The organism is Roseospira visakhapatnamensis (assembly GCF_014197915.1).
Classification (GTDB): domain Bacteria; phylum Pseudomonadota; class Alphaproteobacteria; order Rhodospirillales; family Rhodospirillaceae; genus Rhodospira; species Rhodospira visakhapatnamensis.
On sequence record NZ_JACIGK010000004.1, the window covers coordinates 115,030 to 171,291 of the forward strand.

The following is a 56,262-nucleotide window of genomic DNA, read 5'->3' on the forward strand; positions in this document are numbered from 1 at the left end:
GCGGGCCGCGTTGCGCGACAAGAACCCCTTGACGAACCAGAGATTGTAAGCTTTGCTCCAGATAGCGACGCGGAACGCCCAGGCGGTCGGCGATCTCCGCCCCGCGCACCGGCTGCGCGCCGCCGTGATAGGCGATGTCGAGGACGGCCTCGATGGCCGCCAGGTAACGCCGGGGAATCTGAATCATCAAATGGGCTCCCATGCCGCCACCGGTGCGGTCTCATCCGAGTCGCCGCGCGACCCCTCGCCCATCCACCGCCATAACACCGATCATGGCCTGTCGAACCGGCGTCGTCAGCACGCAACCCTCGATATATGAAAGGAACACGGCGCTGAAAAGGGTCTCGACCGCCCTGTGGATTGTGGGGCTTCGCGGACCAACATAGGCTGGGCATCAGGGCGCGGGTCGCGGAACCCGGCGGGCCTGTCCTCGCCGGGGCTGGGGGGACTGCGAGGCGGATGGCGCGTCGACGAGAAACGCGCCGCATGGTGGGACGACCGGAAACAAGGGACGAAGTCTTTGGCTCAGAATGGACCAGGACGGCCGGAGGGCAGGACCAAGGGGGACAGCACGCCCAAACCGGGTACCGAGGATCGCGGCGAGGGCCCGATCACCACCCTCAAGGACCGCTACGCGATCTTCTACGAGAACCCGCTCCCCACGCTCGACACCAGCAACGCCGTCGCGTTCATCGCCGAGGACAAGCGTCAGCGCGGGCGATCGATGTTCGCGCTGGTGGTCACCGGCACCATTCCCGCCCGGCCACAGGTGATGAAGCAGCTTCGGAGCCTGCGCTCGCCCGGCCTGATGTCGATGCTGGAATGGGGGGTCGTGGAATGGCCGCCCGAGAGCGCGATGCGCCTGGCGCTGATTTACGAGCGCCCCATGGGCGGGCGGGTGATGCGGTCCCTCGACGAGACCTTCCCGCCCCTGAGCGACCAGCAGACCGCCAAGATGATGCTGCGCCCCATGGTGACGGCGCTGGGCGAGTTGAACAACTACGGCGTGACCCACCGCGCCATCCGGCCCACCAACCTGTTCTACGCCGACGCCGGCAATACCCGCATGGTGCTGGGCGACTGCGCCTCGACCATGCCGGCGCTGGACCAGCCGGCGGTGTTCGAGACCATCGAGATGAGCATGGCCACGCCCGAGGGGCGCGGCGCCGGATCCTACGGCGACGATTACTACGCCATGGGCGTGACCCTGCTTTTCCTGATGATCGGGCGCAACCCGGTGGCCGGGGTCTCCGACGCCGAGTTGCTCAAGCGCAAGCTGAACCAGGGGTCCTACGCGACCCTGGTGGCCGACCAGCGCATCCCGCTGAACATGATCGAGGTGTTGAGGGGCCTGCTGGCGGACGACGCCGACCAGCGCTGGGACTTCGACACCCTGGACCTGTGGTTCAATGGCCGGCGCATGACGCCGGTGCAGGCCCGCCCCGTGAACCGCGCCCAGCGTGCCTTCGTCTTCATGAACCAAGAGTTCCTGACCACCCGGCACCTGGCCCATGCCATGGCCACCAACTGGGACAAGGCCGCCCCCATGGTGCTGGACGGCAAGCTGGAAATCTGGCTGCGCCGGGGCCTGGAGAACAACCAGCTCGCCGATCAGTTGACCATGGCCATTCGCACGGCCACGGCGATCGCCGACCGCACGAAGCGCGCGGTGCACGACGCGGCCCTGGCCAACGTGCTTATCGCCCTCGATCCGCAAGCCCCCATCCGCTACCGCGACTTCCGCGCCCATGTGGACGGCTTCGGGGTGGCGCTGTCGGTGCTGATGGCACGCGGCAGCGATACACGCGCGGTGGTCGAGGTCATCTTGCGCGAGGTTCCCAAGATGTGGGTGGGTGCCCGCGACCATTACTCGCCCGAGTACGCGCAGATGGACGGCATGTTCAAGGAACTGCGCGAGTTCCTCCAGGACGGCCGCAACCTGGGCGCCGGGATCGAGCGCTGCCTGTACGAGATGAACGAAAGCCAGGCCTGCCTGAGCCCGCTGCTGGCCCACGACGTGGTGCTGGACATCCGCGACGTGCTGCCGGCGCTGGACCGCATCGGCGCCCGGATGGATGCCAAGACCAACCCGGTCGACCGCCATGTCGCGGCCTTCGTCGCCGCCCGCTTCCCCAAGGAGATCGGTCCCCAGCTCCTGGCGCTCAACGACTCCGACCCCAAGCGGTCCACCCTGGGCATGCTGAGCCTGCTCGCGGTCCTGCAATGGCGCCTGGGGCCGGACTCCCTGCACGGCCTGGCAAGCTGGGTGGGTGGCCTGATGGGGCCGATCATCAACAGCTATCAGAGTCGCGAGCGCCGCCGTCGCCTGGAACGCGAGGTCCCCCGGCTGGTGCGCAAGGGCAGCCTGCCCGAGCTGTACAACCTTGTGGACAACGCCGAGGAACGGCGCGCCGACTTCGACGAGTTCCAGCGCGCCCGCGCCGAATGGGCCATGGCCCAGCAGCAGATGCGCGCCCTGGAAATCGGCCGCGCGGGCGCCGACCAGAGCGCCGAGCGCAGCGGGCAGAAGATCGCCGCCACCGCCTCGGTGGGCGTGGCGGTGGTCACGGTCGGCTTCGTGCTGGTCAGCTACCTTTTCTAGCTCTTCTAGGCGACGTCCAGGTGGGGCGCCACGGCCCCGCCTGACCTCTCCGTCAGCCCGTGGAGGCGTTCGCCGTCGTCCCGCGCAAACGCTCCAGGATCGGCTGCTCGTAGTGCATCAGGGTGTCGTACCCACCGATCAGGTGACCATCCATGAGGATCTGGGGAACAGTGCGGGCCTCGGGCAGGCGCTTCTTCATTTCGCCGAAGGCGGCGACGGTCGAGACATCGTGTTCCTCATAGGAGATATCATGCTCCTGAAACCAGGCCTTGGCCTTGGCGCAGAAGGTACAGGTGGTTTTGGTGTAGATCTCGACATGAACCATCGGTGTTCCTCGTTCGGCTTAGGCTGGGGCGACGGCATGCGTCGCCTTGGTCATCGCCCATCATATTAGGGGACCGGCGCCCCGGTCTCAACCGAGCACGGGCCACGGCGACGCGAGGCCATCACGCGGGGAGTCGACAGCGCGCGCGCGTTGTCCCACGATCCCGGCCCACCGATCACCCAACGCGCGAGGACCCGTCCCCCGATGATCCGTCATGTCGTCTTATTCAGCCTGAAACATCCGGACAACCTGGAGCAGGCGCGCGAGGGCCTGCAACGCCTCGCCGACATTCCCGAGGCGCGCGACCTGGAGGTCGCCGTCAATCTGAAGACCGACCGGTTCGACAATCAGGTTGATCTGATCGTGCACGCGATCTTCGATGACGCGGCGGCCCTGGACGCCTACAAGCACCATCCGATTTATCAGGACGCCATCGCCACCGTGCGCCCGTTGCGCGACATGCGGGTCGCGGCGGACTTCGTCAGCACGCTCGGCCCCCCCCCGTGCGGATGTCCGGGGGCCGGCGACCGCGGCCCGGTGCTCCCCCGTCCGGACTGATCATCGCTTGACGCCGCCGCCCGTCCGGCCAACATCGATCGAACCCGTCGTCCTGTCCCGTCCCGCGCCGACGCCGCGACCATTGCCCCAGGGAGTCCCGCCATGGCCAAGGTGGAGATCTACACCACCCCCATCTGCCCCTTCTGCCACCGCGCCAAGCAGCTTCTGCAACGCAAGGGTATCGGCTTCGTCGAACACAACGTGATGCTCGACCCGTCCCGGCGGGCGGAGATGAAGGCGCGCTCCAACGGCGGGCGCACCGTACCGCAGATCTTCGTCGACGATCGCCACGTGGGCGGCTGCGACGACCTGTACGCTCTGGATGCCCGGGGTGGCCTCGACCCGCTGTTGGCGGCATCGTGACCAGCGTCCCGGCCGTGACGGCACCGACTCGCGCGCCCGTCACCGTCGCCTGCGCGCAACTGACCGCCGGCGACGACATGGACCTGAACATCGCCGCCGCCGGGGACGCGGTGCGCCGCGCGCGGGACGCGGGGGCGCGGCTGGTGCTGCTGCCCGAGAATGTGGCCATGATGACGCTGGGCCGGGATCGCGTGCTGGCCCGGGCGCGGCGCGAGGCCGACCATCCGGCGCTGGCCGCCTTTCGCGACCTGGCCCGGGAATGCGGCATCTGGCTGCACGCCGGAACCCTGGGCATCCTGCGGGAGGATGGCCGCGCCGCGAACCGGACCTACGTGCTGGACCCGGAGGGCGCCATCGCCGCGCGGTACGACAAGATCCACATGTTCGACGTGGACCTGAGCGAGACCGAGCGCTATCGCGAGTCGGAGACCTTCAGCCCCGGCGACCGGGCGGTCACCGTGGACCTGCCGTGGCTGCGCCTCGGCCTGTCGGTCTGCTACGACCTGCGCTTCGCCGCCCTGTACCGCACCCTGGCCCAGGCCGGGGCCGACGCCCTGGCGGTGCCCGCCGCCTTCACCGTGCCCACCGGCCGCGCCCACTGGCATGTGCTGCTGCGCGCCCGGGCGATCGAGACCGGCAGCTACGTGCTGGCCCCCGCCCAAACCGGCGCCCATCCCCAGGACCGGCGCACCTATGGGCATGCCCTGATCATCGGCCCCTGGGGCGAGGTGCTGGCCGATGCCGGCGAGACTCCGGGCCTGATCACCGCCACGCTGGACCCGGCCGAGGTGGACGCGGCCCGCGCCAAGGTGCCGGCGTTGATCCACGATCGGCCGTTCTCCCGGCCGTCGCCGGTGCCCGCGCCCCCATCGGCTTGAGCCCTGGCCCCCCCCCCGCCGCGCCTCCGTTGTCAAGGATCTCCAGACTCGCCCATGATCCAGACACCGACAGGGACGATCCCCATGGACTCAGGCGGAGACTGGACAGCCGACCAGGTCGCCCAGGCCCAGGCCTGGGCACGCGCCGCGTGCTATCGGGCCGTACCCGGCTTGACGGCGGTGGCCCGGGGGACCCTGACCCTGGCCGTCCTCGGCGAGGATCCCCAGGCGCTGATGGTGCTGGCCCAGGTGGGGCGCCTGATCGGACGGCCTTACGGCGCCGCGCTGTCCGTGTGCCTGCCCGGGCGCGGGCCCGACGCGGCGCGGCGGCTGCTGGAGGCCATCCCCGGCCTGACCACCCTGTTCCAGCCCCTGCCCCGGCCCCGGCCCGAGACCGGGCGGCCGCTGCTGGTGTTCAACGCCGCTGGCGACGCCCCGTCGTCGGCGACCCTGGTGGAGGCCCCGGCCCGATGCCTGGCCGGCCAGCGCGCGGCGATCGTTCATCCGCCGCCCGGTCGCGGCGCCCCGCCCGACGAGGTCGCCCGGGCACTTCTGGCGGCCGGCCTGATCGGTGTACCGGTGGACGCGGCGCCGCGCGGCCGGCGGTCGGACGATCTGGTGCTGCTGGACCGCCTGGCCGCCACCATCCATGGCTTCTACCTGGAAAACGCCTGGACCCGCGGCGAGGGACGGGGCAGTTCCCCGGCTCTTGAACCCTGGGAGCGCCTGCCCGAAACCTATCGCCACGCCAACCGCGCCCAGGCCGACCACCTGTTCCTGAAGCTGGACGCGGCCGGCCTGATCGCCGTGCCCACCCCGCGTTTTCGGGACGACGACGCGGTGGCCGCGCCGGCCTGGAGCCATCCGGCACGGGTGGAGCATCTGGCCGAACTGGAACACGACCGCTGGGCCAGCGACCGGTTGCTGGACGGCTGGGTCCATGGCCCCAGGCGCGACAACGCGCGCAAGGTTCATCCCGATCTCCTGCCCTACGAGGCGCTGAGCGAGGACGTGAAGGAGAAGGACCGCGTGGCCGTCCTGACCGTGCCGCTGATGCTGCGCCTAGCCGGACTGGCCTACCGGCCCATTCGCGCGGTGGCCCTGCGCGGCGCCTGGCCGTGGGGCGACGCGCCCCCCGGTCGGATGCACCAGCGGCGACTGCGGCGCTCGGCCGGGGCGGCCGCCGCCGAACGCGCGCCCCTGGTGCTGGAGTACGCGGCCCCGGCCGGCGATCCCGGCGCCTGCGCCGCCGCCCTGAGCCTGGCCCGGGACGGAGTCCCGGTCGCCCTGGACGCGTCCGGGCATGCGGCGCCGGCCGATCCCGCGCACCAGACTCTGCTGGCGGCGCTCATCCCGCTGTGCCGGCGGGTGATGCTGACGGAGGCCGCGACCGATACCGACCTGACGGCCCGCTGGCGACGCCGGGCCGGCCTGATCGTGGAGCGCGCGGCAGGCCCGTCGCCGGCGGCGACGCCAGCCCCGCCACCAGCCCCGACGCCGACCCCAGCCATGGACGGGACCTGATGGCGACCGTCGAACGATCCTCGCGCGGGGCCGCCGCGCTGGGCGCCATCACCGAGCGGACCGGCGCGCTGCTGCTGCTTCCCCTGGAGGTGCTGGGGATGACCGCGCGGCTGCTGGCCGGCATGGCCCACCTGCTGGTCACCGCGCCCATTCCCGGCGGCAACCGCTACTTCCGCCGCCGCCTGCTGGCGCGCGATCTGTGGGCCATGATCTTCGGGCCGGTGCCGATCATCCTGCCGCTGGCGCTGATTCTCGGCACGGGCCTCGCCCTGGGCCTGGCGATGCTCACCGGCGGTATCCTGACCCTGCACGGCAGCGCCGGCATCATCGCCCTGGTGGCCATCCAGCAGGTGGCGCCGTTCCTGGCCAGCGGCTTGCTGGCGGCGCGCGGCGCCCTGCCGCTGGCGGTGGATCTGGCGGACATGGCGCGCCGCCGGCAGATCGAGTCCCTCGACCTGCTGGGCGTGGACGTGGTGATGATGATCACGACGCCGCGCTGCCTGGCGCTGGTGGTGGCCGCCTGCGCTCATGCCGCGCTGGCGATGGTGGTCAGCGCCGTATCGGCGGCGCTGGCGCTGACCGTGATGCTGGACCTGCCGCGCTCGGTGTGGAGCGCCGCCTTCCAGTGGGTGGTCGAGCCGGGCATGGTGGGTTCGGTGGCCGCCCAGATGGCGGTGACCTCCACCATGGCGGTGGCCGTGGGGGTGGTGGACGGCCTGGACCCGCGCCATCGCGACCGTCTGGCGCTGTCCGGCGTGGCGCGCTCTGTGATGCTCAAGGCCGCCGTGACCGTGGTGATCATCAACATGGCCTTCACCTTGTGGCGCATCGGCGACCTGCCCGTCCTGGTGCTGCGATGACCGGCGACGACGCCACGGCGGCGCTGCCGGTGCGCCTGCGCGGGGTGGTCGCCCTGGACGGCGCCGGACGGCGCATTCTGGACGGGATCGACGCCAGCCTGCCGGCGCGGGGGCTGCTGCTGGTCACGGGATCGGGCGGCGCCGGCAAGAGCGCCTTGTTGCAGGCCCTGGCCGCCGTGCTGCCGTTGCGCTCCGGCGACATTGCCATCGGCGACTGGACACCGGCGCAGGCGGTGCGCCGCCAGGCGATCGCCGCCGTGTTCCAGCATGACGCCCTGCTGCCGGGCTTCACGGTGTTCGAGAACGTGCTGCTGCCGCTGCTCCAGGGCCTGCGCCTGCCACGCCGCTCGGCCGTGCTGCGCGCCCAGGTGCTGCTGGCCCAGTTCGGCCTGATCGACGAGATGCACCGGCCGCCGCGCCGCCTGTCCGACGGCCAGCACCGGCGCGCCCTGGTGGCCCGGGCCATGGCGGTCCAGCCCGCGGTGCTGCTGCTCGACGACGTGCTGGCGGCCCTGGACGATCCGGGCCGGGCGCTCATGCGCCGCCTGCTGGCGCCGCCGGGCGGGCGGCTGGCGACGGTGGTGGCCACCGCCACCCGCGCCGAGGACCTGCTGGACCTGGCCGATGGTCACCTGGTGCTGGAAAGGGGTGTGCCGGTCCGGACCACGCCTGCTATAGAAGGCCGGAGGAACCACCCGCCGGTCGACTCCGGCGGACGGGACGGATGAGGATGCGCGACAGCCAGCTTGTCATCCAGAACCGGCTGGTCGGCGGCCTGACCCTGGTGGTGGGTCTGCTGGTCGCCGTGGCGTCCATGCTGGCCTGGCCGGTGCTCGTGGACGACGACGGCGCCCTGCTGCATACCCTGGCCACCGACGTGGACGGCGTGCAGACCGGCTCCATCGTGGTGCTGAACGGCCACGAGATCGGGCAGGTGACGGACGTGACCGTCGCCGCCGAAGACGTCGGCGCGGACGAGGCGGAGACCGAGGCCCCGGTGCTGGACGCCGCGCGGCCGATGTTTCGCGTGGGGTTCTCGGTCAACGATGGCGTCGTGCTGCCGGCGGACACCACCCGCCTGCGGGTGGCGCGCCCCAATCCGGTCAGCCTGGCGCGTCTGGTCGTGGTGCAGGTGGACGCCGCCGCGCCCCCCCCCGCCGGTCCGGCGTCCGCCACCGCCCCCATCGCCGACGTGGACGACGCCTGTGCCACCGCCCTGGGCGCGGTGCGCGCGGCGCCGCCCCCCCCCGCCTGCCCGCCACCCGCCGGCGCCACCTTCACCGCCGGAGACTGTGTCCCCATGGCGGACACCGGGGACCTGCCGCCGGACGGCCTGGATGGCCTGATCCTTCAAGCCAATGCCCTGTTGTGCGAGACGCGGGCGACGCGGGCGCGCATCGACGAGACCCTGGCGACGGTGGACGAAACCCTGCTGGTGTTCCGGCAGGCCGGCGTGGACCTGGCGACGATCATCGCCAGCGCCCGCCCCGCGCTCGACCAGGCCCTGCCGGCCTACGCGGCCCTGCCGGATCGCCTGGACCGCAGCCTGGACGACCTGGACGCCGCCATCGACGCCATGGAGGGCGCGGTCGCCGAGGACATTCCGGAGCGCCTGGACCGCTTCCGCCGGGACATCGTCGGCCGCGCCGACCGCCTGCTGGACCCCGCGACCGTGGCGGCCTTCACCCGCGCGGTGCGGGACCTGGAGGTTCTGGTCGCGGAAAGCAGCCGCCAGAGCTTCCAGGTCATGCAGAACCTCGCCGCCGCCAGCCGCAACCTGAACGAGATCGCCCGGGAGCTGAACCGCGACCCGGCCGGTTTCCTGTTCCGCGACCGGGGAGGATCGGACCGGTGACGGCGCGCCTCTCTCATCGGGTCCGAGGACCCTTGCTCGGACTGGCCTTGCTGGGATCCCTGGGGGTCGCCGGCTGCGCGCTCCAGGCCACCCCGGAGGAGGTGGTCTACCGCCTGGAGGCCACGCCGTCCCGGCCCGCCACGCCGCCGCACGGCCAGGTCGAGGTGCTGACCCCGCGTGTCGCCGGGTCCCTGGCCGGGTCGCTGGGCCTCAGGGTGGTCTATCTGGGCGAGGTCATCCGGGTCGATGAGGCGTCCGGCGGACGCTGGGAGGATCCGCCCGCCGAAACCATGGAGCGGGTCTTGCGCACCGCGTTCCTGCCGCGCCCGGAGGCGGACACCGAGGGACCGCGCTGGCGCCTGCAGTGGAGCCTGGATCAGGTGGAGGCCGTGGTCCCGGCCGGCGCCGCCGATCCGGTGGAGGCACGGGTGCTGCTGACGTGGACGCTGCGGCGGGACCGGGATCGCGAGGACCATGCCGCCGGCGTGGTGCTGGAACAGGCGCCGGTGCCGGCCGGGGCGGCGCCGGCCGACCTGGTGCTCGCCTTCAACCAGGCGGTCACCCGGGCGCTGGAGCGGCTGGTGATGGCGGTGGCGCAGGCCACGCGGACACCGTGACCGGAGGCGCATGACGGCACGGCGCGGGACGGTCGGGAGGGGGGGGGACCAGACAGATGACCAGCGAGCCGATGGACACCGAGAGCACCGCCCGGACCCTCGCGGCGGTGGAGGCGTTGCTGGGCCAGGGCAACGTCTTGCAAGCCTACGACCGGGCCGTGGACGCATTGCGCCGCTATCCCGCGGATCCCTGGCTGCGGCATCGGGCCGTCCTCAGCCTCGCTCGCAGCGGTGCCCTGGCCCATGCCGAGCACAAGTTTGCCCAGTGGTTCGGGTCCGTCCCCGACAGCGACGCCGACCGCGACGCCGATACAAGCACCGACACCGACCCGGTGTTCGCCATCGAGCGCCTGACCCTGGGCGCGCGTCTGATCAAGGACCGCGTTCACCGCGCGCCGCCCGACGACAGGCCGGCGGTGGCCCGCCGCGCCGCCGAGGCCTACGCCCGCGCTTGGCGCCTGGCGCTGGACGCCGATCGCCCGGATCTGGCCGCCTACCCGGCCGTCAACGCCGCCAGCCTGTGCCTGGCGGCCGGCGACACGACCCGCGCCCACGACCTAGCCCGGGCGGTGCTGACCCTGCCACGGGACGACTCCTACTACGGCCATGCCAACCGCGCCGAGGCGCTGCTGGTGCTGGGGGATCCGGACGGGGCACGGACGGCCCTGGCCGACGCGCGCACCGTCAGCGGTGCCGACCCGGCGGCGGTGGCCGCGACCCGGCGCCAGTTCGCCTGGATCCTGGAGTCCCTGGGCCGCCTCGGCCCGACGCGCCCCACACCGGCGGCGGCGGGCCTGGACCTGCTGACGCTGCCGGCCGTGGCGGTGTTCGCCGGTCACATGTTCCGCGAGGGCTGCCCCGAGGAAGCCGGCCTCAAGGCGCGGATCCGCGCCCACATCGACGCCCAGGGTGTCGGCATCGGCGTCACCGCCCTGGCCTGCGGCGGAGACATCCTGTTCGCCGAGTCCGTGCTGGACGCCGGAGGCCAGTTGATCGTCGTCCTGCCCTTCGCCGCCCGGGCCTTCGCCGCCGTGTCCGTGGAACCGGGAGGCGAGTCCTGGGTTCCGCGCTTTCACGCCTGTCTGGCGCGGGCTACGGAGGTCACCCTGGCCACCGAGGACGGCGAGGGCGACGATCCGGAGCTGTTCGCCTATGGCGCCCGTATGGCCGCCGGGCTGGCGCTGCACAAGGCACGCCTGCTGAACACCCGGGCGGAGATGATCGCGCTGTGGAACGGCGGCCCGGTCGGCGGGCCCGCCGGCACCGCCGCCGACATCGCCCATTGGCGCGAGGCCACCGGACGCGCGCCCTTCATCGCCCCCTTCCCACCGCTGCCGCGCCCGACGGCCGCCCCGGCCACCCAGCCGCCGTTGCGGCGCACGCTGGCCGCCTTGCTGTTCGGCGACATCCACCACTTCTCGCGCCTCACCGAACGCCAATGCGTCCGCTATCAGGACAAGGTGGTGCCGCGCCTGGTCGCCGCCATCGACGAGGCCGCCGGGGGACGGGTGTTGTACGCCAACACCTGGGGCGATGGCCTGTTCCTGGGCCTCGACGACATCGTCGCCGCCAGCCGCTGCGCGATGGCGCTGCACGCCACCCTGGAAAGCCTGGACGGGACGGCGCTGGACCTGCCGCCGCTGCGCATGCGCCTGTCGGGACACTTCGGGCCGGCGGTGCCCCTGTTCGACCCCATCATCGGCCGGCGCAGCCTCATCGGCACCCAGGTCATTCGCGCCGCGCGGATCGAGATGGCCACGCCACCCGGCCAGACCTATGTGACCAATGCCTTCACCGCCGCCCTGATGCTCCGCCAGGACAGCGGCTTCATGGCCGACTACATGGGTCAGGTCACCCTGCCCAAGCACCACGGCGTCCTCGCGCTGTCGGCGCTGCGCCGGGCGGACGGCGACCCCGGCCCCGTGGCGTGATCACGGCCCAGGCGCGTCCGGCGCGGCCGCCGCCTCGCCTGGACGCAAGCCCGGCCGATCATCGTGGTAGACCAGGGCCGGATGGGCTTCGTCGAGACCGGCGGGGTCCTGGTGGATCAGCACGTCGGCGCCGGGAAAGGCGTCGCGGATAGCGTGCTCCACGCGGTCGGCCACCACATGGGCGTCCCAGAGGGACAGGGTGCGATCCATATCGATGTGCAACTGGATAAAGCGATCGGGCCCGGAGGAGCGCGTGCGCAGGTCGTGCACGCCCAGAACCTTAGGCTGGCCGCGGGCGATCTCCAGGATGCGCTGGCGCTCCGGCTCGTCGAACTCCCGGTCCATCAGCAGGTTGAGGGAGGTTCGCAGGATGCCCCAGGCATTGGACAGCAGGTAGCCGGCGATGCCGACCGCGAACAGCGGATCCACCCAGGTCCACCCCGGTCCGGTCGCCAGCACCAACGCCACGATCACGCTCAGGTTGACCAGCACATCGCCCGCGTAGTGCACCGAGTCGGCCTTGACGGCCACCGATCCGGTCTGGCGCACGACGTACTTCTGAAAGGTCACCAGGCCCAGGGTGGCGACGATGGACACCACCATGACGGCGATGCCGACCCCCGACCGGGTCACCGGGGAGGGGTCGAAGACCCGGCTGCCGGCTTCGAACACCAGGAACAGGGCCGATCCGCCGATGAAAGCCGCCTGGGCCAGCCCGGCCAGAGGCTCCGCCTTGCCGTGACCGAAGCGATGGTCATGGTCCGCCGGCTCCAGGGCCACGCGCACGGCAAGAAGATTGAGGATCGAGGCGCCGACATCCAGGACCGAGTCGATCAACGTCGACAGCAGCGCCAGCGAGCCGGTCAACAGCCAGGCCACCAGCTTGAACACGATCAGCGAGCTGGCCACCGCCACCGCCGCATAAGTCGCCAGGCGCATCAAGCGCCCCGCCTGATCGTCGGGATGTCGCGCCTCGGAGGCGAAGGGAATGTCCACCATGCGGGAGATCTCCGTTGCCCGCGCGATCATAGGGGGAGTCGTGTCAGGGAAACAGGCGGTGCGTCCGCCACGCGGCGCCGTCCCATTGATAAACCACGCGATCATGCAACCGGAAGGGTCTATCGCGCCAGAACTCGATACGCTCGGCCACCACCCGCCCGCCGGTCCAGTGCGGCGGGCGCGGCACCGGTCCGACCGCATAGCGGGCGGCGGCCTTGGCGACCCGGCGTTCCAGGTCCATCCTGCCCGATACGGGACGGGACTGGTCCGAGGCCCAGGCCCCGATGCGGCTGTCCCGCGCCCGGGAGGCGAAATAGGCATCCGCCTCCGCGTCGGAGACCCGCACCACCGGCCCCTCCACACGCACCTGACGACGCAGGCTCTTCCAGTGGAAGCACAGGGCGGCGTGGGGATTGGCCGTCAGTTCCTCGCCCTTGCGGCTCTCCATGTTGGTATAGAAGACGAACCCCCCGTCCGGCCCCGGACGCGCCACCACCTGCTTCAGCAGCACCATGCGCACCGACGGACGGCCGTCCGGCGTGGCCGTGGCCAGGGCGACGGCCTCGGGGTCGTTGGGTTCGCCGCGCTCGGCCTCCTTCATCCAGGACGCGAACAATTCGAAGGGATCGGCAACTTCAAGGGCGGACACGCGTGAGCCTCCATCATGCCATCATGGGTGTTTCCTGACGCGCCGGTCCCCCTCGACCGCGCACGGCACCGGACCGCCGCGAGAGGCGAGAGCCGTCGCCCGGATGGTACCCGCAGCGGGTCACCGAAGACCATGCCCTTGCCCTCGCCAGGGCCCTTGCCGAGGTCTGTGGCCCGACCGTAGGGACATCGTGACGGTGGACGACGGCCGCGCGCGTCCCATATGAGTCTTCTGTTCCAGGCCCACATTTCGGCCATTCTCTTGCGTCACACTGGCTGACATCCGAGTATCCCGAGACCTCGCCATCCCGTCCCGGACACCCGGGTCCGCCGCCCCGGCGGCCGGCCCCACGTCCAGACCCCGCGATGGCCTCGGGATGCACGCCGGCCCGGCGAAGGCCCACGGTGTTGTCCCGCTCCGCACGTCGCGCCGTCGTGATCACCCCTCACCGCACCAGGAAAGGCTCACCCATGACCCGGTCCGCCTCTCGTCCCATTTCCCTGTCCCTTGCGGTCGCCCTTCTCGTCGGGCCGGCGCTGAGCGCCTGTGAGACCGTTCAGAACAATCCCAATCAGGCCGCCGGCACCCTGGGCGGCGCCGCGCTCGGCGGATTCGTCGGCTCGCAGTTCGGCGGCTCGCCCGAATGGACGGCGGCGGCCACCGGCCTGGGCGTGCTGATCGGCGCGGCCATCGGCAACGAGGCCGGCAGCGCCCTCGACGACCGCGATCGCCGTCAATTGCAGCAGGCCCAGTCCCGCGCCTACACCGCGCCCATCGGCGAGACGGTGAGCTGGAACAACCCGAACAGCGGCAACTCCGGCACCTTCACGCCCCTGCGCGACGGCTACACCAACACCGGTCGCTACTGCCGGCAGTTCCGGACCACGGTGACCATCGGTGGCCGTCTTGAGGACGCGACCGGCACCGCCTGCCGCAACAGCCGGGGTGAGTGGGAAATCATCGATTCCCGGGGCTGACGAGCGGTCGCAGGCTCATGGGGTGGATCGGACGGTCCCACGGGGTGCGCGCGCGCATCCCGGGGGACCGTTCGAGTCGTGAGTCGCGCGCCCCGTGATCTCGATGGTCCCTGATAAGGGGCCTGTCGCCCCCCACCGTCGGTCCGGCACGGCCTCGGACGGGCCCGTGATGGGATGCGGGCGTCTTGCCGAGCGCCCGGGTGGTGAATGCGCGACACTCATCGCCCGGTCTCAGCACCCGGCCATCCGTGCCCCGAAGACCGCCGTCCGAGGCGGAGCGGTGCCCGTGGGCGACGGGGTCCCGGATTGGTGTGTCGGGTCCGGTGTCGGGCGTTCCACCATCCGTTGGGGCTGCGCTAGACTGGAGACCCCGGGTCTCCCCGGATCCGCGAGCCCCCCTTCAGTGATCCCCCCCGAACGATCGCCCCCAAGAGATCGCCCCCAAGAGATCGCCCCCAAGAGATCGCCCCCAAGAGATCGCCCCCAAGAGATCGCCCCCAAGAGATCGCCCCGAGCTGCCAGCTCCGCCACGGATGATTCGCATGTCAGGCACCCGACCGCCGAGCGACACGGCCCCTGCCCCGCCGTCCTCCGTCACGCCGGCGACGGCCAACCACAAAGGTGGACCCGACGACGCAACGGACAGTCCGCCGCGCGAACGCCGCCGCCGCCGGTGGTGGCCGTCCACGCTGACCGTGGTGGCCATCGCCTTCTTCCTCAGCATGGGCGGGATTCTGGCCGCCGTCTGGGCCTATGGCGACATGATCGTGGTGATGGGGCGCGGCCTGTCGATCCTGATTCTGGGCGTGGTGTTCATCATCGTCCTGAATCTGATCGCCATCATCCTCATGCTGGTGCTCTTGACCACCATCAAGGACCGCGACGACTAGGCCTGTAGACAGTAAGGGTTCCTGCACCGATCCAGACAAAAGAATGCGGACAGCATCTGTCGTCTGGAGCAGTACACGAGGGCCATGACCCGCGCCGAAGATCTCGTGAGAGGAAGGTCTCGTGAAAGACTGGGAGGGGGCCGATCGGACGACTCGCGCTGGCTCAGGGCCGCCGCCCTCCGACGATCCCTGAGGGCCGTGGACGCCGTCGCCTTGCGCGACCACTCCCCATCTCTTGCCGTTCCGGGTCCACGGCCGCGCGCGGCCTAGTCGGGAGCGGGCCGGGACCGGCGCGGCATGGGAGCGTTGCGGTGGTGGGCCGTGTCGTGTCTGGTACCGAGGTCCGGGCGCCGACGGGGACCGGGGGGTGCCCGGAGGCGGATGAGCGCCGCTCATCCGCCGTGGGCCTTACGAGGCCAGGGCCACGTCGTCCTTCGCGTCCGCGTGGATGAGATCGCGCTGAATGTCGCACTGGGCCTCGAAGTCCTCCAGGGCCATGCGATATCGACTGGCCATCGCCGCATCGCCACGACGGTCCGCCTTCTGCGCGGCCTCGCCGAGAACGGCGCGAATGGTGTTGGCGCCCTTGGGCTGGCGCAGTGTCATTTCGGTCCAGGCCGCCGCCAGCATGGGCAACAGGCACTCGCTCTCTGCGATGGCCGCCACATGGGATGACGTGGACGCGGTGAGGGCCTTCACGGTTTCCTGGTCCAGTCTCATAGTTCCACTCCTCCACTCATGACCTGTCCACCACCGAAAGCACCGGACATGTGCCCCCACCCCCGCGCCGACGCGTGTCCCGCTTCCGGCCGGACCGGCGCCCCGTCACAGGGCCGCCCGTTCCTTCTCGACCAGGCGGTCCAACCGATCGGCCGCCGCGAAGTCCCCACGCAAGCGGGCCTCGGCCGCGCGCCCCGCGAGGATTTCAACCACGTGCCGGCGTCCGCCAACCGTCCTCATCTCTCCGGCCGCCCAGGCGGCGGCGATGACCGGGGGCAGGTGCTCATGGCACGCCAGCACATCCAATTCGTCGTCGTCTTCCAACCCGCAGAAGGCGATACAGTCGCCGATGCTCAACATTTGCCGTCTCCCGGGTTCCCGACCCGATGTGGGCTTCGTCCGACGGGCTCCACGGCCATCGTGGACGTCGGCACGGACAAGCCACGTGAGGCGCGGCATCCGGTCGTTGCCCTGCCAATCAGGACGGAAACCGGAGGTGTTCGGGGGCTTGTCCACGGACGGCGCCGCGTTTGGGCGGGGACGTCCCGCTCCGGGTGGCCGCCTGTCGTCGGATACCCCACGACCTGATAAATACCTTAACACCAGCCTCGAAATTGGTTCAAGGTTATCAGGCGAATGGCGTGAGACCCTCGAAATGGCTCGAGTCACGGCACAGCGTTCCGCGAAAGGAACCAGAGTGATCAAATCAATCTCTCTATGAGGTAAGACGTTGGCACCTTATCCACAACCCCGCACCATAGGCGGACATTTTCTCATTCTATAGAGCTACAACGCATTTACGCCGTTTGGAGAAAACTGCCCTCGAAAGAAGGAAAGCCGCGTCCACCACACCGTCCGCGCACGGGAAGCCCATTGGGAGGACCCGCCAGGGAATGCACGCAAAACGGGCGCGACCCCGCCGTCCATCCACGCGCCGGCACCGGCGCGGACGGGATCACGGGCGCGCGGTGTCGTCTTCGGGTGGGGTTCAGGAAAGGACGGTCGCGGCGGGCGCCAACTCGGCGCGAACCCGCTGCCGCAGCAGGTCGATGGGCACCAGCGAGCCGGTGTCGGCCCGCATGTGCCAGAAGGTCCAGCCGTTGCAGGCCGGGGCACCCTGGACCGCCGCGCCGACCTGGTGAATGGATCCGCGATGTTCGGCGCTGATGATGGTACCGTCGGCCCGCACGCGCGCCGACCAGCGACCACTGGCGTCGGACAGCATCGACCCGGGGGGCAGCAAGCCCCGCTCCACGACCACGCCGAACGGCACGCGGGGTTCGGTCCGCTTGCGGGGGGTGCGCAACAGCGTCACATCGGCGACCGGCTCCACCGCCGCGATCCGTTCGCGCGCGGCCACCAGATAGCGGGCATCCCGCTCGATCCCGATCCAGCGCCGGCCGAGCTTCTTGGCCACCGCCGCCGATGTCCCGGATCCGAGGAAGGGATCGAGCACCACGTCGCCCGGGTCCGAGGACGCCAGGATGATCCGGTACAGCAGGCTCTCGGGCTTCTGGGTCGGATGCATCTTGCGGCCCTGGTCATCCTTCAGCCGCTCCGGTCCCGTGCACAGCGGCAAGGTCCAGTCGCTGCGCATTTGCAGGCCCTCGTTGAGGGCCTTCATAGCCTCGTAGTTGAAGGTATAGCGAGCCTCGGCGCCCTTGGAACACCACACCAGGGTCTCGTGGGCGTTGGTGAACCGGGTGCCCCGGAAGTTGGGCATGGGGTTGGTCTTGCACCAGACCACGTCGTTCAGCACCCAGAATCCCAGATCCTGAAGCGCCGTGCCGACCCGGAAGATGTTGTGATACGTGCCGATCACCCACAGGGTCCCGGAGTCCTTCAGCACCCGGTGGCAGGCCCCCAGCCAGGCGCGGGTGAAGGTATCATAATCGGCGAACCCGTCGAAGCGATCCCAGGCGTCGTCCACGCCATCGACGCGGGTGTTGTTCGGCCGCAGCAGGTCGCCCCCCAACTGGAGATTGTAGGGGGGATCGGCAAAGATCATATCCACCGACTCCGCCGGCATGCCGTTCAGGATATCGATGCAGTCGCCCTGATAGAGGCGATTGGTCTTCAGCGTGGTCATGAAACGGTCCCGGGGCGGGGGAGACGGATGGGCCACACGGCCTCCGGGTGGACCGCCGGAGGCCATCGGTGACTCCCTTGTACCGCGCCCGAGTCTCTCTGGCAATATTATTGTATATCAGGACTCTATAGGCGTTTCTGAATGTAACGAAAGAGGAATGGCGTCGAGTCGCCAAAGCCACAACCGGTTGTGGGTCAACAGTCGCCCAAGCGCCATGACTGGGGCATCGGGCACCGCGCCATGCGGCCGATCCGGCGGCGTCGCGCGGGTCCGGCGGCGCGGGGACGGGGCACGATGGGACGGGCCGGACCGACTCGGCGACCGCGCGTCAGACTCCGTCCCGCGCGGCGATCGCCGCCCTCACCGGGCCGAAAGAGCGGCGATGCTGGTCGGTGACCCCCTGGCGGCGCAAGGCCGCGAGGTGCTCCCGCGTCGGGTATCCCATGTTGGTCTCCCAGCCGTACCCGGGGTAGCGCGGCGCGAGGTCGCGCACGATCCGGTCGCGGGTCACCTTGGCGATGATGGAGGCGGCGGCGATCGATAGGCTCCTGGCGTCGCCCTTGATCACCGGCTGGACGGCACAGGGCAGCGCGGGGGCGTCGCGGCCATCCACCAGGGCCAGGGTCGGGACGGGTGTGCCCAGGGCCTCGAACGCGCGTCGCATGGCCAGCAGCGCGGCCATGCGGATGTTCAGGCGGTCGATATCGGCAGCCTCGACGACGCCGACCCCGATCCGCACACCGGGCTCTTCCGTCAGCAGGGCGAACAGGATTTCCCGACGGGCCGCCGACAGCGCCTTCGAATCGTCCAGGCCCTCGCGCAGGGCCGGCGGCAGGCGCGCCGGATCAAGGATGGCGGCGCCCGCCACCACCGGTCCGGCCAGGGGACCCCGGCCGGCCTCGTCCAGCCCACAGACGAGGCCGTCGTGGGTCTGCTCCAGTACAAAATCAGGCGGCATCGGCGGTCATTCCGAGAGCCCCTCGCGGGCGATCCAGCCGCCGCCCAGCACGCGCTCGCCCTCGTACAGCACGCAGGCCTGGCCGGGCGCGACGCCGTGCGCCGGGGTCTCCAGGGTCACCCGGGCGCGCGCGTCCGCGTGCACCTCGACCGTCGCCGGCACCGGATCGAAGGTGTTGCGGATCTTGACCATCGCCCGGATCCCGGTCTCCGGCGGCGCCGTCCCCGGCCCCAGCCAGTTGAGCCCGTGAAGGGCGAAACGGTCCCGCGCCAGGGCCTCGCGCGGCCCCACCACCACCTCGCGTCGCCCGGGCCGCAGCTGGAGCACGTAGAGCGGCGCCTCGGTGCCGCCTATCCCCAGGCCGCGCCGCTGGCCGACCGTGTAATGCATGATGCCGTCATGCCGGCCGAGAACACGCCCCGCCTGGTCCACGATGTCGCCAGGGTCCAGCGCCCCCGGGCGCAACCGCTCCACCACCCGGGCGTAATCGCCGCCGGGGACGAAACAGATGTCCTGGCTTTCCGCCTTGCCGGCCACCGCGAGGCCGTGCCGCCGCGCCAGCGCCCGGGTCTGGTCCTTGGTCAGGTCGCCCAGGGGAAAGCGCAGCATGGCGAGGTGCGCCCGCGTGGTGGCGAACAGGAAATAGCTCTGATCCTTGGCGGAGTCGCGGCCCCGCCACAGCGCGGGACCGTCCGCCGCCTCCCGCCGGCGCACGTAGTGGCCGGTCGCCAGAATCTCGGCCCCCAGGTCGCGGGCCGCCCCCAGCAGATCGCGGAACTTGACCGTCTGGTTGCACAGCACGCAGGGCACCGGGGTTTCGCCGCGCACGTAGGAGTCGGCGAAACGCTCCATCACGTCGCGGCGAAAGGCGCCCTCGTAGTCCACCACGTAATGGGGAATCCCCAGCCGGTCGGCCACGCGGCGGGCGTCGTGGATGTCCTGGCCGGCACAACAGGTGCGCCCGCCGGCCACCGCCTGGCCCTGGTCGTACAGCTGCATGGTCAGGCCGACCACGTCATAGCCGGCCTCGACCAGCAGGGCGGCGGTCACCGAACTGTCCACCCCGCCCGACATGGCCACCACCGCGCGCCGTCCCCGCCCCGGCGCCAGATCCGGACCGGGATCGGTCCCGGACCGGGGGTCCGGGGTGGCGGTCGCGCGACTATCGGGCAAGCGTCAGTCCCATCTGCCAGAAGTCGGCCTCCAGGATGGTGGCCTTGCGGAAGGTGTCGATGAGGCCGGGCAGGCGGCCGGGGCCGCCGCGCTCGACCATCAGCCGGTCCAGGGTCTCGACGGCACTGCGCGCCACCTGATGGTAGCCGGGGCCACCATACTCCCGGATCCAGGCCTGGTAGGGGTGGTCGTCGTCCACGCCCTCGGCCAGCAGCCGCGCCCCGATCTCGGCGTACCCGACGACGCAGGGCGCCAGCGCCACGTTGAGATCCAGCAGGTCGCCGGCCACCCCGCGTTCCAGAACGTAGCGGGTGTAGGCCATGGTGGCCTTGGCCTCCGGCAGGCGCTCCAGTTCCTCCGGCGCGATGCCCCACGCCTGGCAGTACTTCACGTGCAGGCCCATCTCGCCCAGGATGCCGCCCATGCCCTCGCTCATGCGGCGCATGTCGTCCAGGGTCTCGCTCTTGTAGACCCCCAGGGCATAGGCGCGGGCGAACTGGATCAGGAACAGGTAGTCCTGGCCCATGTAGTGGCGGAAGCACTCCTGGCGCAGGGTACCGTCGGCCATCCACCGGACGAAGTCGTGGTCGACGTAGGCCGACCAATCGTCCCGGCAGGCATGACGCAGCCGGGCGAACAGGCTATCGGCCTCGGCCAGGCCGGGCACGGCCTCGGGAGGGCCATCGGTGGCGGTCTGATCGTCGGTCTCGGTCGCGGGATCGGTCATGACAGGCTCGCCGGTCAAGAGGTCACAGTTGGGCGTTGCGGGTTTCGGCGGGCAACCGAACGGTCAGGCCATCGAGATCGTCGCGCATGATGATCTGGCAACCCAGGCGCGAGGTGCGCGTCAGGCCGAAGGCGAGGTCAAGCATGTCCTCCTCGTCCTCCTTGGGCTCGTCCAGCTTGTCGAACCAGGCCGGATCGACGATCACGTGACAGGTGGAACAGGCCAGGGATCCCTCGCAGGCGCCCTCCAGGTCGATGTTGTTGCGATGGGCCGCTTCCATGACCGACAGGCCGACGGGCACGTCCAGTTCGTGGCGGGAGTCGTCGCGGTCGATGAAGACGAGCTTCGGCATGCCTTGAATGCCTCCGAGTCAGGGGTCAGGGACGGCGCGGGATCGGGGGCCGGGCGGCCCGGCCCGGCGCACCGGGATCGGGCATGGATACCGCCGGGGCCGGGGACTCGCAAGCGGCGGCTCACCCGCGGTCAGGGCGCGAGGGCGGCCCACGCCGCCAGGACCCGCTCGACATCCGCCGGGGTCGACGACCATCCCAGGCTGAACCGAAGGGCGCGGCGAGCGGCGGCCTCCGTCAGGCCCATGGCGCGCAGCACGTGGGACGGCGCCACCTTGCCCGACGAACAGGCCGATCCGGCGCCCACCGACACGCCCGCCAGATCCAGGCGCATGACCTGGATGTCGGCCGTCGGCGCCGTGTCGGGCAGGCCCACGCAGGTCGTGTTGGGCAGCCGCGCCGCCCCCGCCCCATGGATGGCCGCCACCGGGCAGGAGGCCCGAAGGCCCGCCTCCAGGCGATCCCGCAGCGCCGCCAGGCGGGCGGACTCGGCCGCACCCCCGGCGCGCACCGCCTCGGCGGCGGCGCCGAAACCGGCGATGCCCACCAGATTCTCGGTGCCGGCACGGCGTCCGCGTTCCTGGCCGCCACCCCGCACCAGCGGCGCCAGCGTCACCCCGTCGGCGACGATCAGCGCCCCGACCCCCGCCGGTCCCCCCAGCTTGTGGGCCGACAGGCTCAGCAGATCCACGCCCAGCGCGGCCATGTCCAGGGGCGATAGCCGGCCCGGCCCCTGCACCGCGTCGCAGTGCACCCGCCAGCCGGCCGCACGCGCCCGGGCGGCGGCCTCGGCGACCGGCTGCACCACCCCGGTTTCGTTGTTGGCCCACATCAGCGACAGCAGGCCCGGCCCCGGTGCCTTCGCCAAGGCCCGGCCCAGGGCCTCCAGGTCGATCACGCCCAGCGCGTCCACCGGCAGACGACCGTCCTCCGGCACCCAGCGCAGCACCGAGTCGTGTTCCACCGCCGAGCACAGGCGCGGACCATCCCCGAGCCCCGAGAGGGCGAGCCCGTTGGCCTCCGACCCGCCGCCGGTGAACACCACCCAGGCCGGCGGCACCGCCAGCAGCGCCGCCACGGCCTCGCGCGCGTCCTCGATCCAGCGCCTGGCGCGCCGGCCATGGCCATGCACCGAGGACGGATTGCCGACCACCGCCAGCGCCGCCCGCATGGCCTCCGCCGCGCCCGGCCGCAGCGGCGCCGTCGCGTTGTGGTCGAGATAGACGAGATCGCCGGTCATCGCGGGACCGAATGGCACGCGCGGGGTCCGGCCTCGACCGACCGGCCGTCATGCCCCTGTCCCGCGTCCGCCCCGACCCGACCCACCGGCCTCACCCGCCGGCCTATTGGGCGGCGGACGCCTGGAAGCCGGTGATCAGACCGCTGGTGCCCAGGACGCGCCGCTCGCAGACGTCCTCCAGGGACACGGAACTGAGGTAAAGGTAGATCTGGTTGGCGAGTTCTTCCCACAGGTCGTGGGTCAGACATCGGCCCTTGTTGTTGTGGCAGCCGGCCGGCGACCCCGGCGAGCACCGCGTGGTCTGGATCGGCTCGTCCACCGACAGGATGATGTCGGAGATGCGGATGTCGCTGCCGGGCCGCGACAGCATGTAGCCGCCGCCGGGTCCCCGCACGCTCTTGACCAGCCCCCCCTTGCGCAAGCGGCCGAAGAGCTGCTCCAGGTAGGACAGCGATATCTCCTGACGCTCGGCGATGTCCGCCAGGGCCACCGGCTTGTCCTGGGAATGGACCGCCAGATCGGCCATGGCCATGACCGCATATCGACCTTTGGTGCTGAGCCTCACCCCGTTCTCTCCTTCTTCGCTGTGGCCGACACGGCCGTCTGGCTGGCCGACGGGATAGCCCTCGACAGGTCCTGACCGGCCCCATCGGTCCCCCCGGCCCTCATGGCCCCACCCGGCGACGGTCGGCGGCCGGATCACGGTGGGTCTCATCGTCCTGGCCCGGGTCCTCGACGAGGGTCCCGGACATGGCGGCCGACTCGGTGGTCCGCCGCAAGGGAATCGGTGCTCCCGGACCACGACCATCCGGGGCGTCGGCGCGCGCCTCGACCAGCGACCGCTCCAGATCCTCGACTCGCGCCGCCAGGCGCCCGAGTTGGTCGGTCAAGCCGGTGACGGTGCGGGCCACCGGATCGGCGATGCCGTCGGTGGGCGTTCCGTACGCCTGGAACTCGCAATGGCGGGTCTCGTCCACATGGTCGCGCCGCACCACGCGGGCCGGGATGCCGACCACGGTCGCGCCACTGGGCACGTCGGCCAGCACCACCGCGTTGGCGCCCACCCGGGCCTCGGAGCCGATGGTGACGGGACCGAGCACCTGCCCCCCCGACCCGACGATGACGCCGTCGCGCAGGGTGGGGTGGCGCTTGCCCTTGTTCAGCGAGGTCCCGCCCAGGGTGACGCCCTGATACAGGGTGACGTCGTCGCCCAGTTCAGCGGTCTCGCCGATCACCACGCCGGTCGCGTGATCGATGAACAGCCGGCGACCGATGCGGGCACCCGGGTGGATTTCCACGCCGGTGAACACCTTCGCCAGGTGCGAGATGAAGCGCGGCAGGAAGCGCCAGCCGGCTCCCCAGAGACCATGCGACAGGCGATAAACCATCACCGCATGCAGCCCTGGATAGCAAAACAACACTTCGGCCCATGAGCGGGCCGCCGGATCCTTCTCCAGGATGGTGGCGATGTCTTCCCTGAGCCTGCTGAACACCATGACGCTTGAAATCCTCAACATGACTCATGTTACTGTGCGCGCCGGAGTCGTCGTCTCCGGCCGAGGTCCAACTCATCGGCCCAACACATCACGGGTCCATCGCCCCGTTGGTCCAGCACGTCACGCACGCCGGCTTCAGGGGACCACCCGCGTCCACCATCGGCGCGCCATCTCCTGGGCCGGAGCCCCCTGAGCCGAAGCCCCTGTCGACAGTCTCCGTCGACGGAGAGTGTCGAAGAGGGGCGACGCCCGCCCGGGAGGATCGCACGGCGCCATGCGACCCGACGCCGCCGACCCACACGACGCCAACCCGGCGCCGGTCCGACCCACGGGCACCCATGGAAAGAGCAGTGTATGGTATCCGAGAAACGTGGTCAAGAAAGCCCGGCCCTTCAGTGGGGGTAACGGGCGACACCTCCAGACAGCGGCCCCCGACATTGGCCCAGCGGACCGGTAAGGTGTTGACGCGCCGCACCCTCGCGCGTGGCGGATCCTCGTTCCGGGCCGTTCCTCGCCACCAGGCCATCCCGACCACCCGGCGCGCCGCGCCCCGACGGTCTCGTCCCTAACCCCCGACCACGGGCCTCCGGCCCCCTCCGAGCCCCGGTCTCCACCCGCAAACGGAATCCCACCGCCCCCATGCCCGATGTCATCTTCAATGGCCCCGAAGGCCGGCTGGAAGGCCGCTATCACCACAGCAAGACCCCCAACGCCCCGATCGCCTTGATCCTGCACCCCCATCCCCAGCAAGGGGGAAGCATGAACAACAAGGTGGTCTACGCCCTGCACCACGTGTTCTCGCGGCGGGGCTTCTCGGTGCTCCGGTTCAATTTCCGGGGTGTGGGCCGGTCGCAAGGCGTGTTCGACAACGGCCAGGGAGAGCTGTCCGATGCGGCCTCGGCCCTCGACTGGCTCCAGGGAATCAACGCCAATGCCACCAACTGCTGGGTCGCCGGGTTCTCCTTCGGCGCCTGGATCGGCATGCAGCTTCTGATGCGCCGCCCGGAGATCAGCGGCTTCGTCGCCGTCTCGCCGCCGGCCAACCGGCAGGACTTCACCTTCCTGGCGCCGTGCCCGTCGTCCGGCCTGATCGTGCATGGCGACAGGGACGAGATCGTCCCCGACGCCGCCGTCGCCAAGCTGGCGGCCAAGCTGTCGACGCAAAAGACCATCACCGTGGACTACACCGTGATCCCGGGCGCCACCCACTTCTTCACCGATCACCTGGAGCACCTGGCCAAGACCGTGGGCGGCTACCTGGACGCCAACGCCGACCGCATCCGCTGACCGGCCAACCCCGCCCGCCGCCGCCCTCTCCCCGCCGGAGCTGGACCCCGTGGCTCGTCCGTCGCCCATCCCTCGCCACCGTTCATGGGTCATCGGCAGCCTGGCGGCCGCCGGCATCGTGGCCCTGCCGGTGGTCGCGGTTCTGGTCATCGCCCTGGGGCCGGGCGGTGGCGCCATCTGGGCGCATCTGGCGGCCACCGTGCTGCCCCACTATGTCGTCACGACCCTGGCGCTGATGGTCGCGGTGGGGACCGGCACGCTGATCCTGGGCGTGGGCACGGCCTGGCTGGTGACCCTGTACCGCTTTCCCGGCCAGCGCCTGTTCCAATGGGCGCTGCTGATGCCGCTCGCGGTGCCGGCCTACGTGATCGCATACGTCTACACCGACCTGCTGGACTACGCCGGACCGGTCCAGGGCACGATCCGCGCCGCGCTGGGCGTCACCAGCGCCGCCGACTACTGGTTCCCGGAGATCCGCAGCCTGCCCGGCGCGGCGCTGATGATGACGGCGGTGCTCTATCCCTATGTCTATCTGCTGGCGCGCTCCGCCTTCCTGGAGCAGTCGGCCTGCGTGCTGGAGGTGGCCCGCACCCTCGGCTGTGGTCCCTGGAGCACGTTCCGCCGGGTGGCCCTGCCGCTGGCGCGCCCCTCCATCGTCGTCGGCCTGGCCCTGGTCCTGATGGAAACCCTGAACGACTTCGGGACCGTGGACTACTTCGCGGTGCAGACCCTGACCGCCGGCCTCTACAACGTCTGGCTGATCATGCACAACCGCCCCGGGGCGGCGCAGATCGCGCTGGTGCTGCTGGGCTTCGTGGTGGTGCTGCTGGTGCTCGAACGGCTGGGGCGGCGGCGGCGCGGCTATCAGGCCACCGGCACCCGCAACCGCACCCCGGCGACGACCCGTCTGACCGGCGGGCCGGCCGTGCTGGCGACCCTGGCCTGCGCGGCGCCGGTGGTGGTGGGCTTCGGCGTGCCCGCGTTGGTCCTGGGCCGTCACGCGGTGACCCGGTTTTCCGAGTCCTGGACCACCGGCTTCGTCACCCAGGCTCTCAACAGCCTGGCCCTGTCGTCGGGCGCGGCCCTCATCGCCGTGGCCATCGGCCTGTTCCTGGCCTACGCGGTGCGCCTGCACGGGGGGCGTGGCCTGCGGCTGCTGGTGCGCTGCGCCGGGCTGGGCTACGCGATCCCCGGCGCGGTGCTGGCGGTGGGCGTGTTGACGGTGCTGGCCGGCCTCGACACCGCCCTCGACCGGGTCATGGAGGCCACCTTCGGCCTGGATACCGGCCTGCTGCTGTCCGGCAGCGTGGTCGCGCTGCTGTTCGCCTACACGGTGCGCTTCCTGGCCCTGTCGCACGGCACCATCGACGCCGGCCTGGGCCGGGTGCGCCCCAGCCTGGACATGGCCGCGCGCACCCTGGGCCGCGCGCCCGGCCAGGTGTTGCGCGAGGTGCACGCGCCGCTGATCCGGGGCAGCCTGTTGACGGCCGGCCTTCTGGTGTTCGTCGATGCCATGAAGGAACTGCCGGCGACCCTGATCCTGCGACCGTTCAACGTCGACACCCTGGCCACGCACGTCTATCAGTACGCCTCCGACGAACTGCTGGAACAGTCCGCCCTGGCCGCCCTGTGCATCGTGCTGACGGGCTTGATCCCCGTGGTGCTGCTGAGCCGCTCCATCACCCGCGCCCGCGCCTGGGGCGGAGTCGCGCCATGACCGGGACCATCGCCGCCGCGCCGCCCGCCCTGCGCTTCGAGGACGTCACCCACGGCTACCACGCCGCGGCGCCGGTGGTTCGCGCCCTGAGCCTGTCCCTGGCCCGGGGAGAGGTGGTCTGCCTGCTGGGACCCTCCGGCTGCGGCAAGACCACCACCCTGCGGCTCGCGGCCGGCCTGGACCGGCCCTGGGCCGGGCGCGTCGACATCGCCGGCCGCCGGGTCGAGGACGCCGGCCCCACCCACGTCCCGCCGGAGCGACGCCGCGTCGGCTTCCTGTTCCAGGACTTCGCGCTGTTCCCGCATCTCTCGGTGCTCGGCAACGTGCTGTTCGGGCTCAAGGACCGCCCCCGCCGCGCCGCCCGGGCCCGCGCCCTGGCGATGCTCGGCACCGTGGGCCTGGCGGAGCGCGCCGGCGCCTACCCCCACCAGCTTTCGGGCGGCCAGCAACAGCGCGTCGCCCTGGCCCGGGCGCTGGCGCCCGAACCGGCCCTGTTGCTGCTGGACGAACCGTTCTCCGGCCTGGACACCCGCCTGCGCCGGGCGGTGCGGGAACAGACGTTGCGGGTGCTGCAACAGTCCGGGGTGGCCGCGCTGATGGTCACCCACGATCCCGAGGAAGCGATGTTCATGGCCGACCGGGTCGCCCTCATGCAGGCCGGCCGGGTGGAACAGATCGACAGCCCCATGCAGCTTCACCACCGGCCGCGATCGGCCTTCGCGGTGCGCTTCTTCAGCGAGGTCAACGAATGCGTCGGCCGCGTCGAGGGCGGGCGCGTGGCCACGCCCCTGGGCCTGTTCGACGCCCCGGACCTGGCCGAGGGCGCGGCGGCCCGGGTGCTGGCCCGCCCGGAGGCGCTCATCCCCACCCTGGCGGGCGAGACCGGCTTCGCCGCCCGCGTGGTATCGGTGCGGCCGCTGGGGCACGAGACAATCCTGTTGCTGGGCCTGACGCGACCCGGATCGGATGAGCCGGTGATGCCGCTGACGGCCCGGGTGCCCGGCCGCCCCACCTGCGCGCCCGGCGACCTGCTGGGCCTGGCCATCGAGACCGACGAGTGCTTTGTGTTCCCCGACGAGGGACCGGACGACACCGCCGAGGCACCGCCCATGGCCGCGCCCTGACGGTCGCGACGGTCAGCCGCCGACCAGGGTGGTGACCATCCCGAGCACAATGGTGCCGCCGTGTGAACAACTGTCACCCATGCGCGCCGCCGGCATCTTGCCGATCAGGCAGGTGGCCGAGCCCTTGACGATGGTGTCGGGCGGGCCGACGCAGGTCGCCATATCGCCCAGGCGCGCCGCCGGCAGCTTGCCGATCAGCACCGTGGGTTCGCCCTTGACGATGGGTCCCCCCACGTGCGGCACGATGCCCGTGACCATCGGGCAGACATGCATGTCGGTCATGCGGGCGGCGGGCTGGCCCATCGGTTCCTCCGTCCACGGGAGCCGCGATCCCGGACAGGGTAGCCCACCCGGTCACCCCGCGCCAGCGGCGGCGGGCACCGACACGTTGTCGATCAGCCGCGTCCGGCCGAGGCGCGCGGCGACCAGCAGGCGCGCCGGACGATCGGCGGGACGGACTTCCAGTGGCGCCAGCGTCTCGGCATCGCGCAACTCCAGGTACTCGACCTCCGAGATCCCGGCCGCCGTCAGGCGGGCCACGCCCTCGGCCAGCACCGGCGCGGCCAGATGACCCGGGGCGAGGGCGTCGACGGCCTCGGTCAGCACGCGATACACCATCGGAGCGATGGCCCGTTCGTCGGCGGTCAGATAGGCGTTGCGCGACGACAGGGCCAGGCCGTCCGACTCGCGCACCGTCGGCCCCCCGACGATCGCCACCGGGATGTCCAGATCCCGCGCCAGGCGGCGGATGACCTGAAGCTGCTGGTAGTCCTTCTCGCCGAACACCGCCACGTCCGGCCAGGCACGCAGCAACAGCTTGGCGACCACGGTGGCCACGCCCTGGAAATGGCCTGGCCGCCGGTCGCCGCACAGTCCCCGGGAGGCACCCTCCACCGTCACGGTCGTGGAAAACCCGGCGGGATACATACCGGCGGCGTCCGGCGCATAGAGCAGGTGGCAGCCGGTGGCGGCCAGCTTGGCGGCATCCTCGGCCTCGGCGCGCGGATAGGCGGCGAAGTCCTCGCGGGGACCGAACTGGGTGGGGTTGATGAACAGCGAGGCCACCACCCGGTCGGCCCGGGCCAGCGCCAGCCTCACCAGCGACAGGTGCCCGTCATGCAGGGCGCCCATGGTCGGGACCAAACCGACCGTCAGGCCGGCGGCGCGCCAGTCGGCCACGGTCCGGCGCAACGCGTCGGTGTCGCGGACCACCGGCAGGGGAGCGCGCGCGGTCATGGTCATTTGGCGGCGAAGATGTGTTCGGGGCCCGGGAAGCGGCGCGCCCGCACGTCGGCGGCATAGGCGGCGGCCGCGTCCTCGATGGGAACGGCCAGGTCCGCGTAGCGGCGCACGAAGCGGGGCGTGAAGTCGGGAAACAGGCCCAGCACGTCCTCGGTCACCAGCACCTGTCCGTCACAGGCGACAGAGGCCCCAATACCGATGGTCGGCACCGGAACCGTCTTGGTCACCCGCGTGGCCACGTCAACCACCGTGCCCTCGACCACCATGGCGAAGGCGCCGGCCTCGGCCACGGCGCAGGCATCCTCCACCAGCGCCTCGGCCTCGGCGTCGCCCCGGCCCTGGGCACGGAAGCCGCCCATGGCATGAACCATCTGCGGGCGCAGGCCCACATGCCCCATCACGGGCACGCCCCGGGCCGCCAGGAAGGCGATGGTCTCGGCCATTTCCCGGCCGCCCTCGATCTTCACCGCCGCCGCGCCGGTCTCGGCCAGCACACGGGCGGCGTTGCGGAAGGCCAGGGCCGGGCTTTCCTGGACCGAGCCGAACGGCATGTCCACCACCACCAGCGCGCGCGTCGAGCCGCGCACGACCGCCTGGCCATGGGCGATCATCATCTCCAGCGTCACGCCCAACGTCGTCGGCAGGCCGTAGAGCACCATCCCCAGCGAATCGCCGACGAGCAACAGATCCACATGCGGGTCAAGCAGCCGCGCCATGGGCGTGCTGTAGGCGGTCAGGCACACCACGGGCTCGGCGCCCTTGCGGGCCTGGATGTCGCGAACGGTCAGCCGGCGGGTGGCGGGGTGCACGGCACTCATGGCGGGGATCCTGATGGTGAGGGGACGCGGGGCGGGTCCTTTACCAGAAACGCGCGCCCTTGACTGCCCCGAATCGTCACACCACGACACCACCGGGGCATTCGCTCAACCCACGGGCGCGTCCTCGGCCCGGGCGATATCCAGGAACACTTCTTCCAGGGTTTTACGCCCATATCGGGCAATCAACGCCGTCGCCGACCCCTGATCGTGAAGGCGCCCGCCCTTCATGATCAGCACGTCGTCGCACAACCGCTCCACCTCGGCCATGTTGTGCGAGGCCAGGAAGATGGTCGCCCCCACGCGCCGGCGCCAGGAGTCCAGATAACCCCGCACCCAGTCGCCGGTGTCCGGATCCAGCGAGGCGGTCGGCTCATCCAGCAGCAGCAACACCGGATCGTTGAGCAGCGCCTTGGCCAGCGCCACCCGTGTTTTCTGCCCGGCCGACAGCTTGCCGGCGGGCCGGTTGAGCAGGTCGGTGAGGTGGAGGTCGGCGGCCATGGCGGTGATGCGCGCGCGCAGGTCCTGGACACCGTAGAGGTGCCCGTAGACGGTCAGGTTCTCGCGCACCGTCAGGCGGTGCGGCAGGTCCACGTAGGGCGACGAGAAGTTCATGCGCGCCAGCGCCAGGTGCCGGTCGGTGGCCATGTCCCGGCCCAGCACCCGCAGGCTGCCGGCGGTGGGCAGCAGCAGGCCGACGATCATGGAGATGGTGGTGGTCTTGCCGGCGCCGTTGCCGCCCAGCAGGGCCACCGTGCTGTTCGCCGGCACCGACAGGTCGATCCCGTCCACGGCGGTCACCGTCCCGCCGGCCGGCGCGTCGAAGCGCTTGGTCAGCCCGCGCGCCTCGATCACCAGGGGGGCGGCGTCACCGCGCTCCCCGTCCACGCCCGTGCCCGTGCCCACATCCATGTCCGTGCCTTCCGATCCCTCACCCGGCCGCCGCCCGGGTCACCGGCGCGGCCCGCGCGGCATCGGCACCGAGTCGTCGATGATGCCCTGCAGGTCGTCCACGGACCGCCCCTGGAAGAGGGTGATGCCCAAATCCTGTCCCAGCGTCACGGCCTCGGCGCTGTCGCAGTGGGCCAGGACGGTCCGCGATCCCTCGCCGGCCCGCAGCCGCCGGGCCAGCGCCAGCCCGTCGTCGGTGATCATGCGCGCCGGCAGATCCCGGGTCCAGAACAGCTTGACCAGATCGGCGCCCAGGCGGGCGCGGTCCAGCAGTCCCAGGGTTTCCGGGTCCAGCGCGTCGATGCACAGGCGGTAGCCCCGCTGGCGCACATAGTCCCGAGCGAAGACGTAGGCGTCCAGGTCCGAGAACACATCCTCCACCCGCAGTTCCAAGACCACCGTGCCATGGGTCCCGGCGGCCAGCACCTGTTCGAAGCGCAGGAAGGTGTCGGACAGGATGGTCTGGACGTTCAGGTTGACGGAGAAGCCGTCCTTGCTGGTGCGCACGCCCTCGCGGTTGAGGTAGGCCAGCACGCGGCGGTCCAGCGTCTCGGTGAAGTGCTGGAACAGCCACCGGTTGGCCGTCAGGTCGATGCGCGGGGCGATGGTCTCGCGCAGTTCCGGAATGGAGACGTAGATTTCCGTGAACACCGGACGCGGCGGCGCGGTGCCGACGATCGCGCAGACCCGCTGCCAGCGCACGTGATTGGACAGGTCGGCCTGGGCCAGCCCGTTTTCCAGCCGGTCCAGGACCTCGGCATCGATGGGCCGGCGTCCGCCCCATGACCCCCGGGGACCGGCCCAGGGTTGCGCCGTCCAGAGGGCCGCCGGATCCGGCGACGGCGGCTGGTCGGTCCTGGGACCGATGGGACGCCAGACCATGGCGGCCGGGACGTCGGTGTCCGGCCGGACCGCCCCCTCGGCCAGCGGCGGGCGCACGCCGGGCACGCCGGCGCCGGCCGCGGCGGTCTTGTCGTCGTGATCGGCCTCCTCGGCCTCGGCCAGGGCACGCGCGGCATCGCCCGTGGCCTGGCCGGCCCGGGTGCCGTCCCGGCGCGCGGCGGCCTCGGCGCGCTTGGCGGCGATCCGTTCGTACTCGCTGGCCAGGGCGCGCAAGGCCTCGAAACTCTCGCCGAGGTCGCGCCAGATCAGCAGCGGCGTATCCTGGCCCGCCGGGGCGCCGAGATGCTCGCTCAGGGGATCGTCGGAGATGAGGAACCGCAACCCCACCAGCACGGCCCGCACGCGATCCGTGACCTCCTTGCGGAAGATCAGCAGGTAGTCGCCCTCGGGCAGGCGGAACAACCGCGCCAGGCCGTCCAGGGCCAGGGGGGTGAGGGCCTCCTCGATGGCCCGCAGGCTGTCCGGCGCACGGTTCTCGGGCCGCAGGTCCGACACCCGCACCCGCAACGAGCGCAGATCATAGTAGTCACCACCGATCTCACGGACGTAGTCGGGCAGGGCGAACCCCGATCGGATGGCGCGCATCCTAGCCATGGGCCGGGCCTTTCGCCGTTCCCCGTCCCCGCCGGGTGGGCATGCCGCTCAGGCGCGTGACCGCGTGGAGACGCGGCGGATGGGGACAGGCCGCGCGTCCCGACACGGCGGCGCGCCGACGCTCGACGCACTGGGCCAGGGTGCAGAGCGCCTGCTTGGGACAGCCGACCATGGTGGTGGCCCCCAGCATGCGATCCAGGAAAAACCCCTGGAAGGACCGCACCCCATGGGCCATCCCCCACCGCAAGGCGGCCTCGGAGTCCACGCGGGCCAGGATCAGGCGGTCGGCGCCGATGGCCTCGATCGCGGCGGCGGGCGATATCGCCCCGGCGGCGCCGCGCGTGTCGGCGAGGTCCGCATCCCACAGGACCTTCACATGGTCCACGTCCAGCCTCCCCACATCCACCAGGCCCAGCGCCCGCGCATCCACGCCGTCCAGCACCAGGGCATGGCCCCGCGCGCGCAGCAGGGCCGCCGCCTCGCGCAGGCGCGCCAGATTGGCGAAGGCGTCGACCATCTGCACCTCGACCAGCAGGCGGGTCCCGGGACGCAGCCCGCGCGACAGGTCCTCGAACACCGGCCCGGTGACCGTCTCAAGGTTGAGGTTCACCGCCAGCGCCCCGGGCAGCGTCGTCCGGTCCAGGCGCCCCAGCGCCCGCGCCATCTGCTGGTCGAGCAGACGGCAGAACTCCTGAAACAGCCAGCGGTTGGCGGTGATGTCCACGTCCGGCGCACAGAGACGGCGGACCTCGCCGATAGACACGAACACCTCCTCGAACGCCACGTGGCCATGCCGCGCCACGTCGATCCGAATCACGGCCTGGCGCCGCACCAGCGGGTGCGGCTCGATCGCCGCCAGTGCCGCGCCCACCGACTTCATCAGGCGCGGAACCATGGGCTGGGGCACCTTGTCCTGGGTCCGCCTCACGGTGCGCCAGGAGTCCGCCGGCGCCCGCCGGATCGCCTCGACCCGGCGCGCCAGTTCGCCGCCGGAGGCTTCCAGCGCGTGGTAGGTGACAAAGGCATCGCGACCGTCCGCGTCCACCGCCCGGCTGGCCGGATCGCCCTGGAACAGGGCGCGCAGCCGCTCCACATGAGTCTCCAGCAGGGTCGCGGGCAGGTCGCGGCCCACCACCACAAGATCCCCGTTTGAAAGGAGGAAGACCTCGGCGGCATACCCCGTCACCAGCGGGGCGAACAGCGACGCCGCGATCCGCAGCCGGATCCAGCTTCGATGGCGAGACCGCAAATCGGACAGGGCAATATGGACAGCCCGACAGCCTTCCGGCGCGCGGGAGAATCGCTCCAGGCAGTCCAGAAGACTCTGGTCCCCATGGACGAAGGTGCTGGGCAGTCGCATGTGCTAGAGTCGATCAATTATATGATGAATGTTACCGTCCGGTTGGATACCGTCATGCTATCGCTTAGGCGGTCGGACGGACGGGGCACCCCGGGTGCGGCGAACGATAGCATGGATTGACGTGACCTCTCAAAGACCCTCGGCATGGACGCCGCACGCCAATGGCGTCATACGGAACCGTGGAGCGTCGAACCCGGGGTCGACGGCCCAGGGAGCGCCGGCTCGGGGACTGGTCGATGGATGTTCGGGGAAGCGTGGTGAACCAAGCTCGGATCCTCGCCCTTCGGTTATCTCCGGCAACCGAGCCGCCGGCCCGACGGGTGCGGTCTCCGTGCCGCCGGTCCGCCGGCCGGCGCGAGGCCGCCACGTCGTTACTCAGGACGGCGACCGTCTGGATACCAGCCCCGACGCCCACAGGGGGCCGGACACCGTCATCCGCGCCGGGGCCGGCGCCAAGACACGACAGGACCCGAAACGGAAGGCCCTCGACGTGCGCGTGATGGACGGATCCTGGCCGGCGACGTTCTGGATGCCGGCCCCGGCGCGCCTGCCGACCGGCATCCGCGTCTACGCCATCCCCGACATCCACGGCCGCGCCGACCTGCTCCAGGCCATGCTGGACGCCATCGATCAGGACATGCGCGCCGACGGCCAGCGCCATCAGGGCGCCGTGGCCGTGTTCCTGGGCGACTACATCGACCGGGGGCCGCGCTCCCGCCGGGTTCTGGACATCCTCACCAACAATCTTCCCGACGCCTTGCAATGCGTGTTCCTGCTGGGCAACCACGAACATTTCCTGCTGTCGTTCCTGGAAGGCCCGAGCGACCCGGCGGGCTGGCTGTTCAACGGCGGCCTGGAGACCCTGACCAGCTACGGGATCGACGCGCCGTCCAGCGGTTTCCTGTCGGTCTCCTGCCAGGACGAGCTTCGCAAGGCCCTGCTGAACGCCTTGCCGGAGCGCCATCTGGTGTTCCTGCGCAATCTCCGCCCCAGTTTTCGACTGGGGGGGTATTTTTTCGCGCATGCCGGCGTCCGGCCCCGCGTGCCGCTGGAGTCCCAGGCCCTGGATGACCTGTTGTGGATCCGCGGGCCATTCCTGACCAGCACCGAGGACTTCGGCGCCGTGGTCGTGCACGGGCACACCATCCTGCCGCGTCCGCTGGTGCTGGCCAACCGCATCGCCCTGGACACCGGCGCCCATGACTCGGGCATTCTGACCTGTGGCGTGCTGGAGGGCGGCGGCCTGCGCTTCCTGCAAACATCGCCGAGCCCGGCCACGGTGGGCGGCGGCCCGCGACCGACCCCCTACCCCTTCAGTTGAAGCGGCAGGCCGGCGGCGATGAACACGACGCGATCGCAGACCGCCGCGACCCGCTGATTCAGGAACCCGGCCTGATCGCGGAAGCGACGGCCAAGGGGGGTCTCCGGCACCAGACCCAACCCCACCTCGTTGGCCACCAGCACGACCGGCGCCGCCCGGGCGGCCAGGGCGCGGTCAAGCGCGCCGAAGGCCGCGTCCAGATCGGCCTCGTCGAGCAGCAGGTTGGTGAGCCACAGGGTCAGGCAATCGACCAGCACGGGCGCCCCGGCGTGATCCTCCAGCGCCCGGGGAAGGCCCACCGGCGCCTCGACGGTCGTCCAGGCGTCCCCGCGCCGCTCTTGATGGAGGCGCAGGCGCTCGTCCATCTCGGCGTCGGGCGCGTCGCTCCAGGGCCTGAAGGTGGCCAGATAGACCGGCCGCGCGCGCGCCATTCCGGCGGCGTCCAGGACCAGGGACTCGGCATGGCGGCTCTTGCCCGACCGGGCACCGCCGAGGATCAGGGTCCGCAGGGGATGCGGCATCGGCGAGCCCTCCATCATGCTCACGCCATCGCAAGACTGTTGACGCAGTCCACGCGCCAGCCGCCGTCCCAGTCACCGCCGCCGGCCAGCCGGTCGAGCCGGGTCAGGGACAGCGGATCGATCACAAACCGCAGCGCGGTGGCCGGATCAAGCCCCAGGGCCACGGCCAGGGCGGCGCGAATGGTGCCGGCATGGACCACGGCGACGATGTCACGCCCGGCGTGGTCCGCGCTCCAGCGGTCGAGCCCGCTGGCCACCCGGTCGATGACGGCGGCGAAGCTCTCTCCGCCCGGCGGAGTGGCCCGGGTGGGCTCGGCCCAGAAGGCGGCCAGCACCGGATCGGGCGGATCGGCGCTGGCCAGCCCGCCCCAGGTGGCGCCCTGCCAGGCGCCGAAATGCTGCTCCAGGAAGTCCGGCTCCTCGGTGGCCCGGGAGAGGCGGGCGCCGGCGGCGGCCAGCGCGCGCGCCGTCTGGTCGGTGCGCGTCAACGGCGTGGTGACCAGCACGGCGCGGGCCGGCAGACGGCGGGCCAGCGCCTCCAGATCCTCGTCATCGCCGGTGTCGGCGGCCAGATCAAGGCGGCCGACGATGCGCCCTTCCGCGTCGGGCACCGGCGCGTGGCGGATCAGCCACCAGCGGGTCTCGGCCGGGGCGGCGACGGGCTTCGCGGCGAGACTCATCCGGGTCCTCCCTCAACACCAGACCAGGGCCAACAGCACCAGGGCGGCGCATTCCACCATCAGGATGGCGGCGCCGATCACGTCCCCGGTGTAGCCGCCCAGCCGCTTCCGGGCCAGCCAGCCCAGCCAGGCCAGCAACGGCAACGATCCCAGCAGCGCCAGCACCCCGCCCGGCCAGGGTGTCAGGGCCAGGCCCGCCAGCAGCGGCGCGACCATGGCCACCGCCGTTCCGCCCACCGACGGCCGACCCGCCCCGGCGCCCACCCCGTCGGCGCGGGCCGGCGGGCACACACGCATGAACAGCGGACCGGCCGCACGCCCCAGCGCGGCGGCCAGCACCCAGGCGGGCAGCGCGACGGTCCAGGGTCCGGCCTCCAGCAGCATGGCCAGGGCACCGACGCGGATCAGCACCGAGAACAGCACCGCCACCATGCCATAGGTGCCGATGCGGGAGTCGCGCAGGATCTCCAGCGATCGCGCCCGGTCCCGGCCACTGCCGATGCCGTCCGCCGTGTCGCCGATGCCGTCCTCGTGCAGGCAGCCGGTGACCAGCATGCAGGCCCCCACCCCGAGGGTCGCCGCCAGCCAGGGCGCCGCCCCCAGCGCGGCGGCCCCGCCCGCGACCACCCCGCAGACCAGGCCCAGCAGCGCCCCGGCCCAGGGAAAGGCCCAGGCGGCGCTCATCAGGGGCGGCGTCCAGTCGGCCGGAATCCAGGGCAGGCGGGTCAGGAACGCCACCGCCAGGGCGAGTTCATTGAGAGGACGCCGCAGCGGCGCCGCGCGGTCGGGCGGTTCGGCCAACGCCATGGGGTGATTTCTCCGTCGGCTTCGGGTAAGGCTCGGGGCGCCGTGTTTACCTGAAACCACAGGATCGATCCATCCATGTCCGTCTCCGCCGCTGCCTCGCCCGCCCGCTCCGGCCCCCTGCCGCCCGCCGCCTCCCTCGACGAGATCCGCGCCCTGGTGCGCGGCGCCCCCGGCCCGGACACCGACGCCCGCGCCAGGACCGAGGCCCGCGAACCGACCCTGACCAAGCCGGCCGGGTCGCTGGGGCGCCTGGAGGAACTGGCGTGCTGGCTGGCCACCTGGCAGGGGCGCCACCCCCCCGCGCTGGACCGGATCCGCTGCGTCGTCTTCGCGGGCAATCACGGCGTGGCAACGCGCGGCGTGTCCGTCTATCCCCCCGAGGTGACCCATCAGATGGTCGCCAACTTCCAGGCCGGCGGCGCCGCCGTGAACCAGTTGTGCCGGGCCAACGGCGCCGATCTGGCGGTGATCCCGCTGGACCTGGACCGGCCCACCGCGCCGTTCGACGAGGCCCCGGCAATGACCGAGGCCGAGGTCCTGGAAGCCCTCAACGCCGGCCTGACCCTGGACCTGTCGGGCGTGGACGCCCTGATCGTCGGCGAGATGGGCATCGGCAACACCACCGCCGCCGCCGCGCTGAGCCAGGCGCTGTTCGGCGGCACCGCCGTGGACTGGGTGGGGCGCGGCACCGGCCTGGATGATAACGGCCTGGCCCGCAAACGCGCGGTGGTGTCGGCGGCCATCGCCCGGCACGGCGACGCCCTGCGCGACCCGCTGGAGGCTCTGCGCCGGGTGGGCGGACGCGAACTCGCGGCCATGGCCGGCGGCGCCCTGGCGGCCCGGCACGCCCGGGTCCCGGTCTTCATGGACGGCTTCATCTGTTCCGCCGCCCTCGCCGTCTGGCAGGCCATGGACAGCCACGGGCTCGACCACTGCCTGGCCGCCCATGTGTCCATGGAACCCGGGCACCAGCGCCTGCTGGCGGCCCTCGGCAAGCGGCCGTTGATGACCCTCGACATGCGCCTGGGCGAGGGAAGCGGCGCGCTCACCTGCCTTGGGCTGCTGCGCAGCGCCGTGGCCTGCCACGTCGGCATGGCCACCTTCGCCGAGGCCGGCGTCACCGACAAGGACCCGGCATGACATCCATGTCACGGGAACCGGGGCTGCGGGGACGGCTGGCACGGATTGCCGACCGTCCCTACCTGCTGCTGTTCCTGACCATCACCTTCTGGTCGGGCAACGCCATCGTCGGGCGGGCGGTGGCCGGCCACGTGCCGCCGGTGGGCCTCGCGTTCTGGCGCTGGACGGTGGCCGGGCTGATCCTGCTGGCGGTCGCCTGGCCGCGCCTGCGGAAAGAATGGCCGGTGCTGCGCGCACACTGGCCGATCGTGCTGGTGCTGTCCGGGCTGGGCATCGCCGTCTTCAACACCTTCCTCTACATCGGCCTCCAGCACACCCAGGCCATCAACGCCCTGCTGATGCAGACGGCCATGCCGGTGCTCATCATCCTGTGGACCTTCGCGGTGTTCGGCGAGCGGGTGCGCGCCTGGCAAGCCGTGGGCCTGCTGATCTCCCTGGCCGGGGCCGCCGTGGTCATCAGCCGGGGCGATCCCGGCGTGCTTCTCGGCCTCCAGTGGAACGCCGGCGACCTGTGGGTGCTGGCGGCGGTGGTCTGTTACGCCGGATACACCGCGCTGCTGCGGGTGCGGCCGAAGGTCTCCGCCTCGGTGTTCCTGGCCGCCACGTTCCTGATCGGCGCCGTGCTGCTGGCGCCCCTGTACCTCTGGGAGACCCTGGTCGGCGGGCGGGTGATGCCCCTGGACACCGTCACCCTGGGCGCGGTGGCGTACGTGGCGCTGTTCCCGTCGATCCTGGCCTTCGCCTGTTTCAATCGCGGGGTCGCCCTGGTGGGGGCCAACGTGGCCGGCCAGTTCCTGTACCTGATGCCCCTGGTGGGCGGGTTGATGTCGATGGTCCTGCTGGGAGAATCGGTGCTGTGGGCGCACGGCGCCGGCCTGGCGCTGATTCTGTCGGGTTTGTGGCTGGCCACCCGGCGACCGGCCCGCGCACCGCCGGATCCGTCGTGAGCGGTCCGGATCCCGGCACGACGGCACCCGGATGGCGGACCACCCTCATGCGGCAAGGGGACCCGTGTCTCGAATTTTGGTTGTGACGCGGCGTGAATTCTTGACAATTTTCGTTCGGGCGCCGCATTGGCACGTCCCCGGTTGATTTGGTGGTGGTAAACTCCAGGCTCGGGCGGTGGCGCGACCGCCGATGCATGGGCCGTCGTCGGGCAGCGGGGACCATCCGGCCTCGCCGGAGGCAGACGCGAACGATGCCCCCGAGTCAGGGCCGCGCGCGACGACATCGGCAGCCCGGCGGACGGCCCGCCGGACATGCCACCGCCCCATCACCCCGGTCCTGGTCGGCAGGACGGGAGCGAGCGACGGCACACACAAGGCAACGGAGACGCATGACCCACACCCCGACACGCGTTGACTGCACGTATCCGGACATGTCGCGGTTGGTGCTGGATGACTGGCGCGACAGCCTTGATCTTTTGGCCGAGGCCTGTGCGGTGGGACTTTGCGTGGTCACGCAACTCCATCCGTTGACTGTCGACATCGTGGCCAGCACGGCGGACCCCGGCACGCCGTTCGCCGCCGGACGGAACCTTCCCCGCACCGGGACCTTGCCCTGCGAAATCGTCGGCGCCACGCGCCAGCCGGCGTCGATCCCCGACACGCGGGAGGATCCGGCATGGGCCGACGCCCCCGCCCCCTACCGGGACTGGCGCGCCTATCATGGCGTGCCGCTGCTGTGGCCGGATGGCACCCCCTTCGGCACGCTGTGCCTGTTCCATGACACGCCCGGACCGCTGGCCGACCTCGGCCGGCGCCTGGTCGACCGGTTCCGGACGATGTTCGAAACCGACCTTCGGACGGCCAGGACGACGCAGTCGCGGCCACCGTCGTCGGCCGAGACACCGTGGTCGCGATGGTGCCTGCACGACATCGCGCAGCGCCTTCCCGCCGTCCTGTACCTGTGCCACTACCGCGCCGGCGGGTCCCGCGCGGTGCGAGTCGTCGCCGGGACGCTGGACGACGTGTTCGGCGCCCCGACCGAGGACACCGTCACCGACCTGTCCAAGCTGCCCCTTCATCCCGACGACGCCGGACCACTGGACCGTTCCCTGGCCGAGGCGGCCCAGACCCTGACGACCTGGGCGTTCGAGGGCCGCTTCGTCCTGCCCGACGGATCGCTGCGGTGGTGGATGACCCGGGCGCGGCCCCATCGCGTCGCCCGCGACGAGGTCGTGTTCTGCGGGATTCTTCTGGAGATCGAGGACCAGAAACGCCGCGAGGCCGAACTGGTGTACACCCAGTCCACCATGACGCGGCAGGCCCACGAACTGGCGGCCCAGGCCGAGATGCTGGAGACGGCCCGCCTGGAAGCCCTCCAGGCCAAGCAGAGCGCCGAGACCGCCAACCGCGCCAAGTCCGAGTTCCTGGCCGCGATGAGCCATGAACTGCGGACCCCGCTGAACGCCATCATCGGGTTTTCCGACATCATGCGCGCGGCCCTGTTCGGCGCCCTCGGGCAGCACCGCTACGAAGAGTACGTGACCGACATCCACCACAGCGGCACCCACCTTCTGGACCTGATCAACGACCTCCTGGACCTGGCCCGCATCGAGTCCGGCAAGGTGGATCTCACCCTGGAGCCGCTGAACCCCGGCGAGGAACTCGACCGCTGCCTGCGCATGGTGCGGACCCGGGCGGAAACCCACGGCGTGGCCATCACCGTCGACGTGGCCCCCGATATCCAGCCCGTCATGGCCGATCACCGGGCCTTTCGCCAGATGCTGTTCAACCTGCTGTCCAATGCGATCAAGTTCACGCCGCGCGGCGGCGCCGTCGACATCCGCTGCACGCGGACGCCGTCCGGCGGGCTCGACGTCATCGTGGCCGATACCGGCATGGGCATCTCCGAACAGGACCAGGCCAACCTGTTCGAGCCGTTCATGCGGGCCAGCAATGCCGAGCGCAAGGAGATCGAGGGAACCGGGCTGGGGTTGGTGCTGGTGAAAACCCTGATCGAACGCCATGGCGGATCGATCACCCTGACAAGCCAACTGGACCAGGGCACCACCATCACCCTGTCATTCCCGCCCGCCACGCGGGCCCCCACACGGGATCAAGCCCGGGATCAGGCCCCGGACCAGCCCCGCGAGGAAGTTCCGGCGCCCCCCTGAGGCGCAGCCTCCCCAGGGGCGCGCCCCCGGGACCGGGAGAGCATGATACGCCGGCCCGACGCTCCCGGGATTCCGGCGCGCGCGGCGGCTATCGCGGTCAGATCAGGAACAGCGTATCCAGCGCATGGAACAGATCATCCGCGAAGGCGGGCCCCTTGTGGATGACCGGCACCTGGCCGGGCAGCAACGCCAGCAGCTCGTTGTCGGGATCCAGGCTGGTGATCAGGGCCGTCGGCACATTGCGGGTCTCGGGCATGGCGGCCACGCCGATCGCCAGGTCGATCCCGGTCAGGCCCGGCATGACGGCGGAGATGATCACCATGTCCGGCCTGGTGCGCACGATCAGCGGCAGGGCCTCGAAGGTGGAGCCAATCTGCACCGTGCGATAACCGCACTGCTGCAATTCGCGCTCGACGAAGTGGGTTTGCGCGCCCGGCTCCATGACCAGCATGATCTCGATGTCGCGAACCTCGATATCCTCCGGCGCGAAGCCGCGCTTGGCCGGCAGGCCGCGCACCATCGGCCCCTGCTCCGTGTCGGCCGGGATGCGCCCCTCGACGAGGTCGACGATCACCTCCAGAAAGACCTCAAGGTCGTCGAGGATCAAGGCCGGCACCACGGACCGGGACTCCGACAGGTAGTCGCCAAGACGGTGGCCCAGGGTGGCAAGCGGACTCAGGCCGAGGCTCTCGCCCTGGCCGCGCAGGACCAGGGCATGCCGGCGGGCGATGCGGACCACGTCGGCCAGGTCGCCGCCGGTGTCGTGGCGAACCTGTTCGACACGAAGCAGCAGATCGCGCGCCGCGTCACCCGCCTCGTCCAGGAATTCCTGCCGCATCTCGCGGAGCACCGCCTCGATGGCCGCCGCATCACCGCCGGGAGACATGATGGTGGGTCCCTCCACGCCGGTCGCCGGTCGGCATGCCCGACGACGGTTCCCCGTGGTGCGGCGCCCGGCGTGTGGCGCCCGAGGAGGGGGCCGCTTCCCCACCGCTGGTCGGGCTGGACAACGAGGACGGCCATCAATGGCGGCGTCCTGTCCGGAAAACCCCGACGGGTCCCGCACGGCGCCTGACCGGGCCGAAGTCAGACACACCATGGGTCCCTTTACAAGACCGTCTCGAAGCGTGGCGTACCATACCAACGGCCCTTGAGAATGACCGTTGCCGTCCGTGGCCGCCCGGCGGACGAATCACACTCATCCGCCGCTGGTATCAGACGACCGGCTCCGAGAGAATGGCCGCATCCCCCAAGTCCTCGACAAGAGCCGGATCCACCTTGATCGCCGCGGCCACGGCCTGGGCATCCGGGTTGTTTTGGACATACGGCTTGTAGCGCATGTCCTCACCCAGAATATGGTTCATCAACCATCCCTTGAGGAACGTGAGCAGGGCCTGGCCTTGCATGGCATGGGGATCGGCCTGGTAGCGGTCCAGCCACTCCCGGACCTGGGCCTTGAGTTCCCGGTGTCGGCCCGCGTGGTCCTGGGCGCCGGGGAAGTTGGCCGCCTTGTGAAGCGCCTCCTCGCGATTGAAGTGGTACTCCGTGTAGTCCCAGAGGCTGTTCAACACGCTGCCGACGATCCAGGCGCTCTCGGGCGCCTTGTCCAGCGCGGCCGGCAGTTGATTGACAAGATTGATCAGGATGCGGTGGTCGCGATCCATCTCCTCGGCACCGACCGACCAGGTGTCGGACCAGCGGATAAGCGGCTCGTCCGCCTCATCCGTCCCATCGCCCCCGGCCGTCTCCGCACCATCCACGCCATCCGCGCCGTCGTCATCGGCTCCCGCCCCGGCGCCCGGAGGATCTTCGGTCGGACCATCGTCGGCAGAACCATCTTCGGTCGGGCCATCATCGTCTCCGGCCATCTCGTCCGCCGTTGTCGGGGCCGGCGGGTCGTCGACGGCGTCCTGGGCCCCGGCGCCGTCGTCAGCCCCGTCGGGCGCGGCGGACAGGGCGGGCTCCGCGATGGCGTCATCGACACCGGTCTCCTCGACACCGGTTTCATCGACGTCGGCGACCTGGGGCTCGGATCCGGACTCGTCGTCGTCCGCGTCCTGGACCGAGGACCCCTCCCCGGCGTCCAGGGACGCCCGATCCCCGCCGCCATCGGCATCATCGCCAGCCACATCATCGCCAGTCGCGTCGTGCCCGGCATGCTCGAAGGTCAAGTCATCCTGGCCATCGAAAGCCGCCCCGTCATCGCCGCCGATCCCATCGTCCATGGCGCCGGCATCGCACTCGGCCTCCGGGACCGCCGCCGGGCTGTCGAGGCCCCGTTCCGGAACCATTTCCAGGTCCTCGATCGCGACATCAAGGCCGCTCACCGGCGCCCCGTCGCCTTCGGTGGCGAGGCCGGCTTCCGCCTCGATCGCGGGCTCATCAACGGGACCGGCCGGACCCGGGTCATCGCCGCCGGCCTCGTCGTCGACATCAACAGCTTCCGCGCCGGCATCGGCGCCGCCGTCCATGGACCGCTCGGCCAGCGCGTCCCCGGGGGCCTCCCCAGGCGCCTCCCCGAGCGCCTCCACCACAGGCGGCGCGTCGGGCGCCTGCGTGGGATTGGCGTTGCCACCGGTGCCGAAGGCGCGGGCCACCAGGGCCTCGGAGCGCTCCACGGCGCGCGCCAGATCCGTCTCGTCGCCCGCCAGGTCCTGGGCCGTGCGTTGCGCGGCGCCCGTCAGCGCCCGCAGGGCCTCGGTCAGGGTGTCATTGGCCTCCGAAAGAGCGCGGATCTGCTCGTCTCGATCCGCCAGTTCCTGCTGCTGCGCCTGATAGCGCTGCTCCACCACGGTGAACAGGTCGTGAAGCTTGGAGAGCCGGTCGGCCCGCGCGTCATGCGCGCCCCCCAGGTCTGCGACGGCCTTCTCGGCCTCGGCGATGACCGACTGAGCGCTGTCCTTGTGAGTCTTGACGGTCATCGTTCCGCGCACCCTTCTGCCACGCCTTTCCATTCGGACGTCGAGCGTACCATGAGCCCGATCAGCCCCAAAAGGTCCGATCCACGGGGCATCCCGGCCTGAGAGCCCATCCGGTCCGTCGCGGGAACCACAATATGGTGTGTTTCTCCACCTGAACAGTATTGCGTATAGAGTGTGCGTCGGGGCTCGTCCGACCAGCGCGGCACCCGGGGCGCACCGATCGATACGGCTTCCCCAAAGGGCCAACAGGAGAGCGACGCGGAATGAAACGCGGGCGATGGATATCATCGGGCGAGGGACGGTCGGTCACGCTCCTGGGATCACCCGCCGAGTCGGCACCACTGGCCGCCGCCCTGCGATCGCGCGGACAGGCGCCATGCCGCGTCACCCCACCGCCATCGACTCGGCCCTGGGATGGCGCGCGCCACGCTCCGGCGCGCGTCGCCGAGGCCGTGGCGGCGCGCCTGACCCAGGACGAGCGTCCCCTGGTGGCGGTCGTGGGACCACCCTGGTGGCTGGGCGTCGCCGCCCAGGCGCGCGCCGCCGCCCTGGAGACCCGGCCGGCGCGCTGGCTGCTGTGGCCGACACCTGACGACCGACTGGACGCGGACGCGCCACCCGCCTGGAGCCATGAGGCCGCCTACCTGGACGCCCTGGCGCGGGCCTCGGCGTCGTGGATCGCGCCGCCGGGATCGCCAGCGCGGGCGACCCTTCCGCCCGAGGCCGGATCGGACGCCCGGGCATTCGCCCGATGGCTGGCCACCCTGCCCCATCCGGCCCAGGACCGTCGCGTCCAGGTCCGCGCCGCCACGCGGCCAGTGACCCTGGGCGTGGTGCTGGTGCATCGGGACCGGCCCGGCCCGGTGGTGGCGGCGCTCGACTCCCTGGCCGGGCAGACCCGCCCGCCGGACGCGCTGGTGGTGGTGGACGCCGCCAGCACCGACCCCACGGCGCGGCGGCTATTGCGCCGGCGGGTCTCGGCCTTCGGCGCCGCCCCAAGCACACTGATCATCCGCGATGCCCCCAGCCTGGGCGCGGCCCGCCACGCCGGCGTACAGGCCCTGTCCACGGACTGGGTCCTGATCCTGGACGACGACAACCAGTGTCCGCCGAACGCCCTGGCCACCTTCACCCGAGCGGCGGCCACCGGCGCGGCCGATGTCTGGACCTGCTGGGCGGCGCTGTTTCACGGCGATCGTCCGCCGCCGGATCCGGACGGCGGTCCCGTCTACCGGCCGCTCGGCCCGGTGCCGGGGCTGGCCGGCCGGGCGAACATCCTGGGCGACGCCAACCTGATGATCCGGCGCGACGCCTTCTTCCGGCTGAGCGGGTTCGATCCCGACCCCGCCACCGGCGCCGAGGACTGGGACCTGCTGGTTCGCGCCCTGCTGGCCGGGGTGCCACAGGCGGTGATTCCGCGCGTGCTGCTGTGGAAGCGCCACGCCCCCAACGGCATCGGCGCCACCATGGACCCCGACCGCGCCCGCGCCCGGGTGCTCGGCCGTCTGCGCGCGGCTCGGATACCGGTGTAAGGAACCCATGCCCGCATGCGCCACCGCCCACACACCGCTCGCGTCTGCCTGGTCACCACCGAGATCCTGGGGGTCCACCGCACCGGCGGCATCGCCACCTTCGCAAGCGCCCTGGCCGACCTGCTGGTCGCCGAGGGCCACGCGGTCACCGTGCTGTGCCTGAACGGCGCCCGCGCCATGGACGGACCCTTCGCGCCCTGGGTGGAGACCTATCGCCGCCGGGGACTCATCCTGGCGCCCTTACCGGATACGCTCCCGGGCACGCCACCGCCCGGCGGGATCTGGCGCCTGGGCACGCTGGGGCGGCGGCTCCGCGCCCTGGACTGGCTGGCGGCGCGGGACTTCGACCTGATCCATTTCAACGACTGGGGCGGCGACGCCGCCCTGTGCGGGCAGGCGAAGGCGCTGGGCCTGGCCTTCGCGGACACGCGGCTGGTGCTGGGGCTGCATGGCGCCTCCGACTGGTCCATGGCCGGCAACGACACGCCGCTCGCCGACCTGTCCCGGTTGGCGCAGATCGACCTTGAACGGGCCGCGCCAGCCGTCATGGACGCGGTGTGGAGCCCCAGCCGCTTCATGGTGGACCGGCTGGAGGGCCAGGGCGTCGCCCTGCCGCCGCAGGGCGCGCGGATCCTGCCGTTGCTGATGCCCGACCCCGGCCGGCCCCGCCCGCCCGAGGCCGAGGCGACGCCGATCGACGAGGTGGTGGTGTTCGGCCGCCTGGAAGCCCGCAAGGGACTGGCCTGGGTGCTGGACGGGCTGGACCGGCTGGCCACTCGACCGCCGGACGACCGCCCGGCGCGGGTCGCCTTCCTGGGGCGTGCCGGCGTGCTGGCGGGTGAACCGGCCGACAGGGTCATCCGCCGCCGCGCCGCGCCCTGGCCCTGGGAGACCGCGATCCTCGATCGCCTGCATCGCGCCGAGGCCCTGGACCACCTGAGGCAACCGGGGCGCCTGGCGCTGATCGCCGGCGCCGGGGACAACAGCCCCCTCACCCTGCACGAAAGCCTGGCCCTGCGCGTGCCGGTGCTGGCGCGCGGGGGCGGCGGGGTAGCCGAGATCGTGGCGCCGGAGGACCGCGCCCGCGTGGTGATCCCGCCCGAAACCGGCGCCGACGCCCTGGCGGACCGCCTGGCCGCGCTGATCGGCACAATGCCGTCCCCGGCCCGCCCACGGGTTTCTCGGGAAGACGCGGACACGGTGTGGCGGGCGTGGCATGCGGCGCTCCTGGAAACCAAGCCGCCGTCGCGTCCCGCGCGGACCGCGCCCGCGGTGCCCCTTCGCGTTCTGATCGCCCCGGCCAGTCGGCCCGACCCGGTGTGGAAGACAGCCCTGGCCGATGGTCCGCCAGACCATGCCGCGTGGCTGCTGACCGACGCCGACCGCCCCGACCCGGGCGCCCAGGATCGCATCACCTCTCTTCTCACCCTCGGCGGCGCCGACCTGCTGGCGCCGGGATGGCGCGAGGGACCGGAGGGGCGGCGGGTGCTCTGCCTCGACGGCGCCCCCGTCACGGCCCAGGCGGTCAACGCGGTCGCCGGGCCGGGGCTGGTGCTGGGGCCACGCGCGGTGGCCGTGGCGGCACGGGATTGGGCACCGGAAAGCGGCCTGTGGGGACTGGTGGCGGTGGCCGTGGGCGCCGGCCTGACCCATCGCGCGGTCCCCGCCACGCTGCTGTCGCGAGACCGGCCGTGGATCGACTCTCCCGCCGCCCTGGCCCGCGCCCCGGCCGCCTGGGCGGCGCTGGACACCGGGCGGTCGGCCCCCCTGGTGGCGGGGCTGCTGGCCGGCCTGGTGGCGCGCCAAGCGGGCACCCATCGCCTGGACCGCGACATCGGCGCCGACCCGGCCGCCCGCGCCGAGGACCGCACCCGCCGCCGTGCCCGCGCCCTGTGGCGCGCCTGGGGCTGGCGGGTCACCCGCCCCTTGCGCAACCGCGCCCGCCGTCGCGCCGGTCTTGCCCCGGAGCCCGTGGACCCGCCCCCCATGACCGAGCCCGGTGCCGCCGCCGAGGTGCTGTGGGGGGTGCTGCGCTCCCGGTCCTGGGCCCTGACCGCCGCCCCGCGCCTGGTCCTCAAAGCCGCGCGCAATTGTATACATAAACGGTCCAAGGGTCTTGGTGCCGGCCCGGGGGATCGGGTACCATCCCGCCCTTCCATGCAACAGGCAGGCGGCGCAACCCATCATGACTCGACCCGGTGAGGGACTGTCCTTCGAGGACCTGACATCCGCGGTGACCCAGGGTGACATTGACACCGTCCTGGTCGCCTTTCCCGACATGCAGGGCCGCCTGATCGGCAAGCGGTTCCATGCCGCCTTCTTCCTGGACAGCGGGCACGAGGAAACCCACGCCTGCGACTACCTGCTGGCCGACGATATCGACATGGAGCCGGTGCCGGGCTACGCCGCGCACAGTTGGGAGAAAGGCTACGGCGATTTCGTGCTCAAGCCCGACATGGCCACCCTGCGCCGCTGCACCTGGCTGGACGGCACCGCCATGGTGCTGTGCGATGTGCTGGACCACCACGACCACGCGCCGGTGCCGCACGCGCCCCGCTCCGTCCTGACGCGCCAGGTGGAGCGGCTGCGGGCCATGGGACTGACGGCCTTCGCCGCCTCGGAACTGGAGTTCTATCTGTTCGACGAGGACTACCGCGCCTTGCGCGACCGCCGCTACCGCGACGCGCGCACCGCCGGCGCCTATATCGAGGACTATCACATCTTCCAGACCACCAAGGAGGAAGGCGTGGTGCGCGCCATGCGCAACCACCTGGAAGCCTCGGGCATCCCGGTGGAGACCTCCAAGGGCGAATGGGGGCCGGGCCAGGAAGAACTGAACATCCGCTACGCCGATGCGCTGACCATGGCCGACCGCCACGTGGTCATGAAGAACGCCATGAAGGAGATCGCCCACGCCCACGGCAAGGCCATCACCTTCATGGCCAAGTGGGACTATGACCTCGCCGGCAACTCCTGCCACATCCACATGTCGGTACGCGACGCCGACGGCCGCACGCCGCTGTTTCACGATCCGGACGCGCCCCACGGCATGTCGGACCTGATGCGCCGGTTCATGGCCGGGCAGATCAAGTACGCGCCCGACTACACCTATTTCCTGGCGCCCTATATCAACTCCTACAAGCGCTTTCAGGATGGCACCTTCGCGCCCACCAAGGTGGTGTGGAGCCGCGACAACCGCACCGCCGGCTTCCGCCTGTGCGGCGAGGGGTCCAAGGCCATCCGCTGCGAGTGCCGGGTGCCGGGCGCCGACGTGAACCCCTATCTGGCCTTCGCCGCCCTGATCGCCGCCGGCATCGCCGGCATCGAGGAGGGCCTGGACCTATCCGCCCCCTTCGTCGGCGATGCCTACGGCGACGCCGGCCTGTCCGACATCCCCCGCACGCTCCGCGCCGCCACCGACAATCTGAACGGCTCGCGCATGCTGCGCGCGGCCCTGGGGGACGACGTCGTCGACCACTACCTGCACACCGCCCGCTGGGAGCAATCGGAATACGACCGCCGCGTCACCGACTGGGAGCTGATGCGCGGCTTCGAGCGGTATTGAACACACCCCCCTCACCCCACCGGTCCGCCATCCATGAAGGCCCCCATGACCAAGACCCTGAAGCTGATCTCGCCGGTCAACGGCGAGGTCTATGTGGAACGTCCCGCCGTTCCCCTGGACGAGGCCCGCGACACCGCCGCCCGCGCCCGCGCCGCCCAGACCGCCTGGGCCGCCCGCCCGCTGGAGGAGCGTATCGCCCTGGTCCAGGCGGGCGTCGCGCGGCTGGGCGCCATGACCGAGGAGATCGTCCCTGAACTGGCCTGGATGATGGGCCGCCCGGTCCGCTACGGCGGGGAGTTCGGCGGCGTCAAGGAGCGCGCGGACTACATGGCCGGCATCGCCGCCGACGCCCTGGCCCCGCTGGTGATCGAGGACAGCGGAACCTTCCGCCGGGTGCTGAAGCGCGAACCCCACGGCGTGGTGTTCGTCATCGCGCCCTGGAACTACCCCTACATGACGGCCATCAACACCATCGCCCCGGCGCTGATAGCCGGCAACACGGTGGTCCTGAAGCACGCCACCCAGACCCTGTTGGTGGGCGAGCGCATGGCCCGCGCCTTCATCGAGGCCGGAGTCCCCGCCGATGTGATCCAGGCCGTGGTCCTGGACCACGCCACCACCGAAGCCTTGCTGGCCCAGCGTGCCTTCGATTTCGTCAACTTCACCGGCTCGGTGGCCGGCGGCCAAACCATCGAGCGCGCCGCCGCCGGCACCTTCGCCGCCCTGGGCCTGGAATTGGGCGGCAAGGACCCCGGCTACGTGATGGAGGACGCCGACCTGGACGCGGCCGTCGCCACCCTGATGGACGCGGCCATGTTCAACAGCGGCCAGTGCTGTTGCGGGATCGAACGGATCTATGTGGTCGAATCCCTCTACGACGCCTTCCTCGAGAAATCCATCGCCGAGGTCTCGAAGCTGACGCTCGGCAACCCGCTGGACCCGGACACGACCCTCGGCCCCATGGCCAGCGCCCGCTTCGCCCAGGTCGTCCGCGACCAGATCGCCGAGGCCGTGGCCGCCGGCGCCACGCCACGGATCGACCCGGCGCTGTTCCCGGCCGACGACGGCGGCGCCTACCTGGCGCCCCAGATCCTGACCGAGGTCACCCACGCCATGCGGGTGATGCGCGAGGAAAGCTTCGGTCCCGTGGTCGGCATCATGACGGTAAAGAATGACGACGACGCCCTGGCGCTGATGAACGACAGCCCCTACGGCCTGACCGCCTCGTTGTGGACCGCCGACGCGGCCCGCGCCGAGGCCCTGGGCGCGCGCATCCAGACCGGCACTGTGTTCCTGAACCGGGCCGACTACCTGGACCCGGCACTGTGCTGGACCGGCTGCAAGGACACCGGGCGCGGCGGCGCGCTGTCGGTGATCGGCTTCCAGAACCTGACCCGCCCCAAGTCCTATCACCTGAAAAAGAAGGCTTGAGCCCCATCATGAGCGCGACCACAAGCCCCACCGCCCATTGGAGCTACCCCACCGCCATTCGCTTCGGCGCCGGCCGCATCGCCGAAGTGGCGGAGGCTTGCGCCGCCCTGGGCATGACGCGGCCACTGCTGGTGACCGATGCCGGTCTGGCCAGCCTGCCGATCACGGTCCGGGCCCTGGAGGGTCTCAAGGGGGGCGGCCTCGACGCCACCCTGTTCAGCGACGTCCAGCCCAACCCGACCGAGGCCAACCTGGCGGCCGGCATCGCCGCCTACAGGGCCGGGGGGCATGACGGCGTGGTCGCCTTCGGCGGCGGCTCCGGCCTGGACCTGGGCAAGCTGATCGCCTTCATGCAGGGCCAGACCCGCCCGGTCTGGGACTTCGAGGACATCGGTGACTGGTGGACCCGGGCCGACGCCGAGGCCATCGCCCCCATCGTCGCCGTGCCCACCACCGCCGGCACCGGCTCGGAATTCGGCCGCGCGGGCGTAGTGACCAACAGCGAGACCCACGTCAAGACCATCATCTTCCATCCGAGGATGTTGCCCGGCATCGTGATCTGCGACCCCGAACTGACCGTCGGCCTGCCGCCGATCCTGACCGCCGGCACCGGCATGGACGCCTTCATCCACAGCCTGGAAGCCTATTGCTCGCCGCACTACCACCCCATGTCCCAGGGGATCGCGCTGGAGGCCATGCGGCTGATCAAGGAAAACCTGCCCCGCGCCCACAGCGACGGCAAGGACATCGAGGCGCGCGCCCACATGATGGCCGCCTCGGGCATGGGCGCGGTGGCCTTCCAGAAGGGCTTGGGCGCCATCCATGCGTTGGCGCATCCCGTGGGCGCGCTTTACGACACCCACCATGGTACCACCAATGCCTGCATCATGCCGGCCGTATTGCGCTTCAATCGCCCGGCCATCGAGGACCGAATCGACCGCCTGGCCGCCTACCTGGGCATCGCCGGCGGTTTCGACGGCTTCCTGGACTACGTCACGGGCCTGCGGGCCGCCCTGGGCATTCCCGACAGCCTGACCGACATGGGCGTCGACGGCGCCCGCCTGGATGAGATGGCCGCCATGGCCGCCGACGACCCCAGTTGCGGCGGTAACCCGCTGCCCCTGGACGCCGACATCCTCAAGGGCCTGTACGAAGCCTGTCTGTAACCACGGCAAGCCGGGGGCCTTCGCGTTCACCTCACCACGGCCTTGGCGGTTGCGGTCAGACGTCTTTTACACCAGACCGCGACGTCCGACCAGAGCGCACCGGCCGTTGGGCCCGTGGCATGCGATGTCGTGCCCCGGGCGCATCGTTCGGACACAGAACCAATCTCGCACCCATCGACCAAAACTGTATAATTCGGTCCGAAGATCGTCCGACCGTCACCCGATCCCCGAACGATCGACCGGATCCGCGCCGATGATGCCTCTGAACGTGGCCGCAGCCCCGCCGTCCGCGATGACGAACGATATCGTCACCTCGATCCGCGACGGCATCGTCACGGTCGATCACGCTGGCCGACTGACCTTCATGAATCCGGCGGCGGAGACGATATTCGGGTTGCGTGCCGAGACCGTTGTCGGTGAGACGGTCGCCGAGGTGTTCGTCCCGTTGGACGGGCTCGATACATTTACCGACTGTGTCCTTGAAGCGGTCCGCAACCCGGAGGCCCCCCACGAGGCCGACGTCACCATCGAGTCCGCCTCCGGGCGCCGTCACCTCACCGTGCATGCCAACCTTTTGCGGGACAAGGACAGCAGCGAGACCATAGGGATCCTCGTGGTCGTCTCGGACATCAGCGAACGGGTCGAGTCCCTGGAGAGAAGCGCCGCCCGCGAACGCGAGCGTGCCGCGATTGGACGCTTCATCGTTGCGATCCTGACCATCTTCAGCGTCTTCACGCTGTTGCTTGAACCGATCCAGAAACTGGCCGAGGCGCGGTTCTTTGACTTCGGGCCGGTGCTGGCCCTGGTGACCCTGATGGTCATCGCGTTCCTGATCACGCGATGGACCGGATCCTCCCTGCGCGACTATGGCGTCACGCTCCGCCTGGGTCGACGGGACCTCTACGAGTCCGTGGCCTGGTCTGTCGCCGTATGCATCCTGATGACGGCGATCAAGGGCCTGACGCTCCAGCTGTCGCCCGCCTCCTTGGCCGCCTCCTCGTCCCAGGAGCCCCTGTTCGCCTTCCTGGTCCTCGATGACGGCACCCGGGTTGACACCGTCGACCTTTTCGCCATCGCCCTGGCAATCTACCTGTTTTCCGTGCTCTTTCAGGAGTTCGCCACGCGCTGCGCCATCCAGGCGCCGCTGACACGCTTTCTCGATGGGGTCGTCGCCGCGCCCGGCTGGATCGCCAACATCACGGCGACGCTTCTGTTCGCCGTTCTCCATGCGCATCTCAATCCGGTCGTGTCGTTGGCGGTGATCGGACCATCCCTCCTCTGGGGATGGCTGTTCATGAGGTCGGGCAGCGTTGCCTCGCCGATCCTGTCCCACACGATCATTGGAGTGTATGCGATCTTCATCCTCGGCCTGTTCGCCGGCGTCGAGCAGGTCTGAGACCGGATGCAGCACACCCGATCGAAAGTGCTGATCGTCAACGCCTACCTCGACCCGTGGCGGGCGTCGACGCCGACCCGTCTGTTTGTTCCGCGGGCCATGGCCCCCTATTTCCTGGCGGGCCGGTTCCACCGCGACCGGGTCGAGGTGCGCGTCCATGACGAGGTTCATCACGGTGCCCTTCTTGATCGCCGCCTGTATGCCTGGCCCGATCTGGTCATTCTCACCGGTCTGACCGCCGCGTTCGACCGGGCTCGTCAATTGTCCGCCTATTTCCGGCACGGACGACCGGGCGTCGTCGTGGCGATCGGCGGACCGATCGCGCGGGCCCTTCCCGGCCTGTGCGCGCGCGTCTTCGATCTGGTGTGCCAGGGCGACGTGGAGAGCGTCGACGCGGTGATCGACGAGGTTCTCGGGCCGGGACACCGGGCCGACACACCCGCACCGCGCTTTGACCTGGCCCGTTCCGTGTTCAGCCCCGGATTCATCGAGACGACCAAGAACTGCAACTTCGCCTGTGCGTTCTGTTCCCTGACCGGGGAAGGGCGAGACTACGTCGCCCATGAGGACGAGGACATCGCGCGCCAGATCGCCGCCGTGGACCGCGTGCAGATGCTCATGGTCCTGGACAACAATTTCTATGGCAACAACCGATCGAGCTTCGAGGGGCGGGTTCGCCTTCTCGGCGAGCACTGGCGACGGGGCGCCTTCCGGGGGTGGGGCGCCCTGGTGACCGGAGATTTCTTCAAGAGTCCAGACAACCTGGCCCTGGTCGCCGAGAACGGGTGCCTTGCGCTGTTCTCCGGCGTGGAATCCCTTGATCCGGCAGTGCTCAGGACGTTCAACAAACGTCAGAGCCTGGCCTCCGACCCTCGGTCCCTGTCGAAAACCTGCGCGGCTCACGGCATCATCTTCGACTATGGCATGATCCTGGACTTCACTCAGCAGACCATCGGCGATGTGGATGCCCAGATCGACGGATTGCTCGCCGATCCGGAGGTCCCGTTGCCGGGTTTGCTCTCGTTAACCATTCCGATATTCGGAACGCCGTACTTCGACGAGGCGGCATCCGCGGGTCGGTTGATGCCACATCTTCGGCTGAGCGATCTTGACGGCCAGAAGATCGTGGAATGGCCTCGGGAGCCGCTGGACCGCGTGGTCCCCTATGTCGCCGCCCTGCTCCGTTTCCGGGGCCGCAAGATGGCCCTCGCCCGCCATGCGGTCGCCCATGCCCTGACCCGTCGCACGGATTACCGCTGGGAACAGACCGCGCTGGAACTCCTGCGTCCGCTCCTGCGCTACGGTGGCACCGTCAGGGTCGGCACGCCTTCCCAAATGTGGGCGACGCTGCGGGAGTCCCCAGCAACGTACTGCGCCCTCACCGACACGGCGCCCGCCGCCTATCGCCCGCGACACTGGCTTCCCGCGCGTTTCGCACGCGATTTCGAACCCTTCCGCGTAACCGACGGCACCGGCGCCCTGACCGACGAGAGCCGGGCCGAGCGGCACGCCGCAGGCGCGTCGGCCGGTGTCAGTCCCGCCAGAAGCGCGGCATCAGCAGCACCAGCACGGTGAACAGCTCCAGCCGGCCCAACAGCATGCCGGCCGACAGCAGCCATTTGGCCGTGTCCGGCAGGGTCGAGAAGTTGCCCGCCGGCCCGATCACGTCGCCCAGGCCCGGCCCCACGTTGGAAATGGCCGTGGCCGCGCCCGAGATGGCGGTAACGTGGTCGAGCCCGGTCATCCCCAGCAGCATGGCCAGGAAGGCCACCGACAGGGCGTACATGAAGAAGAACGCCATGACCGCCTCGGCCACGCCCTCCTGGATCGGCTTCTTGTTGTAGTAGGGGATGAACACGCCGCTGGGCTGAAGCAGCCGGCGCAACTGGATGGCCGCCATGGCCCCCAGGATCTGGAACCGGAACACCTTGATCCCGCAGGACGTGGAGCCGGCGCAACCGCCCACGAACATCAGGCAGAACAGCACCGCCACCGGCGCGCCGCCCACGACCCCGCCCCACTGCCAGTAGTCGGCCGTGGCGTAGCCCGTTCCGGTCATTACCGAGACGGTGTTGAAGGCCGCGTAGCGAAGAGCGTTGAGGGCATCCATGCCCCCCTCCTGCCACAGCCACCAGGCCACCATCGCCACGCCGACCACGGCGGTGCCCAGGAACCATTGCACCTGGGTGTCGCGCAGCAGCGCCATCGGCCGGCCCCGCACCGCCTGGAGGTAGAGTAGGAACGGAATCGCCCCGACGATCATGCCGGCGGTAATGATCCAGTCCACGGCCCAGGACCGGAAATGCCCCACCGAGGCGTCCTTGGAGGAATAGCCGCCGGTGGAGATGGTGGTCATCGCGTGCAGCACCGAGTCGAGCGCGCTCATGTCCGCCCAGTAGAGCATCACCGTCCAGGCGGCCGTCAGCACCACGTAGATCACGGCCAGCGCCGAGGCCAGGCTGGCGGCCCGGGGCAGCACCTTTTCCTGGGTCTCGAAGGCTTCCACCTTGAACATCTGCATGCCGCCGACCCGCAGCATCGGCAGCACCGACAGCGCCATGATGATGATGCCGATGCCGCCAAGCCATTGCAGGATGGCCCGCCACAGCAGGATCCCCGGAGGGGTCAGGTCGAGACCGGTCATCACCGTCGAGCCAGTGGTGGTGATGCCCGACATGGCCTCGAAGAAGGCATCCGTGTAACTCAGGCCCGGATCGGTGAGCACGAACGGCAGGGCGGCGAAGGCCGGCAGGATGACCCAGATGGTCGCGGTCATCAGGAACGCCTGGCGGATGCTGAACCGGAACTGCCCGCCGCGCGTCGCCAGGAACAGGGACACGCCGAAGAAGCCGGTCAGCGCCGACGACGTGACGAACACCAGCCAGTCCGG

The 56,262-nt window shown here is 70.9% G+C and carries 52 protein-coding genes (2 of these 52 cut by a window edge); 26 read left to right on the forward strand and 26 right to left on the reverse strand.

What is annotated here, in order from left to right; translation table 11 throughout:
* On the reverse strand, positions 1-187 hold the start of the coding sequence (locus tag GGD89_RS04055; protein ID WP_184042826.1) for an RrF2 family transcriptional regulator. 332 nt of this gene lie to the left of the window's left edge; the window shows 187 of its 519 coding nt (coding positions 1-187); its start codon is at positions 185-187; the stop codon falls past the left edge of the window.
* Positions 188-520: 333 nt separating this feature from the next.
* On the opposite strand from GGD89_RS04055, the gene GGD89_RS04060 reads away from it, so the two are divergent.
* A complete protein-coding gene (locus GGD89_RS04060) occupies positions 521-2,602 on the forward strand; it encodes a protein kinase family protein (protein WP_184042827.1) in 2,082 nt (693 codons plus the stop codon).
* A gap of 52 nt (positions 2,603-2,654) precedes the next feature.
* Here GGD89_RS04060 and GGD89_RS04065 read toward each other — a convergent pair whose 3' ends face one another.
* Positions 2,655-2,927 carry a glutaredoxin domain-containing protein gene (locus GGD89_RS04065; RefSeq protein WP_184042828.1) on the reverse strand — a complete coding sequence of 91 codons (273 nt, stop codon included), beginning with the start codon at positions 2,925-2,927 and terminating at the stop codon, positions 2,655-2,657.
* A gap of 204 nt (positions 2,928-3,131) precedes the next feature.
* Here GGD89_RS04065 and GGD89_RS04070 point away from each other — a divergent pair, with 204 nt between their 5' ends.
* The 9 genes from GGD89_RS04070 to GGD89_RS04110 all read left to right on the forward strand — a co-directional run bounded on the left by GGD89_RS04070 (position 3,132) and on the right by GGD89_RS04110 (position 11,513).
* Positions 3,132-3,485, forward strand: coding sequence for a Dabb family protein (locus GGD89_RS04070; protein ID WP_184042829.1), 354 nt, complete (start codon positions 3,132-3,134; stop codon positions 3,483-3,485).
* A 102-nt stretch (positions 3,486-3,587) separates the two neighbouring features.
* A complete protein-coding gene (gene grxC, locus GGD89_RS04075) occupies positions 3,588-3,848 on the forward strand; it encodes a glutaredoxin 3 (protein WP_184042830.1) in 261 nt (86 codons plus the stop codon).
* A complete protein-coding gene (locus GGD89_RS04080) occupies positions 3,845-4,726 on the forward strand; it encodes a carbon-nitrogen hydrolase family protein (protein ID WP_343058530.1) in 882 nt (293 codons plus the stop codon). Before grxC ends, GGD89_RS04080 begins: the two co-directional genes overlap by 4 nt.
* 84 nt (positions 4,727-4,810) lie before the next feature.
* Positions 4,811-6,250: a RyR domain-containing protein gene (locus tag GGD89_RS04085; RefSeq protein ID WP_184042831.1), complete on the forward strand. Its 1,440-nt coding sequence runs from the start codon at positions 4,811-4,813 to the stop codon at positions 6,248-6,250.
* Positions 6,250-7,110, forward strand: a complete 861-nt coding sequence (locus tag GGD89_RS04090) for an ABC transporter permease (RefSeq protein ID WP_184042832.1) — start codon at positions 6,250-6,252, stop codon at positions 7,108-7,110. The genes GGD89_RS04085 and GGD89_RS04090 overlap by 1 nt, the downstream gene beginning before the upstream one ends.
* Positions 7,107-7,838: an ATP-binding cassette domain-containing protein gene (locus GGD89_RS04095; protein WP_184042833.1), complete on the forward strand. Its 732-nt coding sequence runs from the start codon at positions 7,107-7,109 to the stop codon at positions 7,836-7,838. Before GGD89_RS04090 ends, GGD89_RS04095 begins: the two co-directional genes overlap by 4 nt.
* A gap of 2 nt (positions 7,839-7,840) precedes the next feature.
* The gene (locus GGD89_RS04100; protein ID WP_184042834.1) at positions 7,841-8,965 is read left to right on the forward strand and encodes an MlaD family protein; all 1,125 of its coding nucleotides are present in this window, start codon (positions 7,841-7,843) and stop codon (positions 8,963-8,965) included.
* Between the two features lie 32 nt (positions 8,966-8,997).
* Complete coding sequence (locus tag GGD89_RS04105) at positions 8,998-9,582, forward strand: ABC-type transport auxiliary lipoprotein family protein (protein WP_184042835.1); 585 nt, start codon at positions 8,998-9,000, stop codon at positions 9,580-9,582.
* A 56-nt stretch (positions 9,583-9,638) separates the two neighbouring features.
* A complete protein-coding gene (locus GGD89_RS04110) occupies positions 9,639-11,513 on the forward strand; it encodes a tetratricopeptide repeat-containing protein (protein ID WP_184042836.1) in 1,875 nt (624 codons plus the stop codon).
* Here the strand turns inward: GGD89_RS04110 and GGD89_RS04115 are convergent, their stop codons facing one another.
* Both GGD89_RS04115 and pdxH read right to left on the reverse strand, forming a co-directional pair.
* Positions 11,514-12,512, reverse strand: a complete 999-nt coding sequence (locus GGD89_RS04115; RefSeq protein WP_184042837.1) for a cation diffusion facilitator family transporter — start codon at positions 12,510-12,512, stop codon at positions 11,514-11,516. It lies immediately after the preceding gene.
* A gap of 43 nt (positions 12,513-12,555) precedes the next feature.
* Positions 12,556-13,161, reverse strand: coding sequence for a pyridoxamine 5'-phosphate oxidase (gene pdxH / locus GGD89_RS04120; RefSeq protein WP_184042838.1), 606 nt, complete (start codon positions 13,159-13,161; stop codon positions 12,556-12,558).
* Positions 13,162-13,631: 470 nt separating this feature from the next.
* Between pdxH and GGD89_RS04125 the strand changes: the two genes are divergently transcribed.
* Positions 13,632-14,138 (forward strand): RT0821/Lpp0805 family surface protein, encoded by a 507-nt coding sequence (locus GGD89_RS04125; RefSeq protein WP_184042839.1) that lies wholly within the window; start codon positions 13,632-13,634, stop codon positions 14,136-14,138.
* A 542-nt stretch (positions 14,139-14,680) separates the two neighbouring features.
* A complete protein-coding gene (locus GGD89_RS04130) occupies positions 14,681-15,028 on the forward strand; it encodes a hypothetical protein (protein ID WP_184042840.1) in 348 nt (115 codons plus the stop codon).
* Between the two features lie 408 nt (positions 15,029-15,436).
* On the opposite strand, the gene GGD89_RS04135 is transcribed toward GGD89_RS04130, so the two are convergent.
* The 10 genes from GGD89_RS04135 to cysE all read right to left on the reverse strand — a co-directional run bounded on the left by GGD89_RS04135 (position 15,437) and on the right by cysE (position 23,781).
* Positions 15,437-15,748 carry a hypothetical protein gene (locus GGD89_RS04135; RefSeq protein WP_184042841.1) on the reverse strand — a complete coding sequence of 104 codons (312 nt, stop codon included), beginning with the start codon at positions 15,746-15,748 and terminating at the stop codon, positions 15,437-15,439.
* A gap of 105 nt (positions 15,749-15,853) precedes the next feature.
* On the reverse strand, positions 15,854-16,108 hold the full coding sequence (locus tag GGD89_RS04140) for a hypothetical protein (RefSeq protein ID WP_184042842.1): 255 nt from the start codon (positions 16,106-16,108) through the stop codon (positions 15,854-15,856).
* Positions 16,109-16,736: 628 nt separating this feature from the next.
* Positions 16,737-17,837, reverse strand: a complete 1,101-nt coding sequence (locus GGD89_RS04145; RefSeq protein ID WP_184042843.1) for a site-specific DNA-methyltransferase — start codon at positions 17,835-17,837, stop codon at positions 16,737-16,739.
* Between the two features lie 328 nt (positions 17,838-18,165).
* The gene (locus tag GGD89_RS04150) at positions 18,166-18,795 is read right to left on the reverse strand and encodes a ribonuclease HII (protein ID WP_184042844.1); all 630 of its coding nucleotides are present in this window, start codon (positions 18,793-18,795) and stop codon (positions 18,166-18,168) included.
* Between the two features lie 6 nt (positions 18,796-18,801).
* Entirely contained in the window at positions 18,802-19,905 is a 1,104-nt protein-coding gene (mnmA, locus tag GGD89_RS04155; RefSeq protein ID WP_281396660.1) for a tRNA 2-thiouridine(34) synthase MnmA, read from the reverse strand.
* A gap of 52 nt (positions 19,906-19,957) precedes the next feature.
* The gene (gene tenA / locus GGD89_RS04160; protein WP_184042845.1) at positions 19,958-20,695 is read right to left on the reverse strand and encodes a thiaminase II; all 738 of its coding nucleotides are present in this window, start codon (positions 20,693-20,695) and stop codon (positions 19,958-19,960) included.
* Positions 20,696-20,717: 22 nt separating this feature from the next.
* Positions 20,718-21,047 (reverse strand): ferredoxin family 2Fe-2S iron-sulfur cluster binding protein, encoded by a 330-nt coding sequence (locus GGD89_RS04165; protein ID WP_184042846.1) that lies wholly within the window; start codon positions 21,045-21,047, stop codon positions 20,718-20,720.
* 131 nt (positions 21,048-21,178) lie between these two features.
* The gene (locus GGD89_RS04170) at positions 21,179-22,285 is read right to left on the reverse strand and encodes a cysteine desulfurase family protein (RefSeq protein ID WP_184042887.1); all 1,107 of its coding nucleotides are present in this window, start codon (positions 22,283-22,285) and stop codon (positions 21,179-21,181) included.
* A 103-nt stretch (positions 22,286-22,388) separates the two neighbouring features.
* Entirely contained in the window at positions 22,389-22,850 is a 462-nt protein-coding gene (locus GGD89_RS04175) for an Rrf2 family transcriptional regulator (protein WP_184042847.1), read from the reverse strand.
* 100 nt (positions 22,851-22,950) lie between these two features.
* Entirely contained in the window at positions 22,951-23,781 is an 831-nt protein-coding gene (gene cysE, locus GGD89_RS04180) for a serine O-acetyltransferase (protein ID WP_184042848.1), read from the reverse strand.
* A 639-nt stretch (positions 23,782-24,420) separates the two neighbouring features.
* On the opposite strand from cysE, the gene GGD89_RS04185 reads away from it, so the two are divergent.
* From GGD89_RS04185 to GGD89_RS04195, 3 genes are read left to right on the forward strand one after another with little or no spacing between them, the layout of a single operon-like run.
* Complete coding sequence (locus GGD89_RS04185; protein ID WP_184042849.1) at positions 24,421-25,068, forward strand: alpha/beta hydrolase; 648 nt, start codon at positions 24,421-24,423, stop codon at positions 25,066-25,068.
* A gap of 49 nt (positions 25,069-25,117) precedes the next feature.
* Positions 25,118-26,785 carry an ABC transporter permease gene (locus GGD89_RS04190; RefSeq protein WP_343058531.1) on the forward strand — a complete coding sequence of 556 codons (1,668 nt, stop codon included), beginning with the start codon at positions 25,118-25,120 and terminating at the stop codon, positions 26,783-26,785.
* The gene (locus tag GGD89_RS04195) at positions 26,782-27,909 is read left to right on the forward strand and encodes an ABC transporter ATP-binding protein (RefSeq protein ID WP_184042850.1); all 1,128 of its coding nucleotides are present in this window, start codon (positions 26,782-26,784) and stop codon (positions 27,907-27,909) included. Before GGD89_RS04190 ends, GGD89_RS04195 begins: the two co-directional genes overlap by 4 nt.
* Positions 27,910-27,921: 12 nt before the next feature.
* Here GGD89_RS04195 and GGD89_RS04200 read toward each other — a convergent pair whose 3' ends face one another.
* The 6 genes from GGD89_RS04200 to GGD89_RS04225 form a co-directional block, all read right to left on the reverse strand.
* Complete coding sequence (locus tag GGD89_RS04200) at positions 27,922-28,212, reverse strand: PAAR domain-containing protein (RefSeq protein ID WP_184042851.1); 291 nt, start codon at positions 28,210-28,212, stop codon at positions 27,922-27,924.
* A 51-nt stretch (positions 28,213-28,263) separates the two neighbouring features.
* The gene (panC, locus tag GGD89_RS04205) at positions 28,264-29,145 is read right to left on the reverse strand and encodes a pantoate--beta-alanine ligase (RefSeq protein WP_184042852.1); all 882 of its coding nucleotides are present in this window, start codon (positions 29,143-29,145) and stop codon (positions 28,264-28,266) included.
* Between the two features lie 2 nt (positions 29,146-29,147).
* Complete coding sequence (panB, locus tag GGD89_RS04210) at positions 29,148-29,969, reverse strand: 3-methyl-2-oxobutanoate hydroxymethyltransferase (RefSeq protein WP_184042853.1); 822 nt, start codon at positions 29,967-29,969, stop codon at positions 29,148-29,150.
* A gap of 105 nt (positions 29,970-30,074) precedes the next feature.
* Positions 30,075-30,878, reverse strand: a complete 804-nt coding sequence (locus GGD89_RS04215) for an ABC transporter ATP-binding protein (protein ID WP_184042854.1) — start codon at positions 30,876-30,878, stop codon at positions 30,075-30,077.
* A gap of 39 nt (positions 30,879-30,917) precedes the next feature.
* On the reverse strand, positions 30,918-32,414 hold the full coding sequence (locus GGD89_RS04220; protein WP_184042855.1) for an EAL domain-containing protein: 1,497 nt from the start codon (positions 32,412-32,414) through the stop codon (positions 30,918-30,920).
* Entirely contained in the window at positions 32,407-33,774 is a 1,368-nt protein-coding gene (locus GGD89_RS04225; RefSeq protein ID WP_184042856.1) for an EAL domain-containing protein, read from the reverse strand. Before GGD89_RS04225 ends, GGD89_RS04220 begins: the two co-directional genes overlap by 8 nt.
* A 331-nt stretch (positions 33,775-34,105) precedes the next feature.
* On the opposite strand from GGD89_RS04225, the gene GGD89_RS04230 reads away from it, so the two are divergent.
* On the forward strand, positions 34,106-35,095 hold the full coding sequence (locus GGD89_RS04230) for a metallophosphoesterase (RefSeq protein WP_221238316.1): 990 nt from the start codon (positions 34,106-34,108) through the stop codon (positions 35,093-35,095).
* Here GGD89_RS04230 and cobU read toward each other — a convergent pair.
* From cobU to cobS, 3 genes are read right to left on the reverse strand one after another with little or no spacing between them, the layout of a single operon-like run.
* Positions 35,080-35,616 (reverse strand): bifunctional adenosylcobinamide kinase/adenosylcobinamide-phosphate guanylyltransferase, encoded by a 537-nt coding sequence (cobU, locus tag GGD89_RS04235; protein WP_184042857.1) that lies wholly within the window; start codon positions 35,614-35,616, stop codon positions 35,080-35,082. The genes GGD89_RS04230 and cobU overlap by 16 nt on opposite strands.
* A gap of 20 nt (positions 35,617-35,636) precedes the next feature.
* Entirely contained in the window at positions 35,637-36,296 is a 660-nt protein-coding gene (locus GGD89_RS04240; RefSeq protein ID WP_184042858.1) for a histidine phosphatase family protein, read from the reverse strand.
* Positions 36,297-36,308: 12 nt separating this feature from the next.
* Positions 36,309-37,103 (reverse strand): adenosylcobinamide-GDP ribazoletransferase, encoded by a 795-nt coding sequence (cobS, locus tag GGD89_RS04245; protein ID WP_184042859.1) that lies wholly within the window; start codon positions 37,101-37,103, stop codon positions 36,309-36,311.
* A 75-nt stretch (positions 37,104-37,178) separates the two neighbouring features.
* Between cobS and cobT the strand changes: the two genes are divergently transcribed.
* From cobT to GGD89_RS04260, 3 genes are all read left to right on the forward strand, one after another.
* Positions 37,179-38,243, forward strand: coding sequence for a nicotinate-nucleotide--dimethylbenzimidazole phosphoribosyltransferase (gene cobT, locus GGD89_RS04250; protein ID WP_184042860.1), 1,065 nt, complete (start codon positions 37,179-37,181; stop codon positions 38,241-38,243).
* Complete coding sequence (locus tag GGD89_RS04255; RefSeq protein WP_246422514.1) at positions 38,240-39,190, forward strand: DMT family transporter; 951 nt, start codon at positions 38,240-38,242, stop codon at positions 39,188-39,190. The genes cobT and GGD89_RS04255 overlap by 4 nt, the downstream gene beginning before the upstream one ends.
* 389 nt (positions 39,191-39,579) lie before the next feature.
* A complete protein-coding gene (locus tag GGD89_RS04260; protein ID WP_184042861.1) occupies positions 39,580-41,361 on the forward strand; it encodes a GAF domain-containing sensor histidine kinase in 1,782 nt (593 codons plus the stop codon).
* Positions 41,362-41,458: 97 nt separating this feature from the next.
* Here GGD89_RS04260 and GGD89_RS04265 read toward each other — a convergent pair whose 3' ends face one another.
* Positions 41,459-42,247 (reverse strand): PleD family two-component system response regulator, encoded by a 789-nt coding sequence (locus GGD89_RS04265; protein ID WP_184042862.1) that lies wholly within the window; start codon positions 42,245-42,247, stop codon positions 41,459-41,461.
* A gap of 328 nt (positions 42,248-42,575) precedes the next feature.
* Positions 42,576-44,282: a bacteriohemerythrin gene (locus GGD89_RS04270; protein ID WP_184042863.1), complete on the reverse strand. Its 1,707-nt coding sequence runs from the start codon at positions 44,280-44,282 to the stop codon at positions 42,576-42,578.
* A gap of 263 nt (positions 44,283-44,545) precedes the next feature.
* Between GGD89_RS04270 and GGD89_RS04275 the strand changes: the two genes are divergently transcribed.
* From GGD89_RS04275 to GGD89_RS04305, 7 genes are all read left to right on the forward strand, one after another.
* Entirely contained in the window at positions 44,546-45,814 is a 1,269-nt protein-coding gene (locus GGD89_RS04275; protein ID WP_184042864.1) for a glycosyltransferase family 2 protein, read from the forward strand.
* 15 nt (positions 45,815-45,829) lie between these two features.
* Positions 45,830-48,016, forward strand: a complete 2,187-nt coding sequence (locus GGD89_RS04280) for a glycosyltransferase family 4 protein (RefSeq protein ID WP_184042865.1) — start codon at positions 45,830-45,832, stop codon at positions 48,014-48,016.
* Positions 48,000-49,379, forward strand: a complete 1,380-nt coding sequence (locus tag GGD89_RS04285; protein WP_184042866.1) for a glutamine synthetase family protein — start codon at positions 48,000-48,002, stop codon at positions 49,377-49,379. The genes GGD89_RS04280 and GGD89_RS04285 overlap by 17 nt, the downstream gene beginning before the upstream one ends.
* 45 nt (positions 49,380-49,424) lie before the next feature.
* Complete coding sequence (locus tag GGD89_RS04290) at positions 49,425-50,810, forward strand: aldehyde dehydrogenase family protein (protein WP_184042867.1); 1,386 nt, start codon at positions 49,425-49,427, stop codon at positions 50,808-50,810.
* An 8-nt stretch (positions 50,811-50,818) separates the two neighbouring features.
* Complete coding sequence (locus GGD89_RS04295) at positions 50,819-51,976, forward strand: iron-containing alcohol dehydrogenase (protein WP_184042868.1); 1,158 nt, start codon at positions 50,819-50,821, stop codon at positions 51,974-51,976.
* Between the two features lie 253 nt (positions 51,977-52,229).
* Complete coding sequence (locus tag GGD89_RS04300; protein WP_221238317.1) at positions 52,230-53,372, forward strand: type II CAAX endopeptidase family protein; 1,143 nt, start codon at positions 52,230-52,232, stop codon at positions 53,370-53,372.
* A gap of 6 nt (positions 53,373-53,378) precedes the next feature.
* The gene (locus GGD89_RS04305) at positions 53,379-54,947 is read left to right on the forward strand and encodes a B12-binding domain-containing radical SAM protein (RefSeq protein ID WP_184042869.1); all 1,569 of its coding nucleotides are present in this window, start codon (positions 53,379-53,381) and stop codon (positions 54,945-54,947) included.
* Here GGD89_RS04305 and GGD89_RS04310 read toward each other — a convergent pair.
* Positions 54,904-56,262: the 3' portion of a TrkH family potassium uptake protein gene (locus GGD89_RS04310; RefSeq protein ID WP_221238318.1), read on the reverse strand. Its footprint extends 102 nt past the window's final position; 1,359 of the gene's 1,461 nt are visible here — the last part of the coding sequence; the start codon falls outside the window, past its right edge; its stop codon occupies positions 54,904-54,906. The genes GGD89_RS04305 and GGD89_RS04310 overlap by 44 nt on opposite strands.

Excerpts from the sequence above, each read along its gene's own strand:
- GGD89_RS04065 (WP_184042828.1), bottom strand. The coding sequence starts at position 2,927 with ATGGTTCATGTCGAGATCTACACCAAAACCACCTGTACCTTCTGCGCC.
- GGD89_RS04070 (WP_184042829.1), top strand. The coding sequence starts at position 3,132 with ATGATCCGTCATGTCGTCTTATTCAGCCTGAAACATCCGGACAACCTG.
- grxC (WP_184042830.1), top strand. The coding sequence starts at position 3,588 with ATGGCCAAGGTGGAGATCTACACCACCCCCATCTGCCCCTTCTGCCAC.
- GGD89_RS04085 (WP_184042831.1), top strand. The coding sequence starts at position 4,811 with ATGGACTCAGGCGGAGACTGGACAGCCGACCAGGTCGCCCAGGCCCAG.
- GGD89_RS04090 (WP_184042832.1), top strand. The coding sequence starts at position 6,250 with ATGGCGACCGTCGAACGATCCTCGCGCGGGGCCGCCGCGCTGGGCGCC.
- GGD89_RS04095 (WP_184042833.1), top strand. The coding sequence starts at position 7,107 with ATGACCGGCGACGACGCCACGGCGGCGCTGCCGGTGCGCCTGCGCGGG.
- GGD89_RS04100 (WP_184042834.1), top strand. The coding sequence starts at position 7,841 with ATGCGCGACAGCCAGCTTGTCATCCAGAACCGGCTGGTCGGCGGCCTG.
- GGD89_RS04110 (WP_184042836.1), top strand. The coding sequence starts at position 9,639 with ATGACCAGCGAGCCGATGGACACCGAGAGCACCGCCCGGACCCTCGCG.
- GGD89_RS04115 (WP_184042837.1), bottom strand. The coding sequence starts at position 12,512 with ATGGTGGACATTCCCTTCGCCTCCGAGGCGCGACATCCCGACGATCAG.
- GGD89_RS04125 (WP_184042839.1), top strand. The coding sequence starts at position 13,632 with ATGACCCGGTCCGCCTCTCGTCCCATTTCCCTGTCCCTTGCGGTCGCC.
- GGD89_RS04130 (WP_184042840.1), top strand. The coding sequence starts at position 14,681 with ATGTCAGGCACCCGACCGCCGAGCGACACGGCCCCTGCCCCGCCGTCC.
- GGD89_RS04135 (WP_184042841.1), bottom strand. The coding sequence starts at position 15,748 with ATGAGACTGGACCAGGAAACCGTGAAGGCCCTCACCGCGTCCACGTCA.
- GGD89_RS04140 (WP_184042842.1), bottom strand. The coding sequence starts at position 16,108 with ATGTTGAGCATCGGCGACTGTATCGCCTTCTGCGGGTTGGAAGACGAC.
- GGD89_RS04145 (WP_184042843.1), bottom strand. The coding sequence starts at position 17,837 with ATGACCACGCTGAAGACCAATCGCCTCTATCAGGGCGACTGCATCGAT.
- GGD89_RS04150 (WP_184042844.1), bottom strand. The coding sequence starts at position 18,795 with ATGCCGCCTGATTTTGTACTGGAGCAGACCCACGACGGCCTCGTCTGT.
- tenA (WP_184042845.1), bottom strand. The coding sequence starts at position 20,695 with ATGACCGATCCCGCGACCGAGACCGACGATCAGACCGCCACCGATGGC.
- GGD89_RS04165 (WP_184042846.1), bottom strand. The coding sequence starts at position 21,047 with ATGCCGAAGCTCGTCTTCATCGACCGCGACGACTCCCGCCACGAACTG.
- GGD89_RS04170 (WP_184042887.1), bottom strand. The coding sequence starts at position 22,285 with ATGACCGGCGATCTCGTCTATCTCGACCACAACGCGACGGCGCCGCTG.
- cysE (WP_184042848.1), bottom strand. The coding sequence starts at position 23,781 with ATGGTGTTCAGCAGGCTCAGGGAAGACATCGCCACCATCCTGGAGAAG.
- GGD89_RS04185 (WP_184042849.1), top strand. The coding sequence starts at position 24,421 with ATGCCCGATGTCATCTTCAATGGCCCCGAAGGCCGGCTGGAAGGCCGC.
- GGD89_RS04195 (WP_184042850.1), top strand. The coding sequence starts at position 26,782 with ATGACCGGGACCATCGCCGCCGCGCCGCCCGCCCTGCGCTTCGAGGAC.
- GGD89_RS04200 (WP_184042851.1), bottom strand. The coding sequence starts at position 28,212 with ATGGGCCAGCCCGCCGCCCGCATGACCGACATGCATGTCTGCCCGATG.
- panC (WP_184042852.1), bottom strand. The coding sequence starts at position 29,145 with ATGACCGCGCGCGCTCCCCTGCCGGTGGTCCGCGACACCGACGCGTTG.
- panB (WP_184042853.1), bottom strand. The coding sequence starts at position 29,969 with ATGAGTGCCGTGCACCCCGCCACCCGCCGGCTGACCGTTCGCGACATC.
- GGD89_RS04215 (WP_184042854.1), bottom strand. The coding sequence starts at position 30,878 with ATGGATGTGGGCACGGGCACGGGCGTGGACGGGGAGCGCGGTGACGCC.
- GGD89_RS04220 (WP_184042855.1), bottom strand. The coding sequence starts at position 32,414 with ATGGCTAGGATGCGCGCCATCCGATCGGGGTTCGCCCTGCCCGACTAC.
- GGD89_RS04225 (WP_184042856.1), bottom strand. The coding sequence starts at position 33,774 with ATGCGACTGCCCAGCACCTTCGTCCATGGGGACCAGAGTCTTCTGGAC.
- cobU (WP_184042857.1), bottom strand. The coding sequence starts at position 35,616 with ATGCCGCATCCCCTGCGGACCCTGATCCTCGGCGGTGCCCGGTCGGGC.
- GGD89_RS04240 (WP_184042858.1), bottom strand. The coding sequence starts at position 36,296 with ATGAGTCTCGCCGCGAAGCCCGTCGCCGCCCCGGCCGAGACCCGCTGG.
- cobS (WP_184042859.1), bottom strand. The coding sequence starts at position 37,103 with ATGGCGTTGGCCGAACCGCCCGACCGCGCGGCGCCGCTGCGGCGTCCT.
- cobT (WP_184042860.1), top strand. The coding sequence starts at position 37,179 with ATGTCCGTCTCCGCCGCTGCCTCGCCCGCCCGCTCCGGCCCCCTGCCG.
- GGD89_RS04255 (WP_246422514.1), top strand. The coding sequence starts at position 38,240 with ATGACATCCATGTCACGGGAACCGGGGCTGCGGGGACGGCTGGCACGG.
- GGD89_RS04260 (WP_184042861.1), top strand. The coding sequence starts at position 39,580 with ATGACCCACACCCCGACACGCGTTGACTGCACGTATCCGGACATGTCG.
- GGD89_RS04265 (WP_184042862.1), bottom strand. The coding sequence starts at position 42,247 with ATGTCTCCCGGCGGTGATGCGGCGGCCATCGAGGCGGTGCTCCGCGAG.
- GGD89_RS04270 (WP_184042863.1), bottom strand. The coding sequence starts at position 44,282 with ATGACCGTCAAGACTCACAAGGACAGCGCTCAGTCGGTCATCGCCGAG.
- GGD89_RS04275 (WP_184042864.1), top strand. The coding sequence starts at position 44,546 with ATGAAACGCGGGCGATGGATATCATCGGGCGAGGGACGGTCGGTCACG.
- GGD89_RS04280 (WP_184042865.1), top strand. The coding sequence starts at position 45,830 with ATGCGCCACCGCCCACACACCGCTCGCGTCTGCCTGGTCACCACCGAG.
- GGD89_RS04285 (WP_184042866.1), top strand. The coding sequence starts at position 48,000 with ATGACTCGACCCGGTGAGGGACTGTCCTTCGAGGACCTGACATCCGCG.
- GGD89_RS04290 (WP_184042867.1), top strand. The coding sequence starts at position 49,425 with ATGACCAAGACCCTGAAGCTGATCTCGCCGGTCAACGGCGAGGTCTAT.
- GGD89_RS04295 (WP_184042868.1), top strand. The coding sequence starts at position 50,819 with ATGAGCGCGACCACAAGCCCCACCGCCCATTGGAGCTACCCCACCGCC.
- GGD89_RS04300 (WP_221238317.1), top strand. The coding sequence starts at position 52,230 with ATGATGCCTCTGAACGTGGCCGCAGCCCCGCCGTCCGCGATGACGAAC.
- GGD89_RS04305 (WP_184042869.1), top strand. The coding sequence starts at position 53,379 with ATGCAGCACACCCGATCGAAAGTGCTGATCGTCAACGCCTACCTCGAC.